At 72.0% G+C, this 56907-nt stretch carries 47 protein-coding genes, 3 tRNA genes and 1 pseudogene (2 of these 51 only partly in view); 31 read left to right on the plus strand and 20 right to left on the minus strand.

What is annotated here, in order from left to right; translation table 11 throughout:
* The 3 genes in view from ACFRIC_RS25730 to ACFRIC_RS25740 are tightly spaced (each overlapping or abutting the next) and all read left to right on the plus strand, a layout consistent with a single transcriptional unit that may run on beyond the window.
* Nucleotides 1-1171 carry the 3' portion of a lysine N(6)-hydroxylase/L-ornithine N(5)-oxygenase family protein gene (locus tag ACFRIC_RS25730; RefSeq protein WP_382789887.1) on the plus strand. 107 nt of this gene lie to the left of the window's left edge, so 1171 of the gene's 1278 nt are visible here — the last part of the coding sequence; its start codon lies off the left edge, out of view; the stop codon is at nucleotides 1169-1171.
* On the plus strand, nucleotides 1168-1713 hold the full coding sequence (locus tag ACFRIC_RS25735; protein ID WP_382789890.1) for a GNAT family N-acetyltransferase: 546 nt from the start codon (nucleotides 1168-1170) through the stop codon (nucleotides 1711-1713). Before ACFRIC_RS25730 ends, ACFRIC_RS25735 begins: the two co-directional genes overlap by 4 nt.
* Nucleotides 1710-3482 carry an IucA/IucC family protein gene (locus tag ACFRIC_RS25740; protein ID WP_382789893.1) on the plus strand — a complete coding sequence of 591 codons (1773 nt, stop codon included), beginning with the start codon at nucleotides 1710-1712 and terminating at the stop codon, nucleotides 3480-3482. The genes ACFRIC_RS25735 and ACFRIC_RS25740 overlap by 4 nt, the downstream gene beginning before the upstream one ends.
* A gap of 80 nt (nucleotides 3483-3562) precedes the next feature.
* Here ACFRIC_RS25740 and ACFRIC_RS25745 read toward each other — a convergent pair whose 3' ends face one another.
* A complete protein-coding gene (locus ACFRIC_RS25745; RefSeq protein WP_382789895.1) occupies nucleotides 3563-5149 on the minus strand; it encodes a beta-N-acetylhexosaminidase in 1587 nt (528 codons plus the stop codon).
* Between the two features lie 136 nt (nucleotides 5150-5285).
* Here ACFRIC_RS25745 and ACFRIC_RS25750 point away from each other — a divergent pair, with 136 nt between their 5' ends.
* Nucleotides 5286-6164, plus strand: a complete 879-nt coding sequence (locus ACFRIC_RS25750) for a DUF4429 domain-containing protein (RefSeq protein ID WP_382789898.1) — start codon at nucleotides 5286-5288, stop codon at nucleotides 6162-6164.
* A gap of 116 nt (nucleotides 6165-6280) precedes the next feature.
* Here the strand turns inward: ACFRIC_RS25750 and ACFRIC_RS25755 are convergent, their stop codons facing one another.
* On the minus strand, nucleotides 6281-7849 hold the full coding sequence (locus ACFRIC_RS25755; protein WP_382789901.1) for a fibronectin type III domain-containing protein: 1569 nt from the start codon (nucleotides 7847-7849) through the stop codon (nucleotides 6281-6283).
* Between the two features lie 164 nt (nucleotides 7850-8013).
* Between ACFRIC_RS25755 and ACFRIC_RS25760 the strand changes: the two genes are divergently transcribed.
* Together ACFRIC_RS25760 and glmS are read left to right on the plus strand one after the other, a co-directional pair.
* The gene (locus tag ACFRIC_RS25760) at nucleotides 8014-8271 is read left to right on the plus strand and encodes a hypothetical protein (RefSeq protein WP_037619090.1); all 258 of its coding nucleotides are present in this window, start codon (nucleotides 8014-8016) and stop codon (nucleotides 8269-8271) included.
* A 14-nt stretch (nucleotides 8272-8285) separates the two neighbouring features.
* The gene (gene glmS, locus ACFRIC_RS25765; RefSeq protein ID WP_382789904.1) at nucleotides 8286-10103 is read left to right on the plus strand and encodes a glutamine--fructose-6-phosphate transaminase (isomerizing); all 1818 of its coding nucleotides are present in this window, start codon (nucleotides 8286-8288) and stop codon (nucleotides 10101-10103) included.
* 161 nt (nucleotides 10104-10264) lie between these two features.
* Here glmS and ACFRIC_RS25770 read toward each other — a convergent pair whose 3' ends face one another.
* Together ACFRIC_RS25770 and ACFRIC_RS25775 are read right to left on the minus strand one after the other, a co-directional pair.
* A complete protein-coding gene (locus ACFRIC_RS25770; RefSeq protein ID WP_382789906.1) occupies nucleotides 10265-10828 on the minus strand; it encodes a GPR1/FUN34/YaaH family transporter in 564 nt (187 codons plus the stop codon).
* A 167-nt stretch (nucleotides 10829-10995) separates the two neighbouring features.
* Nucleotides 10996-11523: a universal stress protein gene (locus tag ACFRIC_RS25775; RefSeq protein ID WP_382789909.1), complete on the minus strand. Its 528-nt coding sequence runs from the start codon at nucleotides 11521-11523 to the stop codon at nucleotides 10996-10998.
* A gap of 1383 nt (nucleotides 11524-12906) precedes the next feature.
* On the opposite strand from ACFRIC_RS25775, the gene ACFRIC_RS25780 reads away from it, so the two are divergent.
* The 4 genes from ACFRIC_RS25780 (at nucleotide 12907) to ACFRIC_RS25795 (ending at nucleotide 15675) form a co-directional block, all read left to right on the plus strand.
* Nucleotides 12907-14145 (plus strand): helix-turn-helix domain-containing protein, encoded by a 1239-nt coding sequence (locus ACFRIC_RS25780; protein ID WP_382789912.1) that lies wholly within the window; start codon nucleotides 12907-12909, stop codon nucleotides 14143-14145.
* Nucleotides 14146-14302: 157 nt separating this feature from the next.
* Nucleotides 14303-14905, plus strand: a complete 603-nt coding sequence (orn, locus tag ACFRIC_RS25785) for an oligoribonuclease (protein ID WP_339129500.1) — start codon at nucleotides 14303-14305, stop codon at nucleotides 14903-14905.
* 109 nt (nucleotides 14906-15014) lie between these two features.
* Nucleotides 15015-15087, plus strand: a tRNA-His gene (locus tag ACFRIC_RS25790).
* Between the two features lie 81 nt (nucleotides 15088-15168).
* Nucleotides 15169-15675 carry a GNAT family N-acetyltransferase gene (locus tag ACFRIC_RS25795; RefSeq protein ID WP_382789917.1) on the plus strand — a complete coding sequence of 169 codons (507 nt, stop codon included), beginning with the start codon at nucleotides 15169-15171 and terminating at the stop codon, nucleotides 15673-15675.
* Between the two features lie 331 nt (nucleotides 15676-16006).
* Here the strand turns inward: ACFRIC_RS25795 and ACFRIC_RS25800 are convergent, their stop codons facing one another.
* Entirely contained in the window at nucleotides 16007-17062 is a 1056-nt protein-coding gene (locus ACFRIC_RS25800; RefSeq protein ID WP_382789920.1) for a LacI family DNA-binding transcriptional regulator, read from the minus strand.
* Nucleotides 17063-17451: 389 nt separating this feature from the next.
* Between ACFRIC_RS25800 and ACFRIC_RS25805 the strand changes: the two genes are divergently transcribed.
* The 4 genes from ACFRIC_RS25805 to ACFRIC_RS25820 all read left to right on the plus strand — a co-directional run bounded on the left by ACFRIC_RS25805 (nucleotide 17452) and on the right by ACFRIC_RS25820 (nucleotide 22242).
* Complete coding sequence (locus ACFRIC_RS25805; protein WP_382789923.1) at nucleotides 17452-18774, plus strand: ABC transporter substrate-binding protein; 1323 nt, start codon at nucleotides 17452-17454, stop codon at nucleotides 18772-18774.
* On the plus strand, nucleotides 18771-19799 hold the full coding sequence (locus ACFRIC_RS25810) for a carbohydrate ABC transporter permease (protein WP_382789926.1): 1029 nt from the start codon (nucleotides 18771-18773) through the stop codon (nucleotides 19797-19799). Before ACFRIC_RS25805 ends, ACFRIC_RS25810 begins: the two co-directional genes overlap by 4 nt.
* A complete protein-coding gene (locus ACFRIC_RS25815) occupies nucleotides 19796-20707 on the plus strand; it encodes a carbohydrate ABC transporter permease (protein WP_382789929.1) in 912 nt (303 codons plus the stop codon). Before ACFRIC_RS25810 ends, ACFRIC_RS25815 begins: the two co-directional genes overlap by 4 nt.
* A gap of 104 nt (nucleotides 20708-20811) precedes the next feature.
* Nucleotides 20812-22242, plus strand: coding sequence for a GH1 family beta-glucosidase (locus tag ACFRIC_RS25820; RefSeq protein WP_382789932.1), 1431 nt, complete (start codon nucleotides 20812-20814; stop codon nucleotides 22240-22242).
* 219 nt (nucleotides 22243-22461) lie between these two features.
* On the opposite strand, the gene ACFRIC_RS25825 is transcribed toward ACFRIC_RS25820, so the two are convergent.
* The 3 genes from ACFRIC_RS25825 to ACFRIC_RS25835 all read right to left on the minus strand — a co-directional run bounded on the left by ACFRIC_RS25825 (nucleotide 22462) and on the right by ACFRIC_RS25835 (nucleotide 26213).
* Nucleotides 22462-23934, minus strand: coding sequence for a cellulose binding domain-containing protein (locus ACFRIC_RS25825; RefSeq protein ID WP_382789934.1), 1473 nt, complete (start codon nucleotides 23932-23934; stop codon nucleotides 22462-22464).
* A 204-nt stretch (nucleotides 23935-24138) separates the two neighbouring features.
* Complete coding sequence (locus tag ACFRIC_RS25830) at nucleotides 24139-25512, minus strand: ATP-binding protein (RefSeq protein ID WP_382789937.1); 1374 nt, start codon at nucleotides 25510-25512, stop codon at nucleotides 24139-24141.
* Nucleotides 25509-26213, minus strand: coding sequence for a response regulator transcription factor (locus tag ACFRIC_RS25835; RefSeq protein WP_355770372.1), 705 nt, complete (start codon nucleotides 26211-26213; stop codon nucleotides 25509-25511). Before ACFRIC_RS25835 ends, ACFRIC_RS25830 begins: the two co-directional genes overlap by 4 nt.
* Nucleotides 26214-26369: 156 nt before the next feature.
* Here ACFRIC_RS25835 and ACFRIC_RS25840 point away from each other — a divergent pair, with 156 nt between their 5' ends.
* Nucleotides 26370-26912 carry a hypothetical protein gene (locus ACFRIC_RS25840; protein ID WP_382789940.1) on the plus strand — a complete coding sequence of 181 codons (543 nt, stop codon included), beginning with the start codon at nucleotides 26370-26372 and terminating at the stop codon, nucleotides 26910-26912.
* A 133-nt stretch (nucleotides 26913-27045) separates the two neighbouring features.
* On the opposite strand, the gene ACFRIC_RS25845 is transcribed toward ACFRIC_RS25840, so the two are convergent.
* Both ACFRIC_RS25845 and ACFRIC_RS25850 read right to left on the minus strand, forming a co-directional pair.
* Nucleotides 27046-27951, minus strand: a complete 906-nt coding sequence (locus ACFRIC_RS25845) for a spermidine synthase (protein ID WP_382789943.1) — start codon at nucleotides 27949-27951, stop codon at nucleotides 27046-27048.
* Between the two features lie 62 nt (nucleotides 27952-28013).
* Complete coding sequence (locus ACFRIC_RS25850) at nucleotides 28014-28451, minus strand: hypothetical protein (RefSeq protein WP_382789946.1); 438 nt, start codon at nucleotides 28449-28451, stop codon at nucleotides 28014-28016.
* A 299-nt stretch (nucleotides 28452-28750) separates the two neighbouring features.
* On the opposite strand from ACFRIC_RS25850, the gene ACFRIC_RS25855 reads away from it, so the two are divergent.
* Nucleotides 28751-30307: a hypothetical protein gene (locus ACFRIC_RS25855; protein ID WP_382789949.1), complete on the plus strand. Its 1557-nt coding sequence runs from the start codon at nucleotides 28751-28753 to the stop codon at nucleotides 30305-30307.
* Nucleotides 30308-30326: 19 nt separating this feature from the next.
* On the opposite strand, the gene ACFRIC_RS25860 is transcribed toward ACFRIC_RS25855, so the two are convergent.
* Nucleotides 30327-30923, minus strand: a complete 597-nt coding sequence (locus ACFRIC_RS25860; RefSeq protein WP_382789951.1) for a histidine phosphatase family protein — start codon at nucleotides 30921-30923, stop codon at nucleotides 30327-30329.
* Nucleotides 30924-31165: 242 nt separating this feature from the next.
* Between ACFRIC_RS25860 and ACFRIC_RS25865 the strand changes: the two genes are divergently transcribed.
* From ACFRIC_RS25865 to ACFRIC_RS25895, 7 genes are all read left to right on the plus strand, one after another.
* Nucleotides 31166-32167 (plus strand): phosphatase PAP2 family protein, encoded by a 1002-nt coding sequence (locus ACFRIC_RS25865; protein WP_382789954.1) that lies wholly within the window; start codon nucleotides 31166-31168, stop codon nucleotides 32165-32167.
* On the plus strand, nucleotides 32064-33356 hold the full coding sequence (locus tag ACFRIC_RS25870) for a hypothetical protein (protein ID WP_382789957.1): 1293 nt from the start codon (nucleotides 32064-32066) through the stop codon (nucleotides 33354-33356). The genes ACFRIC_RS25865 and ACFRIC_RS25870 overlap by 104 nt, the downstream gene beginning before the upstream one ends.
* A complete protein-coding gene (locus ACFRIC_RS25875) occupies nucleotides 33347-34942 on the plus strand; it encodes a hypothetical protein (protein ID WP_382789959.1) in 1596 nt (531 codons plus the stop codon). The genes ACFRIC_RS25870 and ACFRIC_RS25875 overlap by 10 nt, the downstream gene beginning before the upstream one ends.
* On the plus strand, nucleotides 34939-36273 hold the full coding sequence (locus ACFRIC_RS25880; protein WP_382789961.1) for an AAA family ATPase: 1335 nt from the start codon (nucleotides 34939-34941) through the stop codon (nucleotides 36271-36273). The genes ACFRIC_RS25875 and ACFRIC_RS25880 overlap by 4 nt, the downstream gene beginning before the upstream one ends.
* Before the next feature lie 137 nt (nucleotides 36274-36410).
* On the plus strand, nucleotides 36411-36788 hold the full coding sequence (locus ACFRIC_RS25885) for a hypothetical protein (RefSeq protein ID WP_382789963.1): 378 nt from the start codon (nucleotides 36411-36413) through the stop codon (nucleotides 36786-36788).
* A gap of 180 nt (nucleotides 36789-36968) precedes the next feature.
* A complete protein-coding gene (locus tag ACFRIC_RS25890; RefSeq protein ID WP_382789965.1) occupies nucleotides 36969-37637 on the plus strand; it encodes a bifunctional DNA primase/polymerase in 669 nt (222 codons plus the stop codon).
* Nucleotides 37628-37701 (plus strand) — tRNA-Lys (locus ACFRIC_RS25895). The genes ACFRIC_RS25890 and ACFRIC_RS25895 overlap by 10 nt, the downstream gene beginning before the upstream one ends.
* 980 nt (nucleotides 37702-38681) lie before the next feature.
* Here ACFRIC_RS25895 and ACFRIC_RS25900 read toward each other — a convergent pair.
* Nucleotides 38682-39609, minus strand: a pseudogene (locus tag ACFRIC_RS25900) (M6 family metalloprotease domain-containing protein); the annotation flags it as partial.
* A gap of 354 nt (nucleotides 39610-39963) precedes the next feature.
* On the opposite strand from ACFRIC_RS25900, the gene ACFRIC_RS25905 reads away from it, so the two are divergent.
* Nucleotides 39964-41922 (plus strand): putative bifunctional diguanylate cyclase/phosphodiesterase, encoded by a 1959-nt coding sequence (locus ACFRIC_RS25905; protein WP_382789968.1) that lies wholly within the window; start codon nucleotides 39964-39966, stop codon nucleotides 41920-41922.
* On the opposite strand, the gene ACFRIC_RS25910 is transcribed toward ACFRIC_RS25905, so the two are convergent.
* Nucleotides 41883-43001, minus strand: coding sequence for an LLM class flavin-dependent oxidoreductase (locus ACFRIC_RS25910; RefSeq protein ID WP_382789971.1), 1119 nt, complete (start codon nucleotides 42999-43001; stop codon nucleotides 41883-41885). The two genes, ACFRIC_RS25905 and ACFRIC_RS25910, sit on opposite strands and share 40 nt — an antisense overlap.
* A gap of 228 nt (nucleotides 43002-43229) precedes the next feature.
* Nucleotides 43230-43961, minus strand: coding sequence for a decarboxylase (locus ACFRIC_RS25915; protein WP_382789974.1), 732 nt, complete (start codon nucleotides 43959-43961; stop codon nucleotides 43230-43232).
* 246 nt (nucleotides 43962-44207) lie between these two features.
* Here ACFRIC_RS25915 and ACFRIC_RS25920 point away from each other — a divergent pair, with 246 nt between their 5' ends.
* From ACFRIC_RS25920 to ACFRIC_RS25950, 7 genes are all read left to right on the plus strand, one after another.
* Nucleotides 44208-45191, plus strand: a complete 984-nt coding sequence (locus tag ACFRIC_RS25920) for a D-2-hydroxyacid dehydrogenase (protein WP_382789977.1) — start codon at nucleotides 44208-44210, stop codon at nucleotides 45189-45191.
* A gap of 135 nt (nucleotides 45192-45326) precedes the next feature.
* Nucleotides 45327-46256: an ectoine/hydroxyectoine ABC transporter substrate-binding protein EhuB gene (ehuB, locus tag ACFRIC_RS25925; protein ID WP_382789980.1), complete on the plus strand. Its 930-nt coding sequence runs from the start codon at nucleotides 45327-45329 to the stop codon at nucleotides 46254-46256.
* Complete coding sequence (gene ehuC, locus ACFRIC_RS25930; RefSeq protein WP_382789982.1) at nucleotides 46253-46981, plus strand: ectoine/hydroxyectoine ABC transporter permease subunit EhuC; 729 nt, start codon at nucleotides 46253-46255, stop codon at nucleotides 46979-46981. Before ehuB ends, ehuC begins: the two co-directional genes overlap by 4 nt.
* Before the next feature lie 58 nt (nucleotides 46982-47039).
* Entirely contained in the window at nucleotides 47040-47690 is a 651-nt protein-coding gene (gene ehuD, locus ACFRIC_RS25935; protein WP_382789985.1) for an ectoine/hydroxyectoine ABC transporter permease subunit EhuD, read from the plus strand.
* A complete protein-coding gene (locus tag ACFRIC_RS25940) occupies nucleotides 47680-48480 on the plus strand; it encodes an amino acid ABC transporter ATP-binding protein (protein ID WP_382789988.1) in 801 nt (266 codons plus the stop codon). Before ehuD ends, ACFRIC_RS25940 begins: the two co-directional genes overlap by 11 nt.
* Before the next feature lie 253 nt (nucleotides 48481-48733).
* Nucleotides 48734-49492 carry an IclR family transcriptional regulator gene (locus tag ACFRIC_RS25945; protein ID WP_382789990.1) on the plus strand — a complete coding sequence of 253 codons (759 nt, stop codon included), beginning with the start codon at nucleotides 48734-48736 and terminating at the stop codon, nucleotides 49490-49492.
* Nucleotides 49493-49639: 147 nt separating this feature from the next.
* Nucleotides 49640-49713: transfer RNA gene (locus ACFRIC_RS25950), tRNA-Lys, on the plus strand.
* A gap of 67 nt (nucleotides 49714-49780) precedes the next feature.
* Here the strand turns inward: ACFRIC_RS25950 and ACFRIC_RS25955 are convergent.
* The 6 genes from ACFRIC_RS25955 to ACFRIC_RS25980 form a co-directional block, all read right to left on the minus strand.
* A complete protein-coding gene (locus ACFRIC_RS25955; RefSeq protein WP_382789993.1) occupies nucleotides 49781-51094 on the minus strand; it encodes a M18 family aminopeptidase in 1314 nt (437 codons plus the stop codon).
* A gap of 628 nt (nucleotides 51095-51722) precedes the next feature.
* On the minus strand, nucleotides 51723-53423 hold the full coding sequence (locus ACFRIC_RS25960) for an AMP-binding protein (protein ID WP_382789996.1): 1701 nt from the start codon (nucleotides 53421-53423) through the stop codon (nucleotides 51723-51725).
* A gap of 94 nt (nucleotides 53424-53517) precedes the next feature.
* Entirely contained in the window at nucleotides 53518-53988 is a 471-nt protein-coding gene (locus ACFRIC_RS25965; RefSeq protein WP_382789999.1) for a DUF3592 domain-containing protein, read from the minus strand.
* 134 nt (nucleotides 53989-54122) lie between these two features.
* Nucleotides 54123-54776, minus strand: coding sequence for a lytic polysaccharide monooxygenase (locus ACFRIC_RS25970; protein WP_382790001.1), 654 nt, complete (start codon nucleotides 54774-54776; stop codon nucleotides 54123-54125).
* Nucleotides 54777-54914: 138 nt separating this feature from the next.
* Nucleotides 54915-56135 carry an SPFH domain-containing protein gene (locus tag ACFRIC_RS25975; protein WP_382790004.1) on the minus strand — a complete coding sequence of 407 codons (1221 nt, stop codon included), beginning with the start codon at nucleotides 56133-56135 and terminating at the stop codon, nucleotides 54915-54917.
* 60 nt (nucleotides 56136-56195) lie between these two features.
* Nucleotides 56196-56907 carry the 3' portion of a peptidoglycan-binding protein gene (locus ACFRIC_RS25980; RefSeq protein ID WP_382790007.1) on the minus strand. The gene runs 626 nt beyond the window's last position, so the window shows 712 of its 1338 coding nt (coding positions 627-1338); its start codon lies beyond the right edge, outside the window; its stop codon occupies nucleotides 56196-56198.

The following is a 56907-nucleotide window of genomic DNA, read 5'->3' on the forward strand; positions in this document are numbered from 1 at the left end:
CAGCGGTGTCTTCCTGGAGTCGAAGCCCCACTTCGAGTGGCACTCCGGCATGTTCCTGGAGGGCGCGCACCTGCAGACGCCGTTCATGTCGGACCTGGTGACCCTCGCCGACCCGACCTCCCCGTACTCCTTCCTCAACTACCTGAAGGAATCGGGCCGGCTGTACTCGTTCTACATCCGGGAGAACTTCTACCCGCTGCGCGTCGAGTACGACGACTACTGCCGGTGGGCCGCGTCCAGGCTGAGCAGCGTCCGCTTCGGGACGACGGTCGCGGAGGTGACGTACGAGGACGAGGTGTACACCGTACGGACCGAGGCCGGTGAGCTGTTCCGCGCCCGGCACCTGGTCCTCGGCACCGGCACCTCGCCCCACGTCCCGGACCCCTGCGCCGGCCTCGGCGGCGACTTCATCCACAACTCCCGCTACATGCAGCACAAGCGGGAGCTCCAGGCCAAGGACTCGATCACCCTGGTCGGCAGCGGCCAGTCCGCCGCCGAGATCTTCCTCGACCTGCTCGGCGAGATCGACGTCCACGGCTACCGGCTGAACTGGGTGACCCGCTCGCCGCGCTTCTTCCCCCTCGAATACACCAAGCTCACCCTGGAGATGACCTCCCCGGAGTACATCGACTACTTCCACGCGCTGCCCGAGGCGACCCGCTACCGCCTCCAGTCGGAGCAGAAGGGCCTGTTCAAGGGCATCGACGGGGAGCTGATCGACGCGATCTTCGACCTGCTCTACCAGAAGAACCTCGGCGGCCCGGTCCCCGCCCGGCTGCTGACCAACTCCTCGCTGGAGAGCGCGCGGTACGACGAGGGCACGTACACCCTCGGGTTCCGCCAGCAGGAGCAGGGCAAGGACTACGAGCTGCGCTCGACGGGCCTCGTGCTGGCCACCGGCTACCGCTACGCCGAGCCCGCGTTCCTCGCACCGGTCCGCGACCGGCTCCGCTACGACACCCAGGGCAACTTCGACGTGGCCCGCAACTACGCCATCGACGTCACGGGCGGTGGGATCTTCCTGCAGAACGCGGGCGTCCACACCCACTCGATCACCTCGCCGGACCTCGGCATGGGCCCGTACCGCAACGCGTCCATCATCCGCGAGCTGCTCGGCACCGAGTACTACCCGGTCGAGAAGACCATCGCGTTCCAGGAGTTCACCGTATGACCACCGCCAGCGCCATCGGCACCTTCACCGTCCGCCCCCTCGACCCGGTCGAGGACGCGCCGGTGCTCCACCGGTGGGTGACCCACCCCAAGGCCGCCTTCTGGATGATGCAGGAGGCGAGACTGCACGACGTGGAGCGCGAGTACATGGCCATCGCCGCCAGTGACCACCACGACGCCTTCCTCGGTCTCCTGGACGGCGAGCCCGTCTTCCTGATGGAGCGTTACGACCCCCGGTACGTCGAACTCGTCGGCCTGTACGAGCCGGAGCCGGGCGATGTCGGCATGCACTTCCTCGTCGCCCCGAGCGACACCCCCGTGCACGGTTTCACCCGGGCCGTGATCACCTCGGTGATGGAGCACCTGTTCGCCGACCCGGCGACCGAACGCGTCGTCGTCGAGCCCGACGTGGCCAACACGGCCGTGCACGCCCTCAACGAGGCCGTCGGTTTCGTGCCCGTCGAGGAGATCCAGAAGCCGGAGAAGAAGGCGTTGCTGAGCTTCTGCACCCGGGAGCAGTTCGCGAAGGCGGTGGCCGCGTGACCCCCGCCGAGAGCGTCGCCCACCTCTCCCCCGACCACTGGGCCCACGCCAACCGTCTCCTTCTGCGCAAGGCGCTCGCCGAGTTCGCCCACGAGCGGCTGATCACCCCGCGCGTCCTGCCCGACGGCCGCTACGAGGTCCTCGGCGACGACGGACTGACGAGCTACCGGTTCACCGCGACCCGGCACCTGCTCGACCACTGGCAGGTGGCCGCCGAGTCCATCACCCGGCACCGCGACGGCGCCGAACTCCCTCTGTCGGCATTGGACTTCATCATCGAGCTGAGGACATCGCTCGGCCTGAGCGACGAGATCCTGCCGGTCTACCTGGAGGAGATCTCCTCCACCCTGGCGGGCACCTGCTACAAGCTCACCAAGCCTCGGATCCCGGTCCGCGAACTGGCCGGCGCGGGCTTCCAGGCCATCGAGACCGGCATGACCGAGGGCCACCCGTGCTTCGTCGCCAACAACGGGCGGCTGGGCTTCGGTGTGCACGACTACCTCGCCTACGCACCCGAGACCGCGCACCCGGTCCGGCTGGTGTGGCTGGCCGCGCACCGCTCGCGCGCCGCGTTCACGGCGGGCGTCGGCATCACGTACGAGTCCTTCGTGCGGGGCGAGCTGGGCGCGGAGACGGTCGAGCGGTTCGACGGGATCCTGCGCGGACAGGGTCTCGACCCCGAGGACTACCTCCTCATACCCGTGCACCCCTGGCAGTGGTGGAACAAGCTGTCCGTGACGTTCGCGGCCGAGGTCGCCCAGCGGCGCCTGGTCTGTCTCGGCGAGGGCGACGACGAGTACCTGGCCCAGCAGTCCATCCGGACGTTCTTCAACACCAGCAGCCCGCACAAGCACTACGTGAAGACGGCGCTGAGCGTGCTGAACATGGGCTTCATGCGGGGTCTGTCCGCCGCCTACATGGAGGCGACCCCGGCCATCAACGACTGGCTGGTCCAGCTCGTCGAGAGCGACCCGGTGCTGAAGTCCACCGGCCTGTCGGTCATCCGTGAGCGGGCGGCCGTCGGCTACCGGCATCTGGAGTACGAGGCGGCCACCGACCGGTACTCCCCGTACCGCAAGATGCTCGCCGCGCTGTGGCGGGAGAGCCCGGTCCCCTCGCTGGGCGAGGGCGAGTCCCTGGCGACGATGGCGTCCCTCGTCCATGTCGACCACGAGGGCGCCTCGTTCGCGGCCGCGCTGATCGAGCGGTCGGGCCTCGCGCCGGAGGAGTGGCTGCGCGGCTATCTGCGCGCCTACCTCACCCCGCTCCTGCACAGCTTCTACGCGTACGACCTGGTCTACATGCCGCACGGCGAGAACGTCATCCTCGTCCTGGAGGACGGGGCGGTGCGGCGGGCGGTCTACAAGGACATCGCCGAGGAGATCGTGGTCATGGACCCGCAGGCGGTGCTGCCGCCCGCGGTGGAGCGGATCCGCGTCGACGTCCCCGAGGACACGAAGCTGCTGTCCATCTTCACGGACGTCTTCGACTGCTTCTTCCGCTTCCTGGCCGCCCAGCTCGCGGAGGAGGGTGTCCTCGCCGAGGAGGACTTCTGGCGGACGGTCGCCGAGTCGGTGCGCGCGTACCAGGAGGCGACGCCCGAACTCCAGGACAAGTTCCGGCAGTACGACCTGTTCGCGCCCGAGTTCGCGCTGTCCTGCCTCAACCGGCTCCAGCTCCGCGACAACCGGCAGATGGTCGACCTGGCGGATCCCTCGGGCGCGCTGCAACTGGTCGGCACCCTGAAGAACCCGATCGCCGGGTTCTGAGCACCCGGGCCCCGCGCGGGGCTCCACAGACGGGCGGGCGCCCCGGAGACGGTCCTCCGGGGCGCCCGTCGGCGTCCGCCCTACCGGGCCGGCCAGGGGACCTGGGGCGAGCGGTAGTACGCGATGCCGAGGGCGTCCCAGCGCGGCGCCTGGGCGGCGAGGCGCACCTTGTAGGTGTCCCAGTCGTGCGTGGCGGCGGGGGACCAGCCGAGTTCGGCGGCCCCGGGCAGCCTCGGGAAGGCCATGACGTCGATGTCCGCGGAGCTCTGGATCGTCTCCGTCCACAGCGGCGCCTCGACGCCCTTGACGGCCTGGGCGGGCACGCCGGGAAGGTAGCTCCCCGGGTCCCAGTCGTAGGAGCGCCGCACTTCCACCAGTCCGGCCCAGTCCTGCCCGAGCGGGGTGTCGGCGGTGTACTTCATGTCGAGGTAGAGCCGGTCCGCGGGCGACAGCACGAGCCCGGTCCCGTTCCGCGCGGCCGCGGCGACCTGCGCCTTCTCCTCGGCACCGGTGTCGTCGAGCCCCCAGTACTGCGCGAGGGCGCCCTTGGCCGGGTCCGCCCCGGTGAGCTGGTGCCAGCCCATGACCTTCTTGCCGTACTTGGCGACGAGGGGCTGCACCTTGTCCATGAAGGTCACGTAGTCGGCGTGGCTGGTGGAGTGCGCCTCGTCGCCGCCGATGTGGAGGTACCCGCCGGGGGTGAGCGCGGCCAGCTCCCGGATGACGTCGTCCACGAAGTCGTACGTCACCGGCTTGCCCACGCACAGCGAGCTGAAGCCGACGTCGGTGCCGGTGTAGAGGTCCGGCGCGACTCCGTCGCAGTTCAGTCGCGCGTACGAGGCGAGGGCGGCGTTGGTGTGTCCGGGCATGTCGATCTCGGGGACGACCTCCAGATAGCGCGAGGAGGCGTACCGGACGATCCGGCGGTAGTCGGCCTTGGTGTAGAAGCCGCCGTGTCCGCCGCCGACCTGGGTGGAGCCGCCGTGGGCCGCGAGCCGGGGCCAGGAGTCGACCGCGATGCGCCAGCCCTGGTCGTCACTCAGGTGCAGATGCAGCTTGTTGACCTTGTAGAGCGCCAGTTCGTCGATGTACCGCTCGACCTGGGCCACGGTGAAGAAGTGGCGGGAGACGTCGAGCATGGCCCCGCGGTAGGCGTAGCGGGGTGTGTCCTCGATGGTGCCGCCGGCGATCAGCCAGGGGCCGCGCTGGACGGAGTCCTTCTCGACGGCGGCGGGCAGGAGCTGCCGCAGGGTCTGGACGCCGTGGAAGAGGCCCGCGGGCTCGCCGGCCGTGATGGTCACGCCCGAGGAGCCGCTGTCGAGGCGGTAGCCCTCGGTGCCGAGCCCCTTGCCGCCGAGCCGGAGCCGGATCGCTCCGGGGCCGTGCGAGGCGACCGGCAGCCGGTAGCCGGTGGAGGGCCGCAGGATGCCCGCGAGGTACTCGCCGACCGCGCGGACCGCGCGCGAGTCGTCGACACGGATGCGGGTGTCTCCCGTGACGCGGTACGGGGCTCCGCCCGGCTCGACGGAGGCGGGGGCCGGGACGACGCGGCCCAGCGGGGCGGCGGCGGCCCGGGTGTGCGGTGCCGCGCCGGCGAGGGAGAAGCCGGCCGCCGCCACGAGCAGCAGCGTACCGAGAAGGCGGGGCGTTCTGTGGTGCTGTCTCACATGCGCTCCCTTCGGTGCCCGGCGCAGGCTCTCCCGGCCCGTCCTCGGCCGTTTCCTGCGCCGTGCCCTTCGTTGTGGTCGATCCTCGAATTGGTCGAGACCACTCTGCCTCAGTCGCGGTGGAACAATCCTCCCCATGGCGGAAATCATCCAGCGGGACGGCACGTGGATCTTCGACGGCGACACTCTGCGGCTGACCCCGGGACGGGACAAGAACGTCAGCCTGCTGCGCCGGACACTGGGTGAACTCACCGTGCCGCTGCACGCGTTGGCGGGCATCTCGCTGGAGCAGGGCAGGAAGGCCGGGCGGCTCAGGCTCCGGCTGCGCGACGGCGCCGACCCGCTGCTGCAGTCGACGGGCGGCAAGCTCGCGGAGCCGAACGACCCGTACCGGCTCACGGTGGAGGCCGACCGGTTCGGCGTCGCCGAGTACCTCGTGGACGAGGTGCGCGGCGCGCTGCTCCTCGACCAGGTCCCCACGGGCCCGGTCGACGGCTATCTGCTGCCCGGCCCGCCGGTGCCGCTGTCCGCGTCCGCGGGGGACGGCACGGCGAGCTTCGACGGCGAGCGCGTACGCCTGGAGTGGAACTGGAAGACGGAGGAGGCGAAGTCCGCGGCGGGTGCCCGGACGCTCGCGCTCGCGGAGATATCGGCCGTCGAGTGGCGGCCCGCGGCCGGGCTGGAGAACGGCTGTCTTCGCTTCACCGTGCGCGGCGCCGACACCAAGGCGCCGCCGAAGTACGACCCCAACTCCGTTGAGCTGTGGGGCTTCAAGCGGGACCCGCTGATGGCGCTGCTCGCCGCGGCCGTGCAGGTGCGGCTTCCGCATCCGGCGTCCGTGGAGGACCGGACGGACGAGGAGCCGGCCCTGGAGGCCGCCGCCGGGCCGGGGCCGGAGGCCGACCACGACGCCCTCCTGCGCAGGCTGCGCGAACTGGGCGAGCTGCGCAAGGAGGGCGTCCTGACGGACGAGGAGTTCGCCCTGGCCAAGCAGGCGGTCCTCAAACGCCTGTAGGAACGGGCGGACGAGGACCGCCGCGCGGGGACCGGCCGCCGGTCAGGGAGGCGGTACGCCCCGCCTTCCGGGCGTACCTGTGGATCCCTCGCCGGCGTACCCGCTCGGGCCCGGGGCTACTTGGCCCGGCGCGCGATCGTGAAGTGGTCCACCTCGGCACCGGTCTCGGCGATGCCGCGGACCTTCAGCGTGGCCAGGCGTCCCTTCGCGGCCGGCTGGACGTCGACGCGCAGGAACGAGTAGTTGAGGTAGCGCACGCGCGACCAGGTGACCGTCTCGTTCTGCTTGCCGTCCTTGAGGTTGACGAAGGAGGCGACGGACTCGACCTCGTTCTCCTTGCCCTCGTAGGACTCGGGGGCGGTGAACGCGTACAGGCTGCGGCCGGCCGCGCCCGCCGTCACGTACACGACACCCTCGGTCTCGGTGTACGCCGTGCCGCCGATCGGGAGCTTCTTGGTGACCGCGTTCCCCTTGATGACGTCGGTGCGCTCGTACTGGTGGTTGTGGCCGTTGATCACCAGGTCGACGCTGTACTTCTCGAACAGCGGCACCCACTCCTGTCGCACACCCCCCTCCGAGGCGTGCGCCGTGGAGGTGCAGTAAGCGCAGTGGTGGAAGAAGATCACCACGAAGTCGATGTCCTTCGAGGCACGGAACTTCTTGAGCTGGGCCTCCAGCCACTTGGTCTGGGTGCCGCCGGAGATGCCGAGGTTGGCCGGGATCTCGAAGGAGATGTCGTTGGCGTCGAGCGAGATGATCGCCGTGTTGCCGTGGACGAAGGAGTAGACGCCGGGCAGGTTGGCCTTGTCGGGTCCGTTGTCCGGAAGCGTCCAGCGGGCCTCCTCGCCGCCGTAGCCGTTGGGCGAGTACCAGGCCTCCATGTCGTGGTTGCCGTAGGCCGGCATCCACGGCACCTGCTTGGCGACCGTCTCGGTCTGGGCGAGGAACTGGTCCCAGATGCGCGAGTCGAAGCCGGTGTCGGCGGTCTTGCCCTGGCCGGCCGGGTCCGCGTACGCGATGTCGCCCGCGTGCAGGTGGAAGGCGGGGTTCTGGGCGAGCAGCAGGGCGTCGTTGGCGAGGCCGTGGTAGCCGACGCCCTCGTCGCCGAAGGCGGTGAAGGTGAAGGGCTCGGCGCGGTCGGGCGCGGTGGTGAAGGTGCCGAGCGTGCCGAGGAGGTGGGGCTGGGCCGGGTCGAAGCCCGCGTGGCCGACACCGTAGTAGTAGGTCCTGCCGGGGCGCAGGTGGGTGAGCTTGGCGTGCAGGTAGTACTGGGTGTGGTCGCCGCTCGCACCTACGCCGGCCGGGGTGTACAGGGTGCGCACCTCGGCCTCGATCTTGCGCGAGAGGTCCCAGGGGTGGGCGCCGATGCGGATGTAGGGCTTGCTGACCGCGGCCGGCACCTGCCAGGAGACGGTCATCTCGGTGCGCGGGTCGTTGCCGAAGGCGAGGTGGCGGCCGAAGGGGGCGACGAGCGCGCCGTCGACCTTGTCCGTGGCGGCCGGAGCGGCCGTCCGCTGCGCCGGGACGGCGGCCTGTGCCGCGCCGGGCACGAAGGCGCCGCCCGCGACGGCGCCGATGGTCACGGCGCCGCCTCTGATCATGTTGCGCCGGGAAAATTTGGCGCGAAGGTACTCGTGCTGCTCGGCCATGGTCATCTTCTCGGCGAGCTGCTCGGGTACGCCCATGCGTGGAGTGTCCATGTCCCCTGAAGTTGCTCCGGGCAATCGACGGGGCGCAAGACGCCGGGTGGACAGTCTGTAAACAGCGGCCCATAAGAGATTCAACACCTGCTTGCCCGATATCGGGCAGGATTCTTGCGAATCGTCTTTCCGTGCCCCAGGATCAACGGGTGCACGACGAACTCGTTGATCATTTGACGCGGTCGACGCCCCTGAACCGGGGTGAGGCGCTGCGGGTGGTCCAGGACGTTCTCGCCTATTTCGACGAGACGGCCCAGGAGTTCGTCCGTCGCCGCCACCGTGAGCTCCAGGCCCAGGGCCTGGTGAACGCGTCGATCTTCGAACGGATCGAGGCGGACCTGAAATATCGCGCGGTCGCCCCGCCGGAGCTCACGCTCAGGCAACTGCGCCGCATCGTTTACGGCTGAGGGAATCTACCTGTATGTGCGGAATCGTCGGATACATCGGCAGGCGTGATGTGACCCCGCTGCTCCTCGAAGGCCTCCAGCGCCTGGAGTACCGCGGCTACGACTCGGCGGGCATAGTCGTGACCTCGCCGAAGTCGGCCGGCCTGAAGATGGTCAAGGCGAAGGGCCGCGTCCGCGACCTGGAGGCGAAGGTCCCCAAGCGCTTCGCCGGCACGACGGGCATCGCCCACACCCGCTGGGCCACGCACGGCGCCCCCTCCGACGTGAACGCGCACCCCCACATGTCCGCCGACAACAAGGTCGCGGTCGTCCACAACGGCATCATCGACAACGCCTCCGACCTGCGGAAGAAGCTCGAGGCCGACGGCGTCGAGTTCCTCTCCGAGACGGACACCGAGGTGCTCACCCACCTGGTCGCCCGCTCCCAGCAGGAGAAGCTGGAGGACAAGGTCCGTGAGGCGCTGCGGGTCATAGAGGGCACCTACGGCATCGCGGTGATGCACGCCGACTTCCCCGACCGCATCGTGGTGGCGCGAAACGGCTCCCCCGTCGTGCTCGGCATCGGCGAGAAGGAGATGTTCGTCGCCTCGGACATCGCCGCCCTGGTCACCCACACCCGCCAGATAGTCACGCTGGACGACGGCGAGATGGCCACGCTCAAGGCCGACGACTTCCGGACGTACACCACCGAGGGCACCCGGACGACCTCCGAGCCGACCACCGTCGAGTGGGAGGCCGCCTCGTACGACATGGGCGGCCACGACACGTACATGCACAAGGAGATCCACGAGCAGGTCGAGGCCGTGGACCGCGTGCTGCGCGGCCGGATCGACGACCGGTTCTCGACCGTGCACCTCGGCGGCCTGAACCTGGACGCCCGCGACGCGCGCGCCGTGCGCCGCGTGAAGATCCTCGGCTGCGGCACCTCGTACCACGCGGGCATGATCGGCGCCCAGATGATCGAGGAGCTGGCCCGCATCCCCGCGGACGCCGAGCCGGCCTCCGAGTTCCGCTACCGCAACGCGGTCGTCGACCCCGACACCCTCTACATCGCGGTCTCCCAGTCCGGTGAGACCTACGACGTGCTGGCCGCCGTGCAGGAGCTCAAGCGCAAGGGCGCCCGGGTGCTCGGCGTCGTCAACGTCGTCGGCTCGGCGATCGCCCGCGAGGCGGACGGCGGCATGTACGTGCACGCCGGCCCCGAGGTCTGCGTCGTCTCGACGAAGTGCTTCACCAACACCACCGTCGCCTTCGCGCTGCTCGCCCTGCACCTCGGCCGCACCCGCGACCTCTCGGTCCGCGACGGCAAGCGGATCATCGAGGGCCTGCGCAAGCTGCCCGCCCAGATCGCCGAGATCCTGGAGCAGGAGGACGAGATCAAGAAGCTGGCCGAGCAGTACGCCGAGGCCCGCTCGATGCTCTTCATCGGCCGCGTCCGGGGCTACCCGGTGGCCCGTGAGGCCTCGCTGAAGCTCAAGGAGGTCTCGTACATCCACGCCGAGGCGTACCCGGCCTCCGAGCTCAAGCACGGTCCGCTGGCGCTCATCGAGCCGGCGCTCCCCACGGTCGCGATCGTCCCCGACGACGACCTGCTGGAGAAGAACCGCGCCGCCCTGGAGGAGATCAAGGCCCGCAGCGGCCAGATCCTCGCGGTCGCGCACCAGCACCAGGAGAAGGCCGACCAGACGATCGTCGTCCCGAAGAACGAGGACGAGCTCGACCCGATCCTGATGGGCATCCCGCTCCAGCTCCTCGCCTACCACACGGCGCTGGCGCTCGGCCGGGACATCGACAAGCCGCGCAACCTGGCCAAGTCCGTCACCGTCGAGTAGTCACCACCGGGCGGACCACCGGCCGTTGGCCCGCCCGCCCGTCCCTCGCCGCGCAAGTCCCCTGCCGGCGACCGGACATGGACGATCCCCGTGCGCACCACCCGCGCACGGGGATCGTTCTTCAAGGGCCGGAGCCGCCCAAACCCCGGCCCGCGCCGAGGTCAGCCGGTGGCCGTCACCCCCCGGCCGGCGGCGCGTCGCGGAAGTGCGGTGGGCCAGTGGGCGAGAGCGGCGGTCGCCGCGTACCAGGCGACCGCGCCGGCCGCGACGGCGAACCAGCCGCCGGCCTTGCCCAGAACGCCGCTGTCCGCGAAGCGGCCGATGGCCAGAAGCAGCAGGGAGACGAAGAACAGTCCGTAGGCGCCCTGGCCGAGGGTGTCCCCGCCCGCGAGGGCGAGCGAGAGCACGACGAGCGCGAAGAGCAGCAGGAAGAGTCCCGCCGCGTTGTCGGAGACCTGGCCGCCGGCCGAGACGGCCCAGGTGAACCAGAGGGCGCCGATTCCCGTGAAGGCCGTGCCGTTGGCCGTGTCACGGTCGCGGAGAGCGAGCAGACCGGCGACGAACAGCGCGACGCCGCCTACGTAGTGGGCCAGTGACACGGCATCCGCCGCCGTCACTCCGTCGATCAAGTCGGTGTACCCGAGGCCGAAGGCCAGCAGGGTCACGCCGAGCGCGAGTCTTCCGACGATGGTGGTGGTGCTTCCCGCAGAGACGTCGTTGTCCACGGCGGGCTCCCTTCATGCCTGTGCAGTTGTGCTGCGCCGTACCGGTCGCCGCGTAGGACCGGCGTCCCGTATATGCCCTTCACAAAGGCACAAACACCTCTACGCGCCAGTAGGTTCACTCACCGCACGGAGAACCCCGGCGATCGCGTCGCGGACGGCAGCGGGCGTCAGGGAATGACGATGACGGGGCGCTTGGCACGCTTGGCGAGGCGTCCGGCGACCGAGCCGAAGATGCGCCCGACGATGCCGTGCGTGGAGCCCACCACTATCGCGTCCGCCTCGTACTCCCGCCCCACTTCCTCGAGTTCGTGGCAGATGTCGCCGCCGCGCTCGACCAGGATCCAGGGCACCTCGGAGAGGTATTCGGCGCAGGCGAGTTCGAGCCCCAGCACCTCGGTGCGGTGGTCGGGCACGTCGACGAAGACCGGCGGCTCGCAGCCCGCCCACACCGTGGTGGGCAGCCGGTTGGCCACATGGACGATGATCAGGCCCGAGCCGGCGCGGTGCGCCATCCCGATCGCGTAGGCGAGGGCACGCTCGCTGGACGTCGAACCGTCGAAACCGACGACGACGCCGTGCTTGAAGGCGGGATCGCAGGAATGGCGGGGTTCTTCCGCCGCCAGGGGCTCGGCCGCCGTGGGATCGGCGAGCGGGCGCTTGCGGTCCGCGGGATCGAAGAATTCGTGACCGGCCATGGGTGTCTCGGCGTTTGGATCCTCGTGGTGGGGACGACAACGAACGGCAGAGCTGTGTCTGGGAAACATCTTCCCAACCCCATACCCCCAAGGGTACGGCGGCACGCCTCCTCTGCCCAGATCCCGCGCGCCTTACGCGGCATTCCAGGGAGCATGCACGAGAGGGTGCCCGTAACGCAATGGTTAGTGCCCCGTACAGGCGGTTTGCGCAAGGCCCCCCGTGAATTTGCACCGGCGCCCGGGAACGGGGAGTTCCGTCGCCCCGCGGGACCGGACGGCCCCCTGGCGGCCCCCTTGCCGGCGCACGCCCCACCCGCCGGGCAGTGACCGGCGGGTCGAACACGCGTTGAACCGGTCGCAGCCGTCGCCGCGAAGGCACCCCGTGGAGATCACACGCCGTGGGGAGCACGGAGAACACCGGAGCACCAGGGAGCAGTACGTGTCCGGACCCGACACCGCCCCGCGTTCCTCCGCACCCTCCGCACCCCCCGCCCCAGGGGCTCGCCCCGTCCCCTCCCCGTCGCCCGCGCCACCCCGCGGATCCCGCGCGGGATCACACTCCGGATCGCGATCGGGAACACGCTCCGCCTCGCGCCCCCCGGCGCCCGGCGCGGTGGACACGGTGAGCGACGTGGTCCGCTGGGCGGCCTTCGCCTGCGTCCTGGTGCCGGCGGTCCTCCTGTGGTGCGGCGGCTCGCTCGCCGGAGCGGCCGGTACGGCTCTCGGTCTCGCCGCCGTGACCGGGGTCTGTGTGATCCTGCTGCGTCAGTCCGAGCGGGGGGCGGCTCTCCTGGCCGATCAGCGGCGCGGTGCGGCCCGCTCGCACGCCCGCAGGCGGGCCCCGCGCCGGGGCGGACGGCACGGGAGGAGCGGTCCGGGCGGTACGGGGAGCGCGGGGGTCACGGGGCGCGGGAACCCGGCGGGGACGCGGGGCGGCCCACGGGGCGGGAACGGCACGGGAGTTCACCGAGGCGCTCGTCACAGTGGGGGAGGCAAGCCGGTCGACTGACCGGTTTGCGCGTACACCTACGCTTCTTTTCAGCCAACTTCCGGTAGTGGCTCATCCCTTGCTCGAACGACCCCCCAACCCCCGTTCGACCTGCACCTAAAGGGGTTGGGAGGGCTCGCGCACCCTACGTGGATTGGCCACTGCCACGAGGCGCACTTCCCTGCGACGCCCACGAGTGCAACGCTTCGTGATCGAATGCTTCACGCCAAGTTGCCATGTCGACATTCTGCGGAGTACCGAACTGGTCACCTTGGCGCCACGGGACACAGTAGATTCGATCTTGTCTTACGGCGGGGGACTCGTGCAGGACCGAGGGGAAACGTGCAGGAGCGACACAACCGAGGAGCCGCGACCACCGAGGGGGGCTTAGCAGGATGAGCCACGACTCCACTGCCGCGCCGGAAACCGCGGCCCGGAAACTGTCCGGGCGACGCCGCAAGGAGATCGTCGCGGTGCTGCTGTTCAGCGGCGGCCCCATTTTCGAGAGTTCCATTCCGCTGTCGGTGTTCGGGATTGACCGCCAGGACGCCGGCGTGCCGCGCTACCGCCTTTTGGTGTGTGCCGGCGAGGAAGGCCCGCTGCGGACCACAGGGGGCCTGGAACTCACCGCACCACATGGCCTGGAAGCGATCTCCAGGGCAGGCACGGTCGTCGTGCCCGCCTGGCGGTCGATCACCTCGCCACCACCGGAGGAGGCGCTCGACGCACTGCGCCGCGCCCATGAGGAAGGCGCCCGCATAGTCGGGCTGTGCACCGGTGCCTTCGTGCTCGCCGCGGCCGGTTTACTGGACGGCCGTCCGGCGACCACCCACTGGATGTACGCGCCGACGCTGGCCAAGCGCTATCCGTCGGTGCACGTCGACCCCCGCGAGCTCTTCGTGGACGACGGCGACGTGCTGACCTCGGCGGGTACGGCGGCCGGAATCGATCTCTGTCTCCACATCGTGCGGACGGACCACGGCAACGAGGCGGCCGGCGCGCTCGCCCGGCGCCTGGTGGTCCCACCGCGGCGCACCGGAGGCCAGGAGCGCTATCTCGACCGGTCACTGCCGGAGGAGATCGGCGCCGACCCCCTCGCGGAGGTCGTCGCCTGGGCGCTGGAGCATCTCCACGAGCAGTTCGACGTCGAGACGCTGGCGGCTCGCGCCTACATGAGCCGCCGGACCTTCGACCGCCGGTTCCGCTCGCTCACCGGAAGCGCTCCCCTGCAGTGGCTGATCACTCAGCGCGTCCTGCAGGCGCAGCGTCTCCTGGAGACGTCCGACTACTCGGTGGACGAGGTCGCGGGCCGCTGCGGCTTCCGTTCGCCGGTGGCGCTGCGGGGCCACTTCCGGCGGCAGCTCGGCTCGTCGCCGGCCGCGTACCGGGCGGCGTACCGCGCCCGCAGGCCGCAGGCCGAACGGTCCACGGATCCGGACGGCCCGACGGGTCCGGTCGGACCACCGCCGTCGCTGCACCAGGAGCACTCGGGCCCGGTCCCGATGCAGACCCGCCGCACCGCGGCGGCCGGCCTGGGCGCGGCCGCCTCGCTCTCCGCGGAGGCGATGCGGGAGCGGGCGGAGCTGTACGCGGCGGGCAGGCCGAGCCTGCCGGGACAGCGCAGCGCGCCGTAGTCCGGCGCCGGCGACAGCGCGGGGCCCGCACCTTCGGGTGCGGGCTCCTTTCGTATGCGGGCCCCGTCGCCCGCGGGCCCGGATCCGGCGCGATCCGCCGCCCCGGCGGGACGCAGGGGCGGGTTAACCGGAGGGAGCGGGCCGTAGGGTGAGACACATGAACGATCGCATGGTGTGGATCGACTGCGAGATGACGGGACTCTCGCTGTCGGATGACGCGCTCATCGAGGTGGCCGCACTGGTCACCGACTCTGAGCTGAACGTGCTCGGTGAAGGAGTGGACATCGTGATCCGCCCGCCGGACGCGGCCCTGGAGACGATGCCGGACGTGGTGCGCCAGATGCACACGGCCTCCGGCCTGCTGGAGGAGCTCGCCGGGGGTACGACCCTGGCGGACGCCGAGGAGCAGGTCCTCTCCTACGTACGCGAGCACGTCAAGGAGCCGGGCAAGGCCCCGCTCTGCGGGAACTCCGTCGGCACGGACCGCGGCTTCCTGCTGCGGGACATGTCCACGCTGGAGAGCTATCTCCACTACCGCATCGTGGACGTCTCCTCCGTCAAGGAGCTGGCCCGCCGCTGGTACCCCCGGGCGTACTTCAACAGCCCGGAGAAGAACGGCAACCACCGCGCGCTGGCCGACATCCGCGAGTCCATCGCCGAGCTCCGCTACTACCGCGAGGCGATCTTCGTCCCGCAGCCCGGGCCCGACTCGGACACCGCCCGCACCATCGCGGCCAGGCACGTCCTGCCCGTCGAATAGGCCTTTGACGGGGCCCTACTGGGCCCCGGAAAAAGGTGTGCGCGAGCACCCCTCAGAACCCTGTACACTTTTTCTCGGCCGGTCAGGGAAACCTAGAAGACCGGACATGGTGGGTGTAGCTCAGTTGGTAGAGCACCTGGTTGTGGTCCAGGTGGCCGCGGGTTCAAGTCCCGTCACTCACCCTGAATGATCAGCCGGTGACCTTGTGAAAAGGTCACCGGCTGATTGCGTTCCCGGCCCCACCAGCCCGTACGCTCCCCCTCGTGCCCCACCCCACGGAATCCTTCGCCACCGCCCGGCTCGACCTCCTGCCGTTGCGGGCCGAGCACGCCGAGGAGATGGCCGGGGTGCTGTCGGACCCGGCGCTGCACACGTTCATCGGCGGGGAACCGCACACTCCGCGGGCGCTGCGGGCCCGGTACGAGCGTCTCGTCGCGGGCTCGCCCGATCCCGCTGTCCTGTGGTGCAACTGGGTGCTGCGGGAGCGGGAGCGGGGATGCCTGGTGGGGACGGTCCAGGCGACCGTCTCGGGCGGGACCGCGGAGGTCGCCTGGGTCGTGGGCACTCCCTGGCAGGGGCGCGGGTACGCGTCGGAGGCGGCCGGGGCACTGGTCCGGCACGTGGTCGGGACGTACCCCGTCCGCACGGTCGTGGCCCATGTCCACCCCGATCACCACGCGTCGGCGGCCGTCGCCGCGGCGGCGGGACTCACCGCGACGGACGAACTCCACGACGGCGAGATCCGCTGGGAGCTGACGGTCCGACGATGACCCCGCCCGGTCCCGGACCGGGCACGACGGCCTCGCCCGGATGCGAGAGCCACCCCTGACGCCGTACGGCGTCGCGGGAGCGGCCACAGTGCGGGAGCACCCTTCGGACGACGAAGGCCGCCCCGGCCGGGGGCCGCGTGACCGGCCCGGCATACGGGGCCGCGTCGCCCCGTGTCACGCGCCGCCCCTCCGGGCGACGGAAACCACCCCGCCCGGCCTGCCGGGTGGCCCCGTCGGGCATCGCGGGCCGCCTTCCGGACCACGGAAAGCCGCCCCGCCGGGAGGGTGCCACCCCGGCCGGACCGGGGACGCCGGACGCCGCGCGCCGGCTTCAGGACGAGGCCCGCACCACCAGTTCCGCGGGCAGGACGAGCTGGCGCTTCTCCAGTCCGCGGGAGGCCACCGGGCGGCGGTCCGCGATCTCGCCGAGGAGGAGGTCGATCATGGCCCGGCCCATCTCCTCGATGGGCTGGCGGACGCTGGTCAGGGGCGGATCCATGTGACGGGCTATGGCGGAGTCGTCGTAGCCGATGAGCGCCACGTCGTCCGGGATGCGCCGGCCGCTCTCGCGCAGCACCTGGCGGGCGCCCGCCGCCATGACGTCGGACCCGGCGAACACCGCGTCGAGGTCGGGGAAGCGTTCGAGGAGCAGGGTCATGGCACGCCGGCCGCCCTCCTCGGTGAAGTCACCGGGGACGATCAGCCGCTCGTCCACCTCACGGCCCGCGTCCCGCAGACCCTGGCGGTAGCCGTCGACGCGCCGCTGGGCGCCGTAGACGTCCATGCGGCCGGCGAGGTGGCCGATCCTGCCGCGCCCCCGGGAGACGAGATGCTCCACGGCCGCGCGCCCGCCGCCGTAGTTGTCGGAGTCCACCGACGGAAGCGTCTCCTCCGCCGAGCGCCGGCCGCTGATCACGGCCGGGATCTCGAGCTGGGAGAGCAGATCGGGCAGCGGATCGTCGGCGTGCACCGAGACCAGCAGGACGCCGTCCACGCGGTGGGCCGCCAGATACTGCGCCAGGCGCTCCCGCTCCCGGTCGCTGCCCGCGAATATCAGCAGCAACTGCATCTCGGTCTCGGAGAGTTCGGCGCCGACGCCGCGCAGCATGTCCGAGAAGTACGGTTCCGCGAAGAAGCGCGTCTCCGGCTCGGGGACGACCAGGGCGATGGCGTCCGTGCGGTTGGCCGCGAGGGCGCGCGCCGCCGTGTTCGGGACATAGCCGAGCTCGGCCACCGCCGCCTCGACCGCGGCCCGGGTGGCGTCGCTGACCCGCGGGGAGCCGTTGATCACCCGGGAGACCGTGCCACGGCCCACTCCCGCGCGCGCGGCCACCTCTTCGAGGGTCGGCCGCCCGCCACTGCGGCCCCGCGCTCCGTGGACTGCCATGGCTTCCGCCTCCCGTCGACACCAACCTGGCCTGGAATGTAACAGCCCCGTACGACGGGACCCGCGTCGCTGGGCCGCAGCCCAGGGAGGCGTCCCCTCACGGGTGGCCGCCCCGGGAGCGCCGGACGCGGCATGAGACGCTTCCGGCCATGTGGCGGAATGACATCTTCAGCTAACAGGCCGATAACTGAACGCATCTCTCCGCGCCCTCACCCTTGACACCCCCGCCGGAACCGACGACTCTTCAACACATCACCTGTGGGAGCGCTCCCACAGTACCTGACACATACACATCCCGCACGTTCCCCGCCCGAGCCGCAGCGAGAAACAACGGGCGCCACCAATGCAGTTGGCCGGGGGGTCGGCACGTCAGGCAACAGGAGGACGCAATGCGCACGAGTACCCGCCGGTCCCGCAGGCTGGGGGCCATCGCGGTCGTCGCCGCGCTGGCTACGGGACTGCTGGCCGGCTGTTCCAGCGACCCGGACAACGGCTCGTCGGACAACAACGGTGGTAGCGGCAAGGGCAAGACGACCCTGACCATAGGGACCTTCGGCGTCTTCGGATACAAGCAGGCCGGCCTCTACGACGAGTACACGAAGCTCCACCCCGAGATCTCCATCAAGGAGAACGTCACCACCCGTACCGACGTCTACTGGCCCAAGACGCTGACGCGTCTGCAGGCCGGCTCCGGGACCGACGACATCCAGGCGATCGAGGTCGGCAACATCACCGAGGCCGTCCAGACCCAGGCCGACAAGTTCGTCGACCTCGGCAAGGAGGTCGACAAGTCGCAGTGGCTGGACTGGAAGCTCTCCCAGGCCACCACCAAGGACGGCAAGACCATCGCGCTCGGCACCGACATCGGCCCGATGGCGATCTGCTACCGCAAGGACCTCTTCGAGAAGGCCGGTCTGGAGACCGACCGCACGAAGCTCGCGGAGCAGTGGAAGGGCGACTGGGCGAAGTACGTCGCGCTCGGCAAGGACTACATGAAGAAGGCGCCGAGCGGCACCAAGTTCGTGGACTCCGCCTCCTCGGTGTACAACGCGGCCCTCGGCGGAGAGAGCCAGCGGTACTACGACAAGGACGGCAACGTCATCTGGGACAAGTCCACCGGTGTGAAGAAGTCCTGGAACGCCGCCATGACCGTGGCGACCAGCAACATGTCGGCGAAGCTCAAGCAGTTCGACCCGACGTGGGACCAGGGCTTCGCCAAGGGCTCGTTCGCGACCGTGGCCTGCCCCGCCTGGATGATGGGCTACATCCAGGAGAAGTCCGGTGACGCGGGCAAGGGCAAGTGGGACGTGGCGGCCGCGCCGACCGCGGCCAACTGGGGCGGTTCGTTCATCGGTGTCCCGGTGGCCGGCAAGCACCAGAAGGAGGCCATCGCGCTGGCGAAGTGGCTGACCGCCCCCGAGCAGCAGGCGAAGGTCTTCGCCAAGCAGGCGAGCTTCCCGTCGACCCCGTCGGCCTACTCGAACCTGACGCCGGCCGCCGCCACCACGGAGTACTTCTCCAACGCGCCGATCACGCAGATCTTCGGCGACTCGGCGAAGACCATCCCGGTCCAGTACTTCGGCACCAAGGACCAGCCGATCGGCACCGCGATCACGGACGTCGGCATCCTCCAGGTCGAGCAGAAGGGCAAGACCCCGGCCCAGGGCTGGGACGCGGCAAAGGCTGAGATCAAGGACGTGCTCGGCCAGTGACCAGCTCCAAGCAGGCTCTCGCGCACCCCGCGACGAGCGCCGACGCCGCGCCCGGCTCTCAGCCGGGCGCGGCCCGGGGCGCTCAGGGTCGCGGTAAGCCGCCGCAGGACCCGGGTTCCTGGCGCAGCCGGCTGTACCGCTGGGACATGAAGGCGTCGCCGTACGCATTCATCGCCCCCTTCTTCATCATCTTCGGAGCCTTCGGGCTCGTACCGCTGCTCTACACGGCGTGGTACTCGCTGCACAATGTGCAGCTCTCCGGGCTCGACCACCAGACCTGGGCGGGTCTGGACAACTACAAGAATCTGCTGTCCTCGGAGTTCTTCTGGAACGCCCTGGAGAACACCTTCTCCATCGGCGTGATCTCCACGGTGCCGCAGCTGGTGATGGCGCTCGGGATCGCCCATCTGCTCAACTACCGGCTGCGCGGCTCGACCGTGTGGCGGGTCGTGATGCTCACCCCGTACGCCACCTCGGTGGCGGCGGCGACGCTCGTCTTCACGCTGCTGTACTCGTGGGACGGCGGCATGGTGAACTGGCTGCTCCACTTCGTCGGGGTCCACCCGATCAACTGGCGCGAGTCCGACTGGGGTTCCCAGTTCGCCGTCTCCTCGATCGTGATCTGGCGCTGGACCGGCTACAACGCGCTGATCTACCTCGCGGCCATGCAGGCGATCCCCACGGATCTGTACGAGTCGGCCGCCCTCGACGGCGCCGGCCGCTGGCAGCAGTTCCGCCACGTGACGATCCCCATGCTGCGGCCGACGATCCTGTTCACGGTGGTCGTCTCCACGATCGGCGCGACCCAGCTCTTCGGCGAACCCCTCCTGTTCGGCGGGGTCAGCGGCTCCAAGGGCGGCTCCGCGCACCAGTACCAGACGCTCGGCCTCTACATGTACGACCAGGGCTGGGGCATCGGCAACCTCGGCAAGGCCTCGGCGATCGCATGGACGATGTTCCTGATCCTGCTGATCATCGCCGCGATCAACCTGCTGATCACCCGACGGCTGAGGAAAACCCAATGACCACGACTGAACTGACTGTCACGGCGGAGGACGCGAAGCCGGTCCCGGACAAGCGCGAGCCCGGACGCCGCCGGGTGCTCGGCGCGGGCAAGCAGCTCCACGCGGGTCCGGTCACCTATGTCGTCCTGACCGTGTTCGCGCTGGTCTCGCTCGCTCCGCTGGTCTGGACGGCCATCGCCGCCTCGCGCAACAACACGCGGCTGGCGCAGTCGCCGCCACCGCTGTGGTTCGGCGGGAACCTGTTCAAGAACCTGGAGGCCGCCTGGGACCAGGCCGGGCTCGGCACCGCGATGATCAACTCCACGATCGTCGCCGGGACCATCACCATCGGCACGGTCGTGTTCTCCACGCTCGCCGGGTTCGCCTTCGCCAAACTGCGGTTCAAGTTCTCCGGACTCCTGCTGCTGCTGACCATCGGCACGATGATGATCCCGCCGCAGCTCGCCGTCGTACCGCTGTACCTGTGGATGAGCAATCTGGGCTGGTCCAACCAGCTCCAGACGGTCATCCTGCCGACCCTGGTGAGCGCCTTCGGCACGTTCTTCATGCGCCAGTACCTGGTGCAGGCCCTGCCCTCCGAACTCATCGAGGCGGCACGGGTGGACGGCGCGAACAGTCTGCGCGTGGTGTGGCACGTCGTCTTCCCGGCGGCCCGCCCGGCGATGGCGGTGCTCGGCCTGCTGACGTTCGTGATGGCCTGGAACGACTTCCTGTGGCCGATCATCGCCCTGAACCAGCAGGAGCCGACGGTCCAGGTCGCCCTCAACGCGCTGGGCACCGGCTACATCCCCGACCAGGCCGTCATCATGGCGGGCGCGCTGCTCGGCACCCTGCCGCTGCTCATCGCCTTCCTCCTGTTCGGCAAGCAGATCGTGGGCGGGATCATGCAGGGCGCGATCAAGGGCTGACCGCCCCTTTCGGGGGCCGGGTCATCGCCGCCTCGGCCCCTCAGCCCCGCCTCACCTCCCCCCTCCAACTCGTCGGTCTTCACGACCCCCTTGGGAGCGCTTCCATGCCTGAGTCCGCAACACCCGTGACGTTTCCTCCGGCCTTCCTCTGGGGTGCGGCGACCTCCGCCTACCAGATCGAGGGCGCGGTGCGGGAAGACGGCCGAACGCCGTCGATCTGGGACACCTTCAGCCATACACCTGGCAAGACGGCCGGCGGCGAGCACGGTGACATCGCTGTCGACCACTATCACCGCTACCGCGACGACGTGGCCCTGATGGCGGACCTCGGCCTCGGCGCGTACCGCTTCTCCGTCTCCTGGTCGCGGGTGCAGCCCACCGGCCGGGGCCCCGCGGTCCAGCGCGGACTGGACTTCTACCGGCGTCTGGTCGACGAGCTGCTGTCGAAGGGCATCAAGCCGGCGATCACCCTCTACCACTGGGACCTGCCGCAGGAGCTGGAGGACGCCGGCGGCTGGCCCGAGCGCGAGACCGCGCTGCGCTTCGCGGAGTACGCGCAGATCGTGGGCGAGGCGCTGGGCGACCGTGTCGAGCAGTGGATCACGCTGAACGAGCCCTGGTGCAGCGCCTTCCTGGGCTACGGCTCCGGTGTGCACGCCCCCGGCCGGACGGACCCGGCGGCGGCGCTGCGCGCGGCCCACCATCTGAACCTCGCGCACGGGCTCGGCACCTCGGCGCTGCGTTCCGTGATGCCCTCCCGCAACTCGGTCGCGGTGAGCCTCAACTCCTGCCCGATCCGGCCGCTCTCGCAGGACCCGGCGGACCTGGCCGCGGTCCAGCGCATCGACGATCTCGCCAACGGCGTCTTCCACGGTCCGATGCTGCACGGCGCCTACCCGGAGACCCTGCTCACGGCGACCCGGTCGATCACCGACTGGTCCTACGTCCAGGACGGCGACCTCGCGCTGATCCACCAGCCGCTGGACGCCCTCGGCCTCAACTACTACACGCCGACCCTGGTCTCGGCCGCCACGGCCGTCTCGGACGGTCCGCGCGCGGACGGCCACGGCTCCAGCGCGCACTCCCCCTGGCCGGGCGCGGACGACGTCGCGTTCCACCAGACGCCCGGCGAGCGCACCGAGATGGGCTGGACGATCGAGCCGCAGGGACTGCACGAGCTGATCATGCGGTACACCCGTGAGGCACCGGGTCTGCCCCTGTACATCACGGAGAACGGCGCGGCCTACGACGACAAGCCGGACCCGGACGGCCGCGTCCACGACCCCGAGCGCGTCGCCTACCTGCACGGCCACCTGTCCGCCGTGCACCGCGCGATCGAGGACGGGGCGGACGTCCGCGGCTACTACCTGTGGTCCCTGCTGGACAACTTCGAGTGGGCCTACGGCTACGAGAAGCGCTTCGGAGCGGTGTACGTCGACTACGCGACCCAGAAGCGCACCCCGAAGTCGAGCGCCCACTGGTACAGCCAGGCGGCCCGCACGGGAACGCTGGCTCCGGTGGCGCCCGCCGAGTAGGCCGGCGCCCGGGGACACGGGGGAAACGGGGCGCGACACCCGAGGGGGGTGCCGCGCCCCGGCCCGTGTCCCGGGGGGACCGGTGGGAGTGCGAAAGGCGGGGCCGCACCCGGAAGTCCTCCGGATGCGGCCCCGCCTTTCATGTCCCGCTACGACGCCCCGGCCGGGTGGGGGGTGGAGAGGTCCGGCCGGGGCGCGCAACCCCCGTTCTCGCGATGGCTACTTGAGAGCGGCGAAGGCCTTGGAGAAGGCGCCGTCGCTCTGGACGATGGAGCTGCAGACCGCGTCCGCGGTGTTCTTGGCACCGCCGGCGCACTGCTTGTCACGGGTGGCGGACCACATCGAGAGCCAGCCGATGCCCTTGGACTTCGCGAAGGTCACGAGCTGCGAGGCGTCGTCGACCTTGAAGATCTCCGAGGACACGTCGTTGACGCCGATCATCGGGGTGATGGCGACCGTCTTCCACGCGGTGCTGTCGGAGAGGCCGAGGACGCTCTTGATCTGCGCCTGGGTGGCCGTGGCGGCCTGCTCGGCGAGGTCGCCCATGTCACCGCTGAAGGCCGGGCCGTAGTCCATCGCCATGATGTTGACGGCGCTGATCTTCACGCCGTTGGACTTGGCGTCGGCGAGCAGGTTGACGCCGTCCTGGGTGAGGCCCTGGGGCAGGACCGGCAGGGTGAAGGAGACGTCCAGGTCCGGGTGCTGCTGCTGCAGCTTGGCGATGGCCTTCGCGCGGTTGGTGTTGGCGGTGGTGTTGGGCAGCGCGCCGCCCTCGATGTCGAAGTCGACCTTCGTCAGCTTGTAGGCGTCCACGGCCTTGCCGTACGCCGCCGCCAGCGCGTCGGCGGAGGAGCAGGTGGTGGCCAGCTCCGAGCCGGAGGCCCCGCCGAAGGAGACCCGGACGTCGCCGCCCTTGGCGCGCAGCGCGCCGATCTGCGCGGCCACCCCGTCGCCGGCGAGGTCGCTCACGCCGCCCCACTTCGGCGTGCAGCCGCCGCCGTCGGTGATGAAGGCGAGGTTGTAGTTCTTCACGCCGGTGGAGTCGGCCGCCTTCAGCAGGTCGAACGCCGGGTACAGGGAGGTGTCGACGTAGGGCGCGAAGCCGGCGGTCGTCGTGTTGCCGCTGCCCGAGGTCTGCGTGGGGGTGGCGGTGGCGGTGGCCGTCGGCTTCGGGGTCGCGCTCTGGGTCGCGCTCGCGGTCGGGGTGGGCGTGGCCGTGGCAGTCGCGGTCTGCGTCGGACGGCCGCTCGGCTCGGGCGTCGCCCCGTCCACCGAGCACTTGGTGCCGTCGATGACACAGCCCGTCGGGTTCGCGGTGCCGTTCACGACGAAGCCGACGGTGACGGACTCGCCGGCCGCCAGGCCGTCCTTGTCCCAGGACGGCGGGGTCACGGTGACGTGCTGTCCGCTCACCGACGAGGTCGCGTCCCACAGCGAGCTGAGCTTGGAGCCCGAGGGCAGGTCGAACTCCAGCTTCCAGTCCGGCTTGCGCTGGCCGGTGTCGTTGGAGACGACGTACTGCGCGGTGTAGCCCGTGGACCACTCGCTGGTCCTGGTGTACGCGGCGCCGACGCTGGAGGCGTTCGCGACTCCGGTGAACAGGAAGGCGCCGCCGCCGACCACGGCCGCCGCGACGACGCCGCCTATCGCCTTGTTCCTGCCACTGACCTTGCGCCGGTGCGTACTGCTCATCGCGTGTGCCTGCCTTCGCGGAATCACGGGGGGATCGCTGGGGTCGTCCCAGGGGGTGCGGGCATCACGCTAGCGATCCGGAATCGGTCAAACCGCGTGATCCGGACGGCGGTTGAGGATCTTAGGGTCCGCTTAAGGAAGGCATCGGAAGCAGTTAAAGGTCGAGACCAATGGGGGCGGTTTGCCGTGCGCCCGGCGGCAGGCTCAGCGCACGCCCGCGTTGCGTCTGCGGCGGCGCACCGTGCCCCGGTGGCCGGTGCGGAGGGGCGCCCTGCCGTCGAGCTGGATCCAGATGCGTACCTCGGTCCCGCCGAGCACGGAGGAGCCGATCCGTACGTCCCCGCCCGTCGATTCGGCGAGGCGTCGCACGATGTCGAGGCCGAGGCCCGTCGACCCGTCGTTGCCCGAACCCCGGCCGCGGGCCATCGCCGCCTCCGGGTCCACGATTCCCGCGCCCGCGTCCGAGACCAGCACGATCACGGCGTCCTCGGCGTTGTGCACGTCGACCGCGAAGGCCGTGCCCTCGGGGGTGTGGCGGAAGACGTTGCCGAGGAGGGCGTCGAGCGCGGCGGCGAGGTCGGCGCGGGCCACGGGTATGCGGCACGGCCGGTCCACACCGGCCACCCGGACCTTGCGTCCCTCGTCCTCGGCGAGCGCCGACCAGAAGTCCATGCGCTCACGCACGACTTCGGAGGCGTCGCACCCGGCTCCGGCACCGATCGCCGCGGTCTGCGGCTTGGCCTCCCGGGCCGTCCTGATGATCGTGTCGACCTCGCGTTCGAGCTGCTCGACGGCGGCCCGGGTCTGGTCCGCGGCCGGTCCGTCGCCGAGCGAGGCGGCGTTGAGGCGGAGCACGGTCAGCGGTGTCCGCAGGCGGTGCGAGAGGTCGGCGGCGAGCTCCCGCTCGTTGGCGAGCAGTTGGACGACCTGGTCGGCCATGGAGTTGAACGCGACGGCGGCCTGCCGCAGTTCGGTCGGCCCCTCCTCGGGCACGCGGGAGCCCAGCTTGCCCTCGCCCAGTTCGTGCGCGCTCTCGGCGAGGCGCTGCGCGGGCTGCACCATCCGCACGCCCAGCCGGTCGGCGACCGCGACGGAGCCGATGATCAGGGCGACACCGACCGCGGCGAGGACCGCCCAGGCCGTGCCGACGCCGTTGCTGACCTCGGCCTCGGGGACGTACACCTCGATGACCGCGATGCCGGAGCTGAGCGCGACGGGCTGGAGCAGCGCGGAGCCGCCGGGCACGTCGGCGGTGGAGGCCCGGCCCAGCCGCCGGGTCATGGCGACGTCCTTGCCCGCGGCGCGCTGTTCGCCGATCTCGACGGCCGCCTTGCCGTCGTCGGCGGGGATGTGCACGGCCATCTGCGCGTCCGAGCCGGCCGAGGCGACGACGCGCTCCAGCTCGTCCCGGTCGGTGGTGATGGAGAGCGCGGGCGCGATGGCCGCGGCCTGCCGCTCGGCGTTCGAGAAGGCCCGGTCGCGCGCCATCTCCTTGATCACCAGGCCGAGCGGGACCGCGAACGCGACGACGACCATCGTCGTGACGGCCACGCACACCTTGACGAGTGCCCACCTCACAGCGGCCGCTCCGCTCTCGGGGGCTCCAGCTTCACGCCGACTCCGCGCAGGGTGTGCAGATAGCGCGGGCGTGCCGCCGTCTCCCCCAGTTTCCGGCGCAGCCACGAGAGATGGACGTCTATGGTCTGGTCGTCTCCGTAGGCCTGCTGCCACACCTCGGCGAGCAGTTCCTTGCGCGGCACGACCACCCCGGGGCGCCCGGCGAGGAAGGCGAGCAGGTCGAACTCGCGCCTGGTGAGGTCGAGTCGTACGCCGTCCAGTTCCGCCTGGCGGCGCAGCGGGTCGATGGCGAGCCCGCCGACGCGGATGACCGTCGACACGGGGGCCTCGCCCACGGTGGTGCGCGAGCGGCGCAGCACCGCCGCCATGCGCGCGGACAGGTGCTCGACCGAGAACGGCTTGGTCAGATAGTCGTCCGCCCCGGCGTTCAGCAGGCGGACGATCTCCGTCTCGTCGTCCCGCGCGGTGGCGATGATCACCGGGACGTCGGTGATCCCGCGCAGCATCTTCAGCGCCTCGGACCCGTCCAGATCGGGCAGTCCGAGATCGAGGATCACGACGTCGAAGGAGAAATGGGCGACCTCGCGCAGCGCCTCCAGGGCGGTGCCGACGCTGCGCACGATGTGCGCGGCCTCGGTCAGATGCCGGATGAGCGCCGAGCGGACGAACTGATCGTCCTCGACAACGAGCACACTTGCCATGGGCGGCACCGTACGCCATCCGGGGACGGCCGTCCGGGCCTGTGGACAACGCCCGCCAGGCACTTGTGGACAATCCCGGACCGCTCCCCCGGGGACATTCCGGATCCTTCCGGGGCCGTGAGACACCCGTGGTGCTCGTGGTGCAGTATGGCGGCGATGCGCAGAGGACTCGTACACGTACTCGCGTGGTCGCTCGCCACGGGCGCGGCGGTCACGCTGTCCTGGTGGGGTGTCCACACCGTCATGACGGGCACGGCCTACGACCCGCCGCGCGCCCTGCCCATCACGGTGGCGGGCGCGACGGCCGAGGAGACGAAGCCCCTGGCGTCCTCGACCCGGCGGGCCGAGCCGTCGAAGAGCGCCGCGAGCAGGCCGTCCGCGAGCTCGAAGCCGAGCGCGGCGCCCTCGAAGTCCCCCTCGGCGAGCGGCGGTCCGTCACCGGCGCCGTCGGCTCCGGCCGCGTCTCCGTCCCCCTCCGGGCAGGTCAAGAGCTACGACTCCGACGGCGGGCGGGTGGTCTTCGACATCACCGCCACGTACGGGACGCTGGTGTCCGCGACGCCGAACACCGGCTGGTCGATGCAGGTGTGGAAGACCGAGACGTGGATCCGCGTGGAGTTCTCCTCGGGCGCCGACCGGGTGTCGGTGTTCTGCGACTGGCACGACGGGCCACCGCACGTGGACATCGGGACGTACTGAACCGGCCTCCGGGGCGAACGGGCGTACGCGCGGCGGGCCTTGTCGGCGTCCGGCCTCGCCGATGCCTGTCCTGCCCGCGCCCGGCTCCGCCGACGCCGGTCAACTGCCGGGTCCCGGCCCCGCTGACGCCGGGTCAGCGGAACACGGAAGGCGGCGGGGCGGGGGACGCGACCGCCACCGCGTCCGTGACCGGCGCCGCGCCCCCGGTGAAGTCCAGGAGTTCCCTGCCGTGTTCGACCCGGGCGGGATGCGGGTCGGAGGCGGCGCGCCGGGTCAGTTCCGCGATGGGCAGCGGCCGGCCGGAGGCGACGAGGACGGCGTTCCCGAAGCGCTTGCCGCGCAGGACCGTCGGGTCGGCGACCAGGGCGAGCTCGGGGAAGACGGAGGCGACGGTGGCGATCTGCCCGCGGAGGTGGGCGAGCGGGGGTCCGTCGGCGAGGTTCGCGGCGTAGATTCCGGTGTCCTTCACGGTCCGGCGGACCTCCGTGACGAACTCGGCCGACGTCAGATGGGCCGGGGTGCGGGCGCCGCTGAACACGTCGGCGATGACCAGGTCCGCCCAGCCGTCGGGCACCTTGGCGAGACCTTCCCGCGCGTCCACGGACCGCACCCGGATCCGGGCGTTCGGGTCCAGCGGCAGTTCACGGCGGACGAGTTGGACGAGGGCCGCGTCGCGTTCGACGACCTGCTGGGTGGACCGGGGGCGGGTGGCGGCGGTGTAGCGGGCCAGGCTGAGGGCGCCGCCGCCGAGGTGGACGACCTGCACGGGTCTGCCGGGCGGGGCGACGAGGTCGATGACGTGGCCGAGCCGGCGCTGGTACTCGAAGCTCAGGTACGAGGGGTCGTCCAGGTCGACGTGGGACTGCGGGGCTCCGTCGATCAGCAGGGTCCAGGCGCGTGCCCGGTCCCGGTCGGGCAGCAGTTCGGCGAGCCCCCCGTCGACGGGTTCGACGACCGCCTCGGCGGCGCCCTGCCCGCGTCGTCCGCCCCGCCCGGTGTCGCGGCCGTCGTCCGCCCGCTGTTTCCTCGCCCTTGCCATCTGGCCATTATCGGGGCGCGGCGGCGGGTCGGCTCAGCGACCGGTCACCGGGGTGCCGCCGCTCACCGGCAGCCGTCCGCCGCCTCGATCAGCCGGGCGGCCTCGCCCAGCGCGGCCCGCAGCACCGCCGGATCGGTCGCGAGGTCCGCCTCACCGGGCGGGAGCAGCCAGTCCGAGCCCTCGACCGGGGGCTCGGGGGCCGCTCTCAGGCCCCGGCCGTCGGTCTGCGTACAGGTGCTGCCGGGCACGTCCCAGGCGTCGGCGGTGCCGGGCGGCACCAGGAAGCCGAGGGTGTCGCAGCCGTCGTCGTGCAGGACGGGCCCCACGAGGTCGGCCGCGCCGCGGCGCAGGATGTCGACCGCCTCCAGCCCCTGACGGGCCGGGACGGTCACCAGGTCGCACCCGGCGGCGGGCCGCGGCGGCGCGCCGCACTCCGGGGACGGCGCGTGCCGCGCGGTCGACGGCGGCGTACGGAAATCGGTGCTCTGCGTGATCTGCATCCCGGCCTCCAACGGAACCCCTCCTCATGACGAGTGGGTCGGGAGTTCGGGCGGCTCCCGGTCCACCCGGTTCAACGCGCCGGGACGTCAACGGCTACGGCGAAACTCCGCCACAAAGGATGGCAGTTCATGGCAGATCGTGGATGAGATATCCGGTTTGTAGCCAAACCCAGCGTGGCGGCGTTGTCACAACAGGTACGTTCTTGCCCCGCCGGAACCAGGGCACCTTCTGGGTGCAACCAGGTCAACTCAGCCCCGGATCCGGCGTGGTTCGACGGTTCGTAAGAGAGGGCCCGGCCATGACGTCGTCATCGGTGACCTCGTCCCCGTCCCCCCGGCCACCACGGCCGAATCTCGCTTTCCGGCGGTTGCGCGGCCAGCGCTCCCCGGGCGAGTTCGCCGCGCTGGTACGGAGGGCCGCACGCGAGATCGGCGAGCGGGTGAGCTGCGACGCGCGCTACATCGGGCGCGTCGAGGCGGGCGAGATCCGCTGTCCCAACTACGCGTACGAGCGGGTGTTCCTGCACATGTTTCCCGGCCGCACGCTGACGGACCTCGGTTTCACGCCCCGCTCATGGGTACGCGGGCGCGGGGCGCGCGACACGGGGGAATCCCCCCTCGCGCACTCCACGAACCCTCCACACGCCCCTTATGAGACGGACGGGGCGCACGAGACGTATGAGATGCCGGGTCAGCTCCACGCCCCGGCCCCGTACGGCCCGCACACCGCGCACCACACGGACAGCCCGCACGATCCGCACCACCCGCACGATCCGTACGGCCCCCACCCCTTGTGGGATCCGTACGGCCCGTACGAGAAACGCGATCAGAACCACGAGGAGAGCGACGTGCAGCGTCGCGCATTCATGACCGGAGGCACCGCCACCGTGGCGGCGGCCTCACTGGGACCCTTCGGCGGCAGCGCCGCGGCCGCGGAACGACGCGTCCACCGGGCCGGTACGTCCGAGGCGGGCGCCCTCGAGGAGGCCGTCCGCCGGATCCGGCTGCTCGACGACAGACACGGGGCCGACGGTCTCTACCGACGCGCCGCGGCTCCCCTGCGCACCGCGTACGAACTGCTCGACGCGGGCACCACCCGGCAGAGGATCGCCGACCGGCTGTACTCCGGAGCCGGCGAACTGGCCATCTCGGTCGGCTGGCTGGCGCACGACTCCGGACGCTTCGACGACGCCCGTTCCCACTACGCGGAAGCCCTCGCCACCGCCCGGATGGCGGGCGACGCGGGCCTGGAGGCCCACGCCTTCTGCAACACGGCGTTCCTCGCCCGCGACGCGGGGCGCCCGCGCGAGGCCGTGCGCGCGGCCCAGGCGGCCCAGCGCGCCGCACGCCCCCTGGGCTCCTCCCGGCTGCTGTCCCTGCTCGCCCTGCGCGAGGCGGGCGGCTGGGCCGGACTCGCCGACCGCCGGGGATGCGAGCAGGCGATGGCCCGCGCGCAGGCCCTGTACGAACGCGGCCCCTCGGAGACCGACCCCGAGTGGATGACCTTCTACGGGGAGGCCGAGCTGGAGGGCCTGGAGGCGCAGTGCTGGTCGACGCTGGGCGACTGGCCCCGGGCCGCCCGCCACGCACGCCGCGCCGCCCACCTGCAGGACCCGCACTTCACCCGCAACATCGCCCTCTACACCGCGGAACTCGCCGACGACCTCGCCCGCGGCGGCCGCCCCGACGAGGCCGCCGCCGCCGGCCTGCGCGTCCTGGACCTGCTGAACGAGGTGCAGTCCTCCCGCATCCAGACCATGCTGGCGGGAACGGCCCGCGTGCTGCTCCCGCACCGCAGGGCCTCGGGTGTCTCGGCGTTCCTCGACCGCCACGCGAGCCTGCCGCGCATCGCGTGAGGACCACCGCCCGCGCCGGTCAGGCGCTCAGGTGTCCGCAGTCGTTCCAGACCTCGATCGCGGGCTCCCCGTAGGCCCAGCCGAGCACCGACAGCGAGGTCGGGTTGAGGCGGATGCGGGCCGCGAAGTCCAGGGGAAGACCCAGCCAGCGGGCGCCTATGGACCGCAGGATGTGGCCGTGGGCGAAGATCAGCACATCGCGGTCCGCGGAGCGGGCCCACGCGACGACCTCGTCCGCGCGCGCGGTGACCTGCTCCAGGGTCTCCCCCTCGGGGACACCGTCGCGCCAGATGAACCAGCCGGGACGGACGTCCTGGATCTCGGCGGGGGTCATGCCCTCGTAGGCGCCGTAGTCCCACTCGAGGAGCGCGTCCCAGGTCGTCGCCCGCTCCCCGAAACCGGCGAGTTCGCACGTCTCGCTCGCGCGCGCGAGCGGGCTGGTACGCACCTCGGCGGCGGGCAGCGAGTCCAGCGGCGACCGGTGCAGCCGCTCGCCCAGCAGCTTGGCTCCGCGCCGTCCCTCCTCCAGGAGCGGGATGTCGGTCCTGCCGGTGTGCTTTCCGGACAGTGACCATTCGGTCTGTCCGTGCCGGGCCAGCAGGATGCGCGGTGCCATGACGAGGAGCCTTTCCGGGGCGGGCGGCACGGATGAGACGCTGCTCACCCGTGGACGACTGAGGAGTGGGTCACTCCATCATCGCGCACCGCCGTTGCGGGCAACCCGGAGGGCGATCTCCGCGTCTTTGACATCCGGGGCGCCCCTTCGGGGCATTCGCGCACACCGTAAAATCCCCGGGTGGCCACCGACCGCCGGTCACCACAGCAGATGGACACGAGCAGATGGGGGAGGGCGATCGGATGCCGCAGACCGATGCACCGCGTACCGAAGCGGCACCGCGCGTCCGGCCGGGCCGATGGGCCGAGCTGCGCGCGTCCGCCGCGTCGCAGGCGCGTCTGCGCTGGTGGACCGAGGTCCCGCTGATCCTGCTCGTGTACGCGGCGTACACCGCGGGCCGGCTGCTCGCCCGGGGCGACGCCTCCGGCGCGATAGACCACGGCCTGGAGATCCTGCGCGTCGAGAAGGCCCTCCACCTCAACGCCGAACATCCGCTGAACCGGCTGTTCACGCGGGAGGCCTGGCTCGGCGTGCCCGCCGACTTCTGGTACGCCTCGCTGCACTACCTGGTGACCCCGGCGATCCTGATATGGCTGTTCCGCTCCCGGTCCGTGCGCTACCGCGCGGCCCGCACCTGGCTGTGGACCTCCACGTTCATCGGCCTGATCGGCTTCACCCTGCTGCCGACCTGCCCGCCCCGGCTGCTGTCGCCCGAGCACGGCTTCGTCGACACGATGGCCCAGTACAGCAGCTACGGCTGGTGGGGCGGCGAGGCGAGCGCGCCGCGCGGCATGGGCGGGATGACGAACCAGTACGCGGCGATGCCGAGCCTGCACGTGGGCTGGGCGCTGTGGTGCGGAGTGATGCTGTGGCGCCACGGCCGTACGCCCGCCGCGAAGGTCGCCGCCGTCGTCTATCCGCTGTTCACCACGATCGTCGTGATGGGCACGGCCAACCACTACTTCCTGGACGCCGTCGCGGGTGTCGCGGTGATGGGGGCCGGTCTTCTGCTGACCCCCTTCGTGATGCGGGCGGCGGACCGGGTGCGGACGCTGCTGGCGGCCGTCGTCCCGTGGGGCGGGGGTGCCTCGGGGGGCGAGGGTTCCGCGATTGTCAGTGCGGGGTGCCAGACTTCCCCGGGTGAACGAATTCCCCGACAGCGCGAGTCCCGACCCGGGCCGGGAGCCGAGCCGGGTTCCGCCGCCACGGACGCGGACGACAGCGCTGCGACAGCAGCTCGCTGAGCTGCGCGGTCCCGACATCGCGCCGAAGGCGCTGGACGCGCGCGCCCTCGCGGCGCTCGCCGCCAACCCGGGGTGCGACCGGCGCGCCCTGCTGGACGGCGTGGGTGTGGACAAGGCGAAGCTGGCCGGTGCGCTCGGCGCGCCGTCCGCGTTCGGGATGTCCCAGTTCGCCTTCATGCGGGGCAACGCGTTCGAGGCGCGGGTCAAGGCCGACGGCGGCGCCGAGCTGCTGCGGCTGGTGCACGAGAGGCTGGACCCGGGCGCCGAGCCGCCCGGCGCCGGTGCCGTGCCCGACCTGAGCGCGATCGGCCCCGAGGGACGCACGGCCCGTACGGAACTGGCGCTGCGCGAGGCCGCCGGGGCCGGCGTCTGGACCCTGCTCGACCACCCGATGCTCGCCCTAGACGTCGCGGGCTCCCCGGCCTTCCTGGAGCCGGACGCGGTGGTCGTGCATCCGGACGGGGACTGGACGGTCGTCGAGATCAAGTCCTTCCCGATGCTCGACGGCTCGGCCGACCCGGCCAAGGTGGGCGCCGCCGCCCGGCAGTCCGCGGTGTACGTCCTGGCCCTGGAGGAGGTCGCGGCCCGCCTCGACCCCGCTCCCGAGGTCCATCACCGGGTCCTGCTGGTCTGCCCGAAGGACTTCTCCAACCTCCCGGCCGCCTCCGCCGTCGACGTGCGCAAGCAGCGCGCGGTCACCCGCCGCCAGCTCGCCCGCCTCACCCGCGTCGAGGACATCGCGGCCGCCCTCCCCGAGGGCACCTGCTTCTCCCCCGGCCTTCCCGCCGAGGAACTGATCACGGCCGTCGAGGCGGTCCCCGCGACCTACGCCCCCGAGTGCCTGTCCGCCTGCGAACTGGCCTTCCACTGCCGGGCCCGGTCGCGCGCCGAGGGCGCGGTGACCTCGCTCGGCCGCTCGCTGCGCGCGGAGCTGGGCGGTCTGACGACCGTCCCCGACGTCCTGGCCGCGGCGCACGGAAAGGCGGGCGATCCCGGGGATCCCGCCGTCGCGGCCCTCCGAAGGGCGGCGGCGCTGCGCGCGGAGGCCCTGCACGGCACGGCCGCGTCCCGGACCGGCGCGCCGGAGGGCCCCGCGGTCCGGAAGGGCCCGGCGACCGGCCCCGCCGGGGTGCCCACCGTGCCCGCCCCCGGTGTGGCCGACGGCCGGGAGGCGGGCGTATGTCACTGATCACCGCCCTCGCGCGGCTGGAGGCCGTCCAGAGCGGCCGGGCGCAGCCCGCCGCCACCGTGCTCCACCGCCATCTCGCCGAACGGCCCCTGGTGTTCGTGCCGCTGACCACCGCGGGCGAGGCGGGGGCCCCGCTCGGCGCCCTCGTCGGCACCGACCGGGACGCGCCCCGGCTGCTGGTCGTGCCGCAGCCCCGCGACCGCGACCTGCGCTTCGCCTTCCTCGCCGAACTGGCCGACGTCGTCCTGCCGTACATCGACACCTTCGCGGACGTGGTCGAGGCGGCCGAGCGCAGCGAGACGGACCCGGAGACCGGCAAGCGCGTCAAGGTCGAGGTCGAACTGTGCGCGGACGCGCCGCAGATCGTCGTGCCGGGCCGGGCCGGCATCGAGTTCATCCGTCTCCTCGGGCGCTCCACCCGTTTTCGGCGCACCGCCGAGCAGGACCCCGAGACCCCGCATCCGGCGCCTCCCCGGGTGCCGTTGGCCGGGCGCTGGCTGACCCACTTCGGGGAGCGTGCCCGGGTGCCGGGCTCCGCCCTGCTCCTGGCCCTGACCGACGTGCTGTCCCGGCACTGGGCCACCGGGCAGAGCAGCCTGGAGGACCAGCATCTCGGGGCGCTGCTCGCCTGGCTCGATCCGCCGGACGGCGAGCCGGGCGCCGAGGCCGCGGTGCGGGCCGAGCTCCAGCGCGACGCGCGCGGCCAGCTCGTGTGCCCGCCCGCGGGACCGGCCACCGACCCCGCCTTCGACAACGACCTGCTGGCCCCCGCGATCGAACGCTACGACCGCGCGCGGACCGCGCTGGCCGCCGCCGAGGACGGCGTCGAGGCGGACGACCGGCTCGGTGAACTCACCGCCGCGGAGCGGACGATCCGCGAACTGGTCGCGAGCGTCACCCGTCCCACCTGGGACGCGGTCTGGCGCGGCCTGGACCTGCTGCGGGCCCTGCCGGAAGGGGCGCACGCCGCCGACCGCTGGACCCGCGACCGCTGGTCGTTCACCGGACACCGCGACCGGGTCGTGGCGGGCGAGCCGCCGCAGCCGCGCCACGACGACGCGGTCACCGCCGCGAACAAGCTGGCCACGCGCGAGCGGGAGCAGGCCCGGCTGGAGGCGCAGGAGGCCCTCGACGACCCGCTGGTCATGGCGGGCCGGCGACTCGCCGGGGAGGCGTTCGCCGGAGAGGTCACCGAGGTCGTGATGGCCTACGGCGAGGGCAAGCGGCCGAGTCCCCGGCCGCTGGTGACCGTCCGCACGGACGACCGCCCGCACCTGGGGGAACGGGCCAGGGTGTACCGCTCGCTGGGCGGGAAACCGCAGGCCGCGGAGTTCGTGGGGTACGACGACGAGGGCGCGGCCCTGGTGCTGCGGATCGTCGACAAGATGGGGCGCGGCAAGGAGCCCGAGGCGGGTTCCGTGCCGGAGAAGGGGGATCTCGTCTGCTTCACCCTCTTCGAGCACGAGCAGCGCGGCGGCGCCAAGCTGCCCGACCCGGAGGAGACGCCGTGGACGCACGGAGGGCCGCCCGGTGAGCCCGGCGCCCTGCCGCTGCCGGACCCGGTGACCGAGGAGGACGTCCTGTGACCGCCGTGTTCGACCCGGGTGCCGAGGCCGCCCGCGCCACCGACGCGATCCTGCGCGACACCCTGCACGGCAGCGACCGGGGTGTCGTGGTGGACTCCCCGCCGGGGGCCGGCAAGTCGACCCTCGTCGTCCGGGCCGCTCTCGAACTCGCGGCCGCGGGACGCCCGTTGATGGTGGTCGCGCAGACGAACGCCCAGGTCGACGATCTGGTGCTGCGGCTCGCGGAGAAGGAGCCGGACCTGCCCGTGGGCCGGCTGCACAGCAGCGACTCCGACCCGTACGACAAGGCGCTCGACGGCCTGGACCAGGTCCGCAAGTCCACGAAGGCGGCGGACCTCGCGGGCCTGGACGTCGTCGTCTCGACGGCGGCGAAGTGGGCCCACGTCAAGGGCGTCGAGCCCTGGCGGCACGCGATCGTCGACGAGGCGTACCAGATGCGCTCGGACGCGCTCCTCGCGGTGGCCGGGCTCTTCGAGCGGGCGCTGTTCGTGGGCGACCCCGGCCAGTTGGACCCGTTCTCGATCGTCGGCGCGGAGCAGTGGGCGGGACTGTCGTACGACCCGTCCGCGTCCGCGGTGTCCACCCTGCTCGCGCACAATCCCCGGTTGCCGCAGCACCGGCTGCCGGTGTCCTGGCGGCTGCCCGCGTCGGCCGCGCCCCTGGTCTCGGACGCCTTCTACCCGTACACGCCGTTCCGCAGCGGCACCGGTCACGGCGACCGGCGGCTGAACTTCGGTGTCCCGTCGGACGGTTCGGGCACCGACCGGGTCATCGACGAGGCGGCGGAGTCCGGTTGGGGTCTGCTGGAGCTGCCGGCCCGGCACACCCCGCGCACGGACCCGGAGGCGGTGCACGCGGTGGCCGGGGTCGTACGGCGGCTGCTCGACCGGGGCGGCGCGGCCACCTCGGAGCGGGCGCAGGACCCGGTGCCGCTGACGGCCGAGCGGATCGCGGTGGGCACGGCGCACCGCGACCAGGCCGCGGCCGTACGGGCGGCCCTCGCGGGTCTCGGTGTCACGGACGTCACGGTGGACACGGCGAACCGGCTCCAGGGACGGGAGTTCGACGTCACGGTGGTCCTGCACCCGCTGTCGGGGCGGCCCGACGCCACGGCCTTCCATCTGGAGACCGGACGTCTGTGCGTCCTCGCTTCCCGGCACCGGCACGCGTGCATCGTGATCTGCCGGGAAGGAATCACGGAGTTGCTGGACGACCACCCGTCGACCGAGCCCGTGCAACTGGGGGTGACCGTGAAGTTTCCGGATGGCTGGGAGGCCAATCATTCGGTGCTGTCGCACCTGGCGGAACACCGGGTGGCCCTGCGGTCCTGAGCCCGGCGGTCGCGGATCCGGCGGGGTCCGGGTCCCGGCGGGCGGGCGGGACGCTTCGGCCCACTTGCGCGGGCGCGAGACAATGGACGGTGGCCCTTTGCCGAGAGGGGCCCCGAACCGTACGAGGAGGAGAAGACATGGCGGAGCCCACGCCGCGTCGGAACGAACCGCGGCTACGCCCCGCGCCCCTGCTCTTCGAGCCCGCGGAGGCCGCCGGGGATCCGGAGCATTTCTTCGACCTGGAGTCGATCGACGACCCGCGCGCGCTGCTCGACCGGTCCACGGAGCTGGCGCAGGCGTTTCGCGCCGCGGCCGACCGGGCCGTCGAGTTCCAGGCCATCGCCGCCGCGCAGCTCGCCGATCCGCGCCGTTTCGACCGGCTGACGACCGCCTCGATCGCCGAGCGCGCCGAGTGGACCGAGGACTACGCGAAGAAGATGGTCGAGTTCGGCCAGGGCCTGCTGCGGGGCACGGAGGGCAACGGACACGGCCACGGGGTGACCGACCCGCTCTGACGCGCCCGCCCGGGGCCAGGACCGGCAGACGCCCGCCCGGGGACAGGACCGGCAGACGCCCGTTTCCACCCCGTTCCTGGCATATGCCAGCCGGGCAAGATACTCCACCTCGGCCCCGCCTGTCCCGGTTTCGGGCAACCGTCCGGGGCGGGGCGCTCACCCCCGGTAGATGTATGCGGCATGAGCAGCACACGGAACGTGCCGAACAGCACCCCGCAGAGCCCCGGGGCGAGGTCGCCCGAGGGGCTCGACGTCTCCGGTGTCACGGCCGAGGGCGCCGCCTGGCTCGCCTCCGCCGGGGCGTATCCGCGCAGCACGCTGGCCCTGTGGCGCGAGCGGCCCGACGCGCCGGTCGTCCTGCTCTGCGGCAGCGCGTTCGACGTCGTCAGCACCTCGGCCCTGTTCGGGCGGCGGATGCTCGACCGGCTCTGGGAGGAGGGGCCGGGCTCGGGCCCGGTGGCGGCCCACCGCGGGCGGATCCTGCTGTTCGCCGCACCCGGCACGGCCCAGCGGCTCCCCTCGCTCATGGAGTGGGAGGAGTGGGGCGCGGAACCGGGCGGCCGGCCGGGGCGGTGCCGGGAGGTGCCGCCGCTGCTCTGCCACGGCACGGGGGACGCGGTCACCGTGCCCCCGCCGGTCCCCGGGGGCGCCGCGCCGGACGCCGTACGGACCGATTCCCGCTGGCTGGTCGCCCCCGACACGCGGCAGCCCTGGCTTCCCGGCCCCGAGATCCTGCTCTGGGCGGCCGTGCGGGCGGCCCGCGCCGCGGCGTCGGCGGCGGTACGGATATCGATTTTTCCTCCCGCCGATCAGGATGCTAAGGTCTACGACGTCAGCAGGCGCCGCTAGCTCAGTTGGTTAGAGCAGCTGACTCTTAATCAGCGGGTCCGGGGTTCGAGTCCCTGGCGGCGCACGCCAACGAGAGCGGGATGATTCGCGGAGACGCGAGCATCCCGCTCTCGTCGTTTCCGCCTTCGCGGGGCCGCTCAGCCGGTCGTGATCCACACCGTCCTCAGCCGGTCGTGATCCGCACCGTCCAGGCCCCCGAGGCGGTCCGGTCCTCCACCTGGACCCGGATGTCCGCGCCCGGCACCTGGAAGGTCTCCCCGAGGCGCACCGGGGCGTCCGCGAGCGGCGGGTACACCGAGTCCTCCCAGCAGGACTCGGAGCGCGGGTGGGCGTCCAGCACCTGGATGGGGCCGCTGCCCGACTCGGTCCGGCTGCGGACCCGGTAGACCAGGACGCCCCGGTCGCAGGTCGAGCTGTCGTTGCCCACCGGTCCGCGCGCCTCCAGGGCGATCGCGCTGTCCGGGCCCGTCGGGACCACCGCCAGCTTGGTGCCCGAGCCGGCGCCGAAGGTCTGCGAGCCGGGCGGCGCGGCCACACCCACCGCGCTCCGGGACGTGCCCGGCGCGCCCGAACCGCGCGACGACGTCCGCGCCGCGCCCGCGGGCACCCGCGGCCCCTGCCAGGCCCCGCTCGTCCCCGCCGCGCCGGTGACGCCCGTCGCCCCGGTCACCCCGGCGGCCTCGTTCGTCCCGGCCGTACCAGCGGCCTCCTCGGCGGCAACCGTCGTACCGGCCGCGTCGGCGGCACCCTTCGCACCGGCCGCGACGGCGCCCCCTTCCGTCCCGGCCGCCCTGGTGGCGCCCTTGCCGACGCCCTTCGTCCCGGCCGTTCCGGTACCCCCGCCCGTACGGGCCTTTCCAGTGGCCCCGCTCGTACCGGCCGCCCCGGAGGCGACCGCCGCGGTCACCCCTCCCATCGCCGCCATCCCTCCCGTGCCGTCCGCCGCGGCCGGCCCGCTCGTCGCCGGCTCGGCCGGGCGGGAGGCCAGCACCCCGGTGCCCGCCCCTGCGGTGCTCGCGCCGGCCGAAGCCGTCGCGGAGCGCGCGGGTCCCGTCTCCAGCGGCTCCAGCGTCAGCCGGGTGGTGCCGGAGCCCATGACGCACGCCACTTGGCGCGGTTCCAGCCATCCCAGCCGCCACTTGTGCCAGCCGAACAGGTCGGGGGCGAGGCCGAACTGGCTGCCCATGAGGTCCCAGTCGCCGACATAGGTGTCCCAGTCGCCCTTGCCGTCGGCGGGGCGGTGGTAGAGGTCGGGCAGGTCGAAGACGTGGCCGGTCTCGTGCGCCAGGACGAGGCGGTCCGGCGGGTGCTTCTCGAAGACCGTGACGACGCGCCGGATGTCCTTGCCGTCCGCGTGCAGCGGCGTGTCCAGGTTGACGACCTTCGTGGCGTCCGAGTCGACGCCCGGAGCGTCCGGGTCCGCGACGAAGTAGACGACGTCGTAACGGGAGAAGTCGACCTTCGGGTCGGCCACGGCGAGGGCGTCGCGCAGATAGGCGGCACGGTCACCGGCGTTCCAGTCGCGCTGTATGGCGTACGAGGTGGAGGCGTGCGGCATCCGGATCCAGGCGCGCTGGGGGTGCGGCCGGACCGTGAACTTCCCGTACGAGGCCTGCTCGAAGAAGCGGCTGGTGGCGGGGAAGTAGTCGCCCGTCAGCTCGGCGGGCGTGGTGCGCGGGGTGGAGTCCGGGAAGGACAGGAAGACCATCACGGCGTCGAGCGGGCGGGTGGGACGGACGTAGGCGCTGTTCCAGGTGTCGGCGCCCTCCGAGTGGTGCGCCGCGGTCCGCGTCAGGGCGCACGGCGACGCGAGCGGTTCGGCGAGCGCGTGGCCCGGGCCCAGGGAGGTCGCGGCGAGCGCGGTCATCGAGGTGAACATGGCCGCGGTGCTGCGCCAGCGGGGCGCCCCGTCGCGGGCGAGGCCGCGCAGGGCCCCGCGAGCGAGAACCCTCAAGGGGAGCGGACGCGGCACGTCGACCTCCGGATGCGGTTTCGGGACACCGCCTCCAGCCTGCTCGCGTTTGTACTATTTTGCCCTGTTTGTCTGCACCGGAAGAGTGAGCCGGCGAGCGGGACGACACCCCCGGACATGCACGGAACGTCACGTGCGGTCGGCGGGAGAAGGAACCCGTCCGGATAACAGGCAGAAACGATCTGTCAGAACAGGTGGTTGTTCCTGGACACTGGACAGTGGCCGCACCGTTTCGCGGGCAGCCTCTATGATCGGCACACTTTCCTGCACGGACCCGGCTTGTGCGGCCGCCCATCACCGGCCGACCGCCCCGAGAGACCCAGACCGAGAACGAGTGCACTGCGGGAGCGAACGGTGAGCGGAACGTCCGAAGGGCCGGCGCCCGCGGGGGACCTCGTCCGGCCGGCCGTCACAGAACGTCACGTCAACGCGTCTTCTCGTACGTCCGCCGGGACCTCTCCCGGCCCACTCTCCCCTTCCGTACCGTCCGTGCTGCCGGAGCCGCCTTCCGGGGCACCGGCACCCCTGGCGGTTCCCGACGGAACGTCACTCCGCACCTTCCACTCGGCGTTCGCCACCGCCCCTCTCGCGATGGCGGTCGTCGACCGCGACGGTCTCGTCGTCACCGCCAACGAGGCACTGAGCGCGCTGCTCGGCACCGGGACGCGGACGCTGACCGGGCGGGCCGCCGCCGACCTGATGGACCTGGCCTCCGACGCCCGCACCTGGCACGCGTACCGCGAGATGCTGGGCGGCAGCCAGGCCCGGCTGCGCTGCACCCGCCGGCTCAAGCACCCCGACGGCCAGGTGATCTGGGCGCAGGTCACGATCGCGCCGCTGCCGCCGCAGGAACAGGCGGTCCTGATCTCGGTCACCGACATCGGCGCGCGCCGTGAACTCCAGGCGCGGCTGCGGCACTTGCAGATGCACGACCCGGTGACCCGGCTGCCCAACCGCACCCTGTTCTTCGAGCGGCTGTCGGCGGCGCTGGAGGCGGAGGCGTACGAGGAGTGCGGAACCGGCCGGATCGGGCTCTGCTATCTGGACCTGGACGGGTTCAAGGCGGTCAACGACACACTCGGCCACCGGGTCGGGGACCGGCTGCTCGCGGCGGTCGCGGAGCGTCTGACCCGCTGTGCGGAGGAGGCCGGCCTCACGAGGGCGGCCGCTCCCCTGGTGGCGCGGCTGGGCGGGGACGAGTTCGCCCTGCTCGTCGAGGACTCCACGGGCACCGACCAGTTGGCGGATCTCGCCGAGTCCGCGCTGAAGGCGCTCCAGGCGCCGTTCGACCTGTCGGGGCAGCGGCTGTCCCTGTCGGCGTCCATCGGGGTCGTCGAGCGGCGCGCCACCGGCACCACCGCGACCGCTCTGATGCAGGCCGCGGACACCACGCTGTACTGGGCGAAGGCGGACGGCAAGGGCCGCTGGACGCTCTTCGACCCGGAGCGCAACGCGCACCGCATGACCCGCCAGGCCCTGTCGGCCACCCTCCGATCGGCCGTCGATCGGGGTGAATTCACCCTGGAGTACCAGCCGTTGGTGGGGATGGAGGACGGCGGGGTGCACGGCGTCGAGGCGCTCGTCCGCTGGAACCACCCGCGGTTCGGGACACTCACACCGAACCGGTTCATCGGACTCGCCGAGGAGAACGGCTCGATCGTCCAGCTCGGCCGCTGGGTCCTGGCCACCGCCTGCCGCCAGGCGCGCCGTTGGCAGCTCGACCGCCCGGACGCGCCACCGATCTTCGTCAGTGTGAACGTCGCCGTGCGCCAGGTCTGGGACTCCGACCTGGTGGCGGACGTGGCGAAGATCCTCGCGGAGACCGGACTGGCCCCGCACCTGCTGCAGTTGGAGCTGACGGAGTCGGCGGTGATGGGCTCCGCGGGCCGCCCGCTCCAGGCACTCCAGGCCCTCAGCGACATGGGTGTCCGCATCGCCATCGACGACTTCGGCACCGGCTACTCGAACCTCGCCTACCTGAGCAGGCTCCCGGTGTCCGTGCTGAAGCTGGACGGCGCCTTCGTCCGCGGCTTCCAGTACGAGAACGCCGACGGTTCCTCCGCCCACCCCAACCCGGCCGACGAGGTCATCGTGGAGGCGCTCATCCAGCTCGCCCACCGGCTCGGCCTGACGGTCACCGCCGAGTGCGTGGAGACCGCCTCCCAGGCCTCACGGCTGCGCGGGATCGGCTGCGACACCGGCCAGGGGTGGCTCTACTCCCGGCCGGTGGCACCCGAACGCATCTCCGCGCTCCTGATGTCGGCGACCCGGCCTCAGGCCTCCTCGGCGGCCGGCTCCCCCGGCAACCCGTAGGCGTCCGCGATCAGTTCGTACGAGCGCAGCCGTACGTCACCGCTGTGCGCGTTGCCCGTGATCATCAACTCGTCGGCGCCGGTGCGCTTGTGGAGGTCGTCGAGGCCGGCGCGCACCTCGTCGGCGGTGCCGTGGATGACGTTGGCGTTCCAGGAACCGATGAACTCCCGCTCCATCGGGCTGAATTCGTACGCCTCCGCCTCCTCCGGGGTGGGCACGAGGCCGGGATGTCCGGTGCGCAGGCGGACCATGCTCAGGGCGGCCGCCAGCACCTGACGGCGGGCCTCCTTCTCCTCGTCGGCGGCGAGGGCGGAGACGCCGATGAGGGCGTACGGGGCGTCGAGGACCGCGCTGGGCCGGAAGGACTCGCGGTAGAGGTCGAGGGCCGGGATCGTGTTCTGCGCCGAGAAGTGGTGCGCGAAGGCGAACGGGAGGCCGAGGACGCCGGCGAGGCGGGCACTGAAGCCGGAGGAACCGAGCAGCCAGACCGGGGGCCGGTGCGGGGACTGGACACCGCCCGGCGAGGTCGCCTGCACGGGCCCGGGGACGGCGTGGATCCGGGTGTAGGGGTGGCCGTCGGGGAAGTCGTCGTCCAGGAAGCGGACGAGCTCCGCGAGCTGTTCGGGGAAGTCGTCGGCGCCCTCGGCCGCCCGCTGGGTGCGGCGCAGCGCGGCGGCCGTGGCGCCGTCCGTGCCCGGGGCCCGGCCGAGGCCCAGGTCGATGCGGTGCGGAGCCAACGCCTCCAGGGTGCCGAACTGCTCCGCGATGACCAGCGGGGCGTGGTTGGGGAGCATCACTCCGCCGGAGCCGAGCCGGATGCGGTGCGTGTGGGCGGCGAGGTGGGCGAGGATCACGGCGGGCGAGGAGCTGGCCACGCCGGGCATCGAGTGGTGTTCGGCCACCCAGTAGCGGTGGAAGCCGCGGGATTCCGCGAGGCGGGCGATCTCCACGCTGGTGCGCAGGGCCTGGGTCGCGGTGCGGCCCGCGCCCACCGTGACCAGGTCCAGTACGGACAGGGGTACGGGGGCGGTGCCCTGTGCTGTGCCGCGGATCTCGTCCGTCTTGGGCGTCTCGTCCACCGGGGGTGCCTCCTGTTGCCTACCAGTTGCGGTCCTTCCGCCGATTAACAGGAGGCCGTCTCCGTTTATTCCCCCGGGCGGGGTGGGGAGCCCGCCCGGGGGACTGGGGAAGCGGTGTTTCGCCCCCTCCGCCCCTGCCCGTCCCGTACCTGGGGCTCCGCCCCAGACCCCGCTCCTCGAACGCCGGAGGGGCTGAAACTTTCGCCCGCCGGAGGGGCTGATCCTGTCTCACGCCTGGATGATGGGTTCTCGGGTGAAGAGGGTGCCCAGGTCGGGGGCGTTGACCTTGCGGCCCGTCAGGCGCAGGGCCTCCCAGACGGTGACCTGGGCCGCGGTGAGGACCGGTTTGGCGAGGTCCTTCTCCAGGGCCGTCAGGTGGGAGGCGGTGTGCAGGGCCGTGTCGGGGAGGACGACCGCCCCGGCGTCCGGGTGATCGGCCTCCCGGGCCAGCGCGAGGACCCGGCCGTAGTCCCAGCCGGAGGCCTCCTCTGAGGCGGCGGCACCGAAGCCGCGCACCGCGGCCACCTCCGTGCCGGTCTCCTTCAGGAACGCCGCGAACAGCGCGGCCACGTCGTCGGGCCAGGCCGCCCCGATCGCGACCCGGTCCACGCCGATCTCCCGCGCCGCGTGCGCGAAGGCGAAGGACGTCGAGGACGCGGGCAGTCCGGCCGCCCTGGCGAGACCGCGGACCTGTTCGTGGGCGCCCTGCACCCCCTGGACGAAACTGCCGGTCGCACACGCCCAGACCACCGCCTCCGCACCGGACAGGCGCAGCTCCTCGACACCCGCCGCGAGACGGTCGGCCGAGCCCATGTCGAGGAGCGCGTCCATGTGGTGCGCGTCCTCGCCCCCGTCCGTGTGGACGACGGTCAGACGGATGTCGCTGCCGAGGAGCTGCTCGATGCGCGGGTAGTCGTCCTCGGCCGAGTGGCCGGGGTAGAGGAATCCGAGTGCGGTCATGCCCAACCTTCCTGTTCATCGGGAAGTACGGTCCCCGCCGGGCGGCCCGGTCAATCAGCCGCCGGCAAGGGCCCACCGCCCGGGTACCCAGTTGGCGCAGCCCCGCCCATTTCTCCACCTGGTTGGCCGAGACCGCCGCGTGCTCCGCGGTCGCGCCTCCGGCCGGGGACGACGTCGTACGCCGGTGTTGACGGCCGCTGGTTCGGGTGCGAGCGTGGTCGATCCCCTTGCGAAAGGGTTTCCCCCATGAACGCCCGTACGTCCCCCGGCGCGCCCCGCCCGTCGGCCCCGGCGACCCTGCTCGTGCTGGACGCCGACCCGCTCCCCCGGCTGGGCCGGCTCACCGGCCGGGCGCGGATCGAGCACGCCGACGAGTCCACGCTCGCGGAGAAGCTGCCGGACGCGGACGTGCTGCTCGTCTGGGACTTCGCCTCGCAGGCCGTACGCCGTGCCTGGCCGGGCGGGGGCAGGCGGCCACGGTGGGTGCACACGGCCAGCGCGGGCGTGGACCATCTGATGTGTCCCGAGCTCGCCGCCTCCGACACGGTGGTGACCAACGCGCGGGGCGTCTTCGACCGGCCGATCGCCGAGTACGTGGCCGCCCTGGTCCTCGCCATGGCGAAGGATCTGCCTCGGACCTGGGACCTGCAGCGCCGGCACGAGTGGCGGCACCGCGAGTCCCAGCGGGTGGCCGGGACCCGCGCCTGCGTGGTGGGGTCGGGGCCGATCGGGCGGGCGATCGTGCGCGCGCTCAAGGCGCTCGACGTCACCACGGCGCTGGTGGGGCGCGTCCCGCGCACCGGGATCCACGGTCCCGGGGAGCTGGACCGGCTGATGGCACGCGCCGACTGGGTGGTGTCCGCGGCTCCCCTCACCGCCGAGACACGCGGCATGTTCGACGCCCGGCGCTTCGGGATGATGCAGCCCTCGGCCCGCTTCATCAATGTCGGGCGCGGGCAGCTCGTCGTCGAGGAGGCGCTCGCCGAGGCGCTGTCGAAGCGGTGGATCGCGGGCGCGGCCCTCGACGTCTTCGAGCACGAGCCGCTCGGCCACGACAGCCCGTTGTGGGACCTCCCGGGTCTGATCGTGTCACCGCACATGAGCGGGGACACGGTCGGCTGGAGGGACGAACTGGGCGCGCAGTTCGTGGAGTTGTACGAGCGCTGGGCCGCGGGCAAGCCGCTGTCGAACGTGGTCGACAAGAAGCGCGGATACGTGCCGGGACACTGAACCGCCCCGGCGGGACGGAGCGGGGAAGGACCGGGCCGAAAGCCGCCGCGACGACGGCCTTACAGCTCGACGGCCGCCACCGCAAGGACGAATCCGGCCCGCATACATCGCATGGACCCGGGTAGCTGCGCGCCCATGGCTCCACCACTTGGGAAAGCATGTGCGAACGCAACGGGACACGACAGACCGCCGTCCGGGACGACCCGGCGGTCGCTGCTCGCGGGGGTGGCGGCGCTCGGCGCGCTCGGCGCCGCCGGCTGCAGTCGCGTGGCCACGGCGGCGTCGACGGACGGCGGTGATCTCCTCGACCGGCTGAGGGCGCAGGGCGTCGTCCGGCTCGGCATCGCGGGCGAGATCCCCTTCGGTTACATCGACCGGGACGGCCAACTCACCGGAGAGGCGCCGGAACTCGCCAAGGCCGTGTTCAAGCGGCTGGGCGTCGGCCGCGTCCAGCCGGTGCCGACCGAGTTCGGCTCTCTCATACCCGGGCTCGACTCGCAGCAGTTCGACGTCGTCTCCGCCGGGATGTACATCAACGCCGAGCGCTGTGAGCAGGTCATCTTCGCCGACCCGGACTATCAGATGCTCGACGCCTTCATCGTGCGCAAGGGCAACCCGAAGGGGCTGCACGACTACCGGGACGTCGTGGCGAAGAAGGCCAGGTTCGCGACCGGGACCGGCTACGCGGAGATCCAGTACGCGGTCGAGGCGGGGTACGCGGAGAGCGACATCCTGATCGTGCCCGACCAGGTGGCCGGGCTGAACGCGGTCGAGGCGGGGCGCGCCGACGTCTTCGCCGGGACGGCGCTGACCGTCCGCGAGGTGGTGCGGAAGTCCGCGAAGGCCGAGAGCACCAAGGCCTTCGCCCCGCTGGTCAAGGGCAAGCCGCACGTCGACGGCGGCGGTTTCGCGTTCCGTTCGCCGGAGACGCGCCTGCGGGACGCGTTCAACGCCGAGCTGCGGAAGATGAAGCGGAGCGGTGAACTCTTCCGCATCCTGCGGCCGTTCGGCTTCACCAGGGCCGAGATGACCGACATGACCGCGAAGGAGCTGTGCCGCGGATGACATCGGGACTCTGGAAACTCGTCCTGGAAGGGATCTGGGTCACCGTCCAACTGCTGTTCCTCAGCGCACTGTTGGCCGGAGCCATGTCCTTCCTGGCAGGAATCGCCCGCACCTCCGGGTCGTGGATCGTCCGCTTCCTCGCGGGCCTCTACACCGAGGTGTTCCGTGGCACCTCCGCGCTGATCATGATCTTCTGGGTGTACTTCGTGCTGCCGCTCGCCTTCGGCTGGCAGCTCGTCCCGCTGTGGGCGGGCACGCTGGCGCTCGGGCTGACGTACGGGGCGTACGGATCGGAGATCGTGCGCGGCGCGCTGACCGCGGTCGACCCGGCGCAGCGCGAGGGCGGGATCGCGCTCAGCTTCACGCGCTGGCAGCGGATGCGGCTGATCCTGCTGCCGCAGGCGGTGCCGGAGATGATCCCGCCCTTCTCCAACCTGCTGGTCGAACTGCTCAAGGGCACGGCGCTGGTCTCCGTGATGGGGATGGGGGACCTGACGTTCAGCGCCAACCTGGTGCGGCTCGCCCTCCAGCAGAGCGCGGAGGTCTACACGTACGTCCTGCTCATCTACTTCGTCATCGCCTTCCTGCTCACCCGGCTGATGCGCGGTCTGGAGAAGCGGCTGAAGGCCGGGGTCGGCAGGACTCCGGACAGCATGCCGGCCCGCGAGGAGAAGCGGGCCGCGACGGCCGGCGCGGGCGCCGGCGCGGCCGGAGGTGCCTCATGACCATCACGCTCCTCATGAGCACCACCCCCCTCATGGCGACGACGATCGGTGGTGCCTCATGACCTGGGACTGGAGTGCCGTCGGCGACTTCATGCCGCACTTCTGGGACGGTCTGCTGGTCACGCTTCAGGCGCTGGCCCTCGGCTCGGTGATCGCGTTCGTCCTCGGTCTGGTGTGGGCGCTGCTGATGCGCACGCCGACGCGCTGGGTGCGCTGGCCGGTCGGGGTGGCCACCGAGTTCGTGCGCAACACCCCGCTGCTGGTGCAGCTCTTCTTCCTCTTCTACGTGCTGCCCGAGTGGAACGTCACGTTCTCCGCGCTGACCACCGGCGTGATCGCGATCGGGCTGCACTACTCGACGTACACGATGCAGGTCTACCGGGCCGGCATCGAGGGCGTGCCCCCCGGCCAGTGGGAGGCGGCCACGGCGCTCGGCCTTCCCACGCGGCGCACCTGGACGGCCGTGATCCTGCCGCAGGCGGTCCGCCGTGTGGTGCCGGCGCTCGGCAACTACGTCATCGCGATGCTCAAGGACACCCCGATGCTGATGACGATCACCGTGCTGGAGATGCTCGGCGAGGCGCGGCTGTACTCGCAGCAGCACTTCCAGTTCACGGAGCCGCTCACGGTCATCGGTGTGGCCTTCATCCTCATTTCCTACCCGGCTTCCCTGCTGCTGCGAGCCCTGGAGCGACGCCTTGTCCGCTGACACGAACACCGAGACCAGCCCCCTGGACGACCTCGCCAATCCCCCGGTGGACGGCAGCGAGCTGATCCGCTTCGAGAAGGTCACCAAGCGCTTCGGGGACAACACCGTCCTCGACGAGCTGGACTTCCGCGTCGACTCCGGCAAGCACGTCACGCTGATCGGTCCGTCCGGTTCGGGAAAGACGACGATCCTGCGGCTGCTGATGACGCTGACCCGGCCGGACGAGGGCACGATCACGGTCGCCGGTGACCGGCTCTTCCCCGCCGAGGGGAAGCAGGTCCGCGAGGTCCGCAAGAAGATCGGGATGGTCTTCCAGCAGTTCAACCTGTTCCCGAACATGAGCGTGCTCAGAAACGTCACCGAGGCGCCCGTGACCGTCCTCGGCCTGTCCCGGGACGAGGCCGAGGAACGGGCCCGCGGGCTGCTTGACCTGGTCGGCCTCGCGGACAAGTGCGACGCGCGGCCGGGCCGGCTGTCCGGCGGCCAGCAGCAGCGCGTGGCCATCGCCCGCGCGCTGGCGATGCGCCCGCAGGTGCTGCTGCTCGACGAGGTCACCTCCGCGCTCGATCCCGAGCTGGTCGCGGGCGTCCTCGACGTCCTGAGCGACATCGCCCACACCACGGACATCACGATGCTCTGCGTGACCCACGAGATGAATTTCGCCAGGGACATCTCGGACCAGGTGCTGATGTTCGATTCTGGCCATGTCATCGAATCCGGGCCGCCGGAGAAGATCTTCGGCGACCCGGAGCACGAGCGGACCAGGGAATTTCTCGGCGCGGTCCTCTGAGATCGGCGGCCGGACGAGGGGCCGAGGGTGAGCGCTTACCGCAAGGCGCGAGGTCCGACGCGTGGGGCATGCCCGAAGCGTCATGCCGTTGACATATGCCAGGGTGGTGCGCTCCTGCTGAGAGGCGTGGAGCGCACCACCAATCTCGTCAACGCACCGCCACAGAAGGCGTCTTGACCGTTATCGTGTAGTGAGCCCAGGTGTCCGGGCCGACGTCATTTTTGAGCCGGGCCATGAAGCGCAGGGGGAAACCGTGGCGCTGATGAACGAGCCGACCGCGCCGTACCACTCGGCCCAGGACGCCCTGCGCGTCCTGGAGACCGTGTCGCAGCACACCACCGGCGTCACCGCGACCGAACTCGCCCGCCGGGCCGGCCTCGGCGCCGACCGGCTGACCGTACTGCTGCGCATGCTGCGCCGGGAGGGCTACGTCGAGCAGGTCGCGGACGGCGCGTACGTCACCGGCGCCGCCCTCGGCCGTCTCGGTTCCGCCCACGGCCGCGAGCAGGCGCTGCGCGACAAGCTCCAGCACACGATCGACCGGCTCCGCGACTCGGTCGGCGCCGCGATCTACATCAGCCGGTACATCGACGGCGAGGTGCACGTCACCCAGTACGCAGAGAGCCCGTCCACCCCCGCGGTCAACGAATGGGTCGACTTCCGCTCCTCCGCGCACGCCAGCGCGGTCGGCAAGAGCCTTCTCGGCCAGCTCGACCACAACGGCCGCCGCGACCATCTCGCCCGGCACAAGATGGCCCGGCTCACCTCGCGGACCATCACCAGCGAGCGGCTGCTGCTGTCCCGTCTCGACTCCCAGCCGGCCACCGTGCCCGTGCTCGACCTCCAGGAGTACGCGATCGGCACGGTCTGCGCGGCCGTCCCGATCACCGCCGGCTCCTCCGTCGGCTGCCTGGCCCTCTCGCTCCCGGTCGAACACGCCCACCGGCTCCGCCGCGCCGCCGACACGCTGAACCGCGGGGCCACCCCGGTACTGCTGTCCCTCGCGATCTGAGAGCAGCCCCCGTGCGGGCCCGCATCGCCCGTACGGGCCCGCTCGGGTGGTCCGCGGGCGTGGTCCGCGCGGCTGGTCGGAAGCACCCCCGCGGACCAGGTAGTATTTCCTTCGTCGCCGGCCGCGGAAGCGGAAGGCGGGAGTCATGCGCCGCTAGCTCAGTTGGTTAGAGCAGCTGACTCTTAATCAGCGGGTCCGGGGTTCGAGTCCCTGGCGGCGCACCTTGGTGAAGGCCCTCCACGTCAGTGGGGGGCCTTCACACGTGTCCGGGGCGCCTCGCGCCCGCGCTCATCCCCCGGACGGTCCCGCCGCCACGAACTCGGTCAGCACCCGTGCCAGCAGCTCCGGGTCCCGGGCCCCGCACAGTTCGCGCGCCGAGTGCATCGACAGCCCGGCCACCCCCACGTCGACCGTCGTCACACCGAGACGGGCCCCGATGACCGGACCGATCGACGTCCCGCAGGGCATCGCGTTGTTCGAGACGAACGGCTGGTAGGGCACCCCGGCCCGTTCGCAGGCCGCGGCGAAGGCGGCGACCCCGACTCCGTCGCTCGCGTACCGCTGATTGACGTTCACCTTGATCACCGGACCGCCGTTGGGCAGCGGACGGTGGTCCGGGTCGTGCCGTTCGGTGTAGTTGGGGTGGACCGCGTGGGTCATGTCGGAGGAGACGCACAGGGCACCGGCGAGTGCGCGGTCGAAGTCCTCCCGGCCGCCGCCCCGCACGGTCACGGAGCGGCCGAGGACCCGCTCCAGGAAGGGGCTCCCGGCCCCGGACTCCGATTCGTTGCCGACCTCCTCGTGGTCGAAGGCGGCGAGCACCGGTATGGAGGCGGGCGGCCGTTCCGAGCCGGCCGCCGCGACCAGGGCGGCGACACCGGCGTGCACCGAGATCTGGTTGTCGAGGCGCGGCGCGACGATGAACTCCTCGTCCGCGCCCAGGTATCCGGGCCGCTGGATGTCGTGCAGCATGAGGTCCCAGCCGAGGACCTCCGAGACGTCGGCGCCCGCCTCGTCCGCGACCCGGCCGAGCAGCGCGCCGGACGCCGAGCCGCCGAGCCCCCACAGCGGGGTCATGTGCCGCTGCCGGTCCAGGGCGAGCCCCTCGTTGACGGTGCGGTCGAGGTGGATGGCGAGCTGCGGCACCCGCAGCAGCGGCTTGTCGACGCGGACCAGCCGGGTCGAACCGTCCCGCAGGACCAGCCGCCCCGAGACGCCGAGGTCCCGGTCGAGCCAGGTGTTGAGCGGCACCGCGCCGTAGATCTCCACGGCGATCTGCCGCCACCCCGCCGAGCCGGTGTCGGGCGTGGGCTTGACCCTCAGGTTCGGCGAGTCGGTGTGGGTGCCGACGATCCGGAACGGGGTGTCGGCGGGGGCGCCCGGCGGGACGTACCAGGCGACGAGTGCTCCTCCGCGGACGACGTAACGGCCTCCCTCGGCTCCGGCCGTCCACTCGTCCCGCTCCCGCAGCTCCGCGAACCCCGCCTTCTCCAGGCGCTGCGCCGCGCTCGCCACCACGTGGTACGGCGAGGGGCTGGCTCTGACGAACCCGAGCAGGTCGTCGTTGTGTCCGCGGTCGAGCGGGTCATGCGTGGGGGACATGATGGCCTTTCAGGTGCCGTCGAGGGGGTGGGGGTGGGGGCGTCCGACCGTCCCGTGGAGCACACGGGCGGGCTGGGGCGGCGGTCCTCCCGGGGGCGGCCTGGGGCGCGGGGGCACGACACGTCCCCGGCCGGCTCCGGGCCCCGGAACCGGCGACACCGACGGCGTCACCGGCGCGGACGCGGGCCGGGGCGGCATCGCCCCGCGGCCTGCGTGTCCGCGACCCGGATCAGGCAACGCAACACCCTTCTTCCCTCGGCTCGGACCTGTGGCGCACAGGCTCCTCGGCACACGTGCCCGGATATCCTCCCCGCGGAAGGCGGCGGGGATGCCTCGTGCCGTCACCGTTCACAAGACACCGCCGGATGTCACCGGCCGCCCGCGAAGCGTCCGCGACGGACACCACCCACCCCGGACGGTCCGGAACGACGCGGAACGACGCGGAACGACGCTCCCCTCTCCCGGGACCGTCCGAGGACGAAGGCCCCGTCACTCCCCCCGGACCACCCGGATCACCCCGACCGCTCGGGCCGAAGGTCACCGGCCCCCGGACCTGTACGGGTACCGGGCGCGGGACGAGCCCCGCTCGCGCGCCGCCGGAGCGGCGGCTCCGAAGCCGTCCCGGCGGCTAGCGCGTCAGCAGTTCCTCGCGCCCGTGCGCCCGGTACCGGGTCACCAGGGCGTCCACGTCCGCGGCCGTGAGTCTCCGGTACGCCGCGGCGCCCGGCGGCCGCCACCACACCGGGTCGGCACAGCGGAAGCCCTCGCGCCGCAGGGCCACCCGGTGGATCTTGTTGGTGGCGGTGACGGGCATCCGCTCCACGATCCGCAGGAACCGGGGTGCCATCTTCGTGCCCAGATCGGGCTGGGCCAGCAGGAACGCGGCGAAGGACGAGGGGCCGAAGCGGGCGCCCTCCTTCAGGGCCAGGGTCGCCATCACCTGGTCGCCGGCCACCGGATCCGGCACGGCGTACACCGCGACGGCGGCGGCGTCCTCGTACCGCGCGAGGATGTTCTCGATCATCGCGGCGGCGAGGTTCTCGCTGTCGACGCGCAGCCGGTCGTCGGCACGTCCGGCGAAGTAGAGGAAGCCGTCGGCGTCGCGGTAGAAGAGGTCGCCGGTCCAGTACCAGCCCTCTCCCGCCCCGCCGTTCCCCTCGCCCGCCCCGGGCGACGCTCCCCGGCGCCGGGCCGCCTCGGCCTCGGGATTGCGCCAGTACCCCTCGAAGAGACTGGCACCCCGGTTCACCAACTCCCCTATCGCGTCGCCTCCGTTGAGCAGACGTCCGTCCGCGGCGAAGACGGCCGGCGGGCACTCGCGCCGGGTGTCCGGGTCGATCACCGCGAGGTCGTCGGAGGGCGCCGCCCGGCCGATCGCCCCCGCCGGGGTGCCGGGCGCGCGCTGGACGGCGGCGCCGCCCTCGGAGGACCCGTAGCCCTCGACGAGCCGCGCTCCGAAGCGCTTCTCGAAGGCGGCCGCGTCGACCGCCCCGGCCTCCGTCCCGAATCCCAGGCGCAGCGGGTTGTCGCGGTCGTCGGGGCGGGCGGGCGTGGCCAGCAGGTACTGCACGGCACGGCCGACATAGGTGAAGTAGGTGGCCCCGCAGGCCCGTACGTCGGGCAGGAATCCGGAGGCCGAGAAGCGGCGCCGCAGCGCGATCCCGGCACCGGCCGCCAGCGCGGGGGCCCAGTCGGCGATCACGGCGTTGCCGTGGAACATCGGCATGCAGATGTAGTGGGTGTCGTCCGCGCGCACCCCGAAGTGGTCGACGAGCGAGCGGCCGGCCGCCGCGATCCTGCCCTGGGTGCAGATCGCGGCCTTGGGCGCGCCGGTCGAACCGGAGGTGAAGAGCAGCAGGAAGCGGCTGTCCGGGCCCGCCCCGCCCTCGTCCGGCTTCGCGCCCTCGTACGTCCTCAGGAGCTCGGCGTAGGCGTCCGTGTCGGTCACCAGGACCCGCACGCCCGGGAGTTCGAGCCCGTCGAGGAGCGGCAGGTGGGCCCGCTCGGTGACCAGGACGCGGCACTCGGTGTGCAGGATGTCCCGGGCCAGTTCGGGTCCGCGCCGGGTCGGGTTGATCCCCGCGACGGCTGCGCCGGCGAGAGCGGCCGCCCCCAGCCACAGGGGGTATTCGGGGGTGTTGTCGAGCAGCACCCCCACGTGCGGCTCCGCGCCGGACGGCAGCAGCTCGGCGAGCAGGGCCGCGCGGGCCGCCGCGCCCGCCGCGACCCGGTGGTGGCTGACGACCCGGCCCTCGAACCACAGTCCCGGCCGGTGGTCGCCCCACCGCTCCCGCACGAGCTCGCCGATGGTGCGCCTGCTGGATGCCATGAGGCCGTACCGTAATTGACGGTCCGTCAGATGAGGAGAGGCGTGCACGCCCTCCGGCCCCGGCAGGCGCCCCGGCCGGCACCGGGGCCGGGCCCTACACCCCGCCGAAGAACCCGTCGACGCCCGAGGACACCTGGTGGTAGGTGATCATGAAGCCGACGCAGAAGCTGACGATCAGACCGAGGAACACCAGCATGCCGACGGTGCCCGCGGCCGCCCTGCCCGGGCTCGGCGACTGCGCCGTGGCCTTCTCGGGGTGCGAGGCGGTGTAGTACACGGGGACGATGTCACCCTCGACGACCGTCCTGCGGCCGTTGGCCTCCTCGAAGCGGACCGCCCGGCCCTCGCGGGTCGTGAACTCGAAGATGTGGTGCAGGGTCGTGGTGACGGAGGTGTCGTTGCCGCCCCCGCTGACCGTCGTGTACGAGCGCAGGCAGCGCGCCTCCGCGGTCAGCCCGCTGCTCCACGCACTGCGCAGCTCCAGCGAGCGGCGCACGATTCTGGCCGCCGCGATCAGCACCACGACGATGATCAGGCTGGGCAGGGCGTAGAAGAACACACTCATGACGGTCCCCCGGTGGTCGATGTCGTTTCCCCGCACGCCGACCTGGTCGAGTCGACGTGCGGGGAACATACCCGCGCCGGGGGCACGAGCGCCTCAAGGGAGGCTCAGAACTCGGGCCGCCGGGGCACCGGTCGTCAGAACGTGACGTCGGCGCAGGAGTAGAACGCGTTCGTCGTGTCGGCGACCGTCCACACGCCGAGGATGACGTGGTGTCCGGTCCTGCCACCGGGCAGGGTGCCGGTGTGCGTGAGCGTGGACGGGGGGCGCTGTCCGTTGTAGGGGACCGTCAGGAACGGGGTGGTCTCCAGGTCCGCGCGGGTCAGCGCGTGGTTCTGGTTCCAGCCGGTCTTGGTGATGAAGTACTTGAAGTCGGTGGTCGCGTGCATGGCGGTGAACTGCCAGCGGAACGTGTAGGACTGGCCCGCCGTGACCTTGGTCGTCGGCCAGGCCGTGCCCGCGGGGGTCCTGGGCTGGTCGAGCTGGCCGAAGTTGGTGTGGCCCGCGGAGCAGATCTGTCCGTCGGCCGGGCCCGCCGCCGGGAAGCCCTTGAGGCCCTCGACGCTCTGCGGTTCCCATTGGATGTCACCGCAGTTGGCCACGACGCCGCCGTTCGCGGCGCACATCTTCTGCCTGCTGAGGGGCTGGTCGGTGTAGCCGTGGGCGCCGGCTCCGCCGGTGGAGAGCACGAAGGTGCCCGCCGTCGCGAGGCCGAGCACCGCCGCGTACATCCTGGCCTTCCGGCCGGTGCGGGGCCGGCCGGTGGGGAGGTGGTTCGTCCGTGTGCGCATGCTGCCGCTCCTGGAGGACGTGGGGGATGTTCCCGTGAGCTGTGCGCGCGATTTTCAGGTCTAGACCAAGTGTCAGATTATTGCGGGTAGTTGAACATGTCCATACCAATAGCGAACCTGTCCGCCCCGCCCGGCCGCCTACGAGGAGACCTCCCCGCGCCCCGTGCAGAACGCCACCGTCAAGTCCTTCACCAACGCCTTGCGTTCGTAGTCGTCCAGTTCGACCAGCCCGCGCAGGGTCAGCCGGGTCACCGTGTCCTCGACCGAGTCGACGACCGAGCCCAGCACGCTGTCGCGGTGCTGGGCGTCCAGGGCCGCGATCCGCCGGCGCTGCATCACCGCGGCGATCTCCGGCGCGTACTCGATCCGGGTCGGCTGCGCGGAGAACACCTCCAGTCCGACCGGAGCCGTGTCCGCGGCCACCATCCGGGTCAGCGCCTCGCCGACCGCGTCCGTGTTGCGCAGGGTCAGATCCCTGATCACGGCGGGCGGCAGCTCGGCCGGAAGCTGGGAGAGCACCCGCGACAGGGCCGCCTCCACACATTCGCGCAGATACGTCCGGTGGTCGTCGACCGCGAGCGTGGCCCGCGCGGTGTCCTTGACGCGCCACACGACGAGCACGACGACCCTCAGCTCGACCCCGTTCGCGTCGACGACGGACATCGGCTCGCTGCGCCAGTGCCGCAGCCGTACGTCGACCCGGCGGCGCAGCACCAGGGGGTTGACCCACATGAGACCGGTGCGCCGGACCGTGCCGCGGTAGCGCCCGAACAGACCGAGCACCCAGGCCCGCCCGGTCCGGCCGCGGGCGAGACCGCCGAAGCCGAACAGACCGAGCGCGCCCGCACCGGCGTACGCGGCCCACTGCGCGGGCCCGAGTCCGGTGCCCGCGCGCCCGTGCAGCTCCAGCGCCGCCAGCACGGAGGGCGGCAGGAGCCCGGCCCACCAGGTGGTGAGGGCACATCCGGCCACCCCGCAGACCCCGGCCAGCACACCCGCCGCTCCGGGCAGCACCCGTGCGGGCCGTTCGACCAGCTCGGGGTCCGCCTCGGGCACCGGGCGCGGAGGGGGGCCGGGCACGGGCCGCCTGATCCGCGGTTGCTCCCCGGTCCCGCGCCGCCGGCCCACGACGGCCGGTGTCAGCGGCACGGACACCGGGTCGGGGTCGTCGCGGAAGAGCAGATGGACGGGGATCTCGGTGGTGGCCTCGTTGTGGATGAGCCGCGCGGCCCGGTGGCCACCGCCTCCCTCGGCCGCGGTCTCCGGCCGGTGACCGCCACCCCCGGCCGCCGTTTCGGGCCCGGCTTCCGCCGGAGCCGTCCCCTCGGGCTCCGGGGTGTCTGACGTCGTCGTACTCATAGCTGCCTCCATGCCTCCGCGCCTGGAAGTGTGGTGCCGAGCCGTGCGGAACCCGGCCGCTCAGGAGAAGAGCCGTCGCCAGGTCTCCGGTCCCGGATAGCCGTCCGCCGCCCCGCCGCGCCAGCCCTGGGCCCGCTGGAACGCCTCGACGTTGCGCCGGTCCGCCTCGCCCCAGCGGGGCCCGGGACCGGAGGTGTAGTGCGTGCCGAACCCCTTCTTGACGAGCTGTCTTCCCAGCTCGGTCACGTGGGGGTCGTTCGCCCCGGGCCGGAACACCGCGCGCCCCGGATAGCCGGGCGCGGTGCCCGAGGAGCCCGGTCCGGCCGTCACGGCGGGGATGTTCCTGCCCTTCTTGCCGACCAGGTACGACCAGGTCTTCGGTCCCGGCAGCCCGTCCGCGTCGGCCCCCTTCCAGCCCTGCGCCCGCTGGAACGCCTGCGTGGCCCGCCGGTCCGCGGCCGACCAGCGCGGCCCCGGTCCCTTCGTGTAGAAGCGCCGCCCGCCCCGGTCCACCAGGAGCCGGCCGAGCTGGGTGACGTACGCGTTGTCCGCGCCGGTCCCGAAGTACGCGGCCCCCGGGTAGCGGGTCGACGTGGACGGCGGCGGACCGCCCGCGCCCTCCGTGATCCCCCGGTAGCGGTAGGGCACGTAGCGGTCCGAGTTCGTCCAGTACGCGTACGGGGTCGACTGCTTCCGGGCGCGCGGCGGGGCCTGCTCGTAGGCGACGTACTGCGTGTGCGTGTAGTCCGTCCAGCCGCCGAAGATGACGACG

It is taken from the genome of Streptomyces sp. NPDC056738, assembly GCF_042790435.1.
Taxonomy (GTDB): domain Bacteria; phylum Actinomycetota; class Actinomycetes; order Streptomycetales; family Streptomycetaceae; genus Streptomyces.

Bases quoted from the DNA above. Each gene is read 5' to 3' on its own strand.
- ACFRIC_RS25885 (WP_382789963.1), top strand. From the start codon at position 36,411: ATGGCGGAGCCCACGCCGCGTCGGAACGAACCGCGGCTACGCCCCGCG.
- ACFRIC_RS25965 (WP_382789999.1), bottom strand. From the start codon at position 53,988: ATGAGTGTGTTCTTCTACGCCCTGCCCAGCCTGATCATCGTCGTGGTG.
- ACFRIC_RS25875 (WP_382789959.1), top strand. From the start codon at position 33,347: ATGTCACTGATCACCGCCCTCGCGCGGCTGGAGGCCGTCCAGAGCGGC.
- ACFRIC_RS25780 (WP_382789912.1), top strand. From the start codon at position 12,907: ATGAGCCACGACTCCACTGCCGCGCCGGAAACCGCGGCCCGGAAACTG.
- ACFRIC_RS25975 (WP_382790004.1), bottom strand. From the start codon at position 56,135: ATGAGTACGACGACGTCAGACACCCCGGAGCCCGAGGGGACGGCTCCG.
- glmS (WP_382789904.1), top strand. From the start codon at position 8,286: ATGTGCGGAATCGTCGGATACATCGGCAGGCGTGATGTGACCCCGCTG.
- ACFRIC_RS25805 (WP_382789923.1), top strand. From the start codon at position 17,452: ATGCGCACGAGTACCCGCCGGTCCCGCAGGCTGGGGGCCATCGCGGTC.
- ACFRIC_RS25890 (WP_382789965.1), top strand. From the start codon at position 36,969: ATGAGCAGCACACGGAACGTGCCGAACAGCACCCCGCAGAGCCCCGGG.
- ACFRIC_RS25955 (WP_382789993.1), bottom strand. From the start codon at position 51,094: ATGTCCCCCACGCATGACCCGCTCGACCGCGGACACAACGACGACCTG.
- ACFRIC_RS25850 (WP_382789946.1), bottom strand. From the start codon at position 28,451: ATGCAGATCACGCAGAGCACCGATTTCCGTACGCCGCCGTCGACCGCG.
- ACFRIC_RS25860 (WP_382789951.1), bottom strand. From the start codon at position 30,923: ATGGCACCGCGCATCCTGCTGGCCCGGCACGGACAGACCGAATGGTCA.
- ACFRIC_RS25775 (WP_382789909.1), bottom strand. From the start codon at position 11,523: ATGGCCGGTCACGAATTCTTCGATCCCGCGGACCGCAAGCGCCCGCTC.
- ehuD (WP_382789985.1), top strand. From the start codon at position 47,040: ATGACCTGGGACTGGAGTGCCGTCGGCGACTTCATGCCGCACTTCTGG.
- ACFRIC_RS25820 (WP_382789932.1), top strand. From the start codon at position 20,812: ATGCCTGAGTCCGCAACACCCGTGACGTTTCCTCCGGCCTTCCTCTGG.
- ACFRIC_RS25735 (WP_382789890.1), top strand. From the start codon at position 1,168: ATGACCACCGCCAGCGCCATCGGCACCTTCACCGTCCGCCCCCTCGAC.
- ehuC (WP_382789982.1), top strand. From the start codon at position 46,253: ATGACATCGGGACTCTGGAAACTCGTCCTGGAAGGGATCTGGGTCACC.
- ACFRIC_RS25960 (WP_382789996.1), bottom strand. From the start codon at position 53,423: ATGGCATCCAGCAGGCGCACCATCGGCGAGCTCGTGCGGGAGCGGTGG.
- ACFRIC_RS25920 (WP_382789977.1), top strand. From the start codon at position 44,208: ATGAACGCCCGTACGTCCCCCGGCGCGCCCCGCCCGTCGGCCCCGGCG.
- ACFRIC_RS25750 (WP_382789898.1), top strand. From the start codon at position 5,286: ATGGCGGAAATCATCCAGCGGGACGGCACGTGGATCTTCGACGGCGAC.
- ACFRIC_RS25845 (WP_382789943.1), bottom strand. From the start codon at position 27,951: ATGGCAAGGGCGAGGAAACAGCGGGCGGACGACGGCCGCGACACCGGG.
- ACFRIC_RS25840 (WP_382789940.1), top strand. From the start codon at position 26,370: ATGCGCAGAGGACTCGTACACGTACTCGCGTGGTCGCTCGCCACGGGC.
- orn (WP_339129500.1), top strand. From the start codon at position 14,303: ATGAACGATCGCATGGTGTGGATCGACTGCGAGATGACGGGACTCTCG.
- ACFRIC_RS25970 (WP_382790001.1), bottom strand. From the start codon at position 54,776: ATGCGCACACGGACGAACCACCTCCCCACCGGCCGGCCCCGCACCGGC.
- ACFRIC_RS25865 (WP_382789954.1), top strand. From the start codon at position 31,166: ATGCCGCAGACCGATGCACCGCGTACCGAAGCGGCACCGCGCGTCCGG.
- ehuB (WP_382789980.1), top strand. From the start codon at position 45,327: ATGGCTCCACCACTTGGGAAAGCATGTGCGAACGCAACGGGACACGAC.
- ACFRIC_RS25915 (WP_382789974.1), bottom strand. From the start codon at position 43,961: ATGACCGCACTCGGATTCCTCTACCCCGGCCACTCGGCCGAGGACGAC.
- ACFRIC_RS25815 (WP_382789929.1), top strand. From the start codon at position 19,796: ATGACCACGACTGAACTGACTGTCACGGCGGAGGACGCGAAGCCGGTC.
- ACFRIC_RS25755 (WP_382789901.1), bottom strand. From the start codon at position 7,849: ATGGGCGTACCCGAGCAGCTCGCCGAGAAGATGACCATGGCCGAGCAG.
- ACFRIC_RS25855 (WP_382789949.1), top strand. From the start codon at position 28,751: ATGACGTCGTCATCGGTGACCTCGTCCCCGTCCCCCCGGCCACCACGG.
- ACFRIC_RS25800 (WP_382789920.1), bottom strand. From the start codon at position 17,062: ATGGCAGTCCACGGAGCGCGGGGCCGCAGTGGCGGGCGGCCGACCCTC.
- ACFRIC_RS25835 (WP_355770372.1), bottom strand. From the start codon at position 26,213: ATGGCAAGTGTGCTCGTTGTCGAGGACGATCAGTTCGTCCGCTCGGCG.
- ACFRIC_RS25825 (WP_382789934.1), bottom strand. From the start codon at position 23,934: ATGAGCAGTACGCACCGGCGCAAGGTCAGTGGCAGGAACAAGGCGATA.